The organism is Paenibacillus antri, assembly GCF_005765165.1.
Lineage (GTDB): Bacteria > Bacillota > Bacilli > Paenibacillales > YIM-B00363 > Paenibacillus_AE > Paenibacillus_AE antri.
In genome coordinates this window covers 230,686-288,356 of record NZ_VCIW01000006.1, presented here as the reverse complement: position 1 = coordinate 288,356, position 57,671 = coordinate 230,686, and the positions used below count along the sequence as shown (strand labels likewise).

Below are 57,671 nucleotides of genomic sequence, written 5' to 3'. Positions count from 1 at the left end.
CGACATCGGACACATCCAATTGAGCATGAAAAATTCCGCTGGACTGGAACATTCCGGTAAGGGATAAAATAATCCCCGGAGGGTGCATACGCTTAAAGCGCCGAATCCCGGTCGCATCCAGCTTCACCACAAGATTGGACTCCCGCGAACGAAGCCGTTTTTTATTCATGATCTCTTCCTCAGACCATCTCATCTTCTTCTCGGAAATTGCCGAATCCCGCAACATATCAACAGGTAAATAACGAAATTCATCCATATCGAAATCGTATACCTCGGCAAGCCACTGTGCGTTCGAGTTAAAAATATGCAGCAAATAAACGTCCATCAACTGCGGCCATCCAGGGCTCGCCTCATAAGTCAAGCGCAAGTGCTTATCCCGCACGGCAAGCGAAATCAGTTGGTTCAGCTCCGGAGGCGCCGCATCGTCGAGCTCCAGAAGATTCGGATTCGCAGGATTCGTATTTTCAAATAGCAAGATATGATTCAGCTCGATCAGCTCGTCTTGCTGCGTTTGCGACGCGATGCCGATTAGCTTCTCAGTGATCGAGCGGCGATTCTGCAGATAGGGCAGCTGCGAATTTTTCGAAGCCATAAAGCTGATCACAATCGCCTTCAGCTCGTCCGGCGTGAAGCGAACGGCGGGCAAATATTGATTTTGCATGACGAAGTAGCCGCCGCCGCGCCCAAGCTCGGTCGTCAGCGGAAAACCCATTTCCTGAATCTCATTAATGTCGCGAATCGCCGTCGCGCGGGAAATCTTGAATTCCCGCTGAATCTCGGCAATCGTAAAATGCGCGCGGTTATTGATGTACCGCATGATGAGGTTAATCCGTTCCGTTTTCTTCATGATCTATAAAGAGTATCACTTTCTGATACATTTAGCCAATAGTATCGATCTTGTAAGAGAAACCTTAAGGGAGCGATAGAAAATGACGACCTATTCCATCCAAACCATCGCGGAAAACTTCAAAATGACGGCTTTCGGTGTTACACTTGAGGACTATAACGATTGGGCAGGCAACGCGGCAAAAACGGCGGCGAAAAAAGCCGAAATCACGGAAAACGGGAAGCTTGCCGAACTTCTCGCGCTCGCGGACGGGCAAGAATACCAAATTAACTACGTGCTCGACGGCAAGGCGTGGCGGGGCTTCGGCGTGATGGGCGAATTCGATCTGGAAGGCGCGGTCGTCTTCGATTTCCTCGCAGGCGACTACATCGTCGTGCCCGGCACAGGCGCGAATCAAGACACGCTCGCCGATGAAATCACAGGCAACGTGTTCGGCAGCGTGCTGCAACAAATCACAGACTACAAATACGTGGGTCCGGGGAACTCCACCTTCGTCAAAGCCGCCGAACATGGCGAGTACTACGGCGAAATGTGGCTTCGCGCCAAAAAAGTCGCAGGTTAATCTCTCGGTCGGATCAAGGAGGCTCGCATGGCAGATTACACGATCGAACACAAAAAATCATTCACATTAACCGCTTATGGGTTCTCGATCCGTTCGAACTTCCAGGACATGACGGCTTTGCAGAAGGAAAAAGCCGAATTTTGGGGCAAACTCAAGGCCGACGGACGTTTCGACAAGCTCAAGGGCGCCGCGAAAGACGATCGCGAATGGTCGGTCAACGAGGTGTATCAAGGCAAACCGTGGAATTATTTCGCAGTGGAGGCCGGGAAATCCGTGGGCGACGCCACGCGCATCATCGAGTTTCCGGAGAGCGAGTACATCGTGGTCGCGGGAACCGGGGAGAAGGGCGCTTTGTTCGATCAGCTGACCTATCTTGCTTTCGGCGGCGTTTTGCCTCGAATCACGGATTACGCCTACATCGGCGGGCCGAATGCGACTTATCGAATCGCTAACGATGACGGCTCCTTCTACGGCGAGTTTTGGGTGCCTGTGGTGAAAAGATAGTCTCATCGTTGCTAGCGCCGTTCCCATGTGGAGCGGCGCTTAAGTTTATGTCTTACGATTACAGAGCAAGCCCGTTCAACCGGAGACGGGCGCTGGCCCAGCCGTCCGATGAACGGGCTTGCGGGAACCGGTTTACGGTTCCGAAATGTACTTCTCCGTGCCGTCCTGCTGCTTCTCGTAGGAATGGTCCATGGACGCTTCCTGGATATAGCCGTATGCCCAGTGGGCTTGCGTGACGTCCGGCCATTGCTGCGGCGCTCCGATCAGCGGCCCGCGGCCCAGCAGCCTGTCGAGCATCGCGACCGCCTCGGCGCGGGTCAGCGTCGAATTCGGGCGGAACGTGCCGTCCTCATACCCGTTCACGATACCTGCCGCATCCGCTCGCTCGATGACGGCTTTCGCCCAACTTCCTTCGGTATCGGTAAATCCCGCGCTTGCGCCCGATGCTTCGGGCAGCAACGGGGCGATCGCGCTCGCCATCTCCGCCCGGGTGATCGTCGCGTCCGGCTTGAAGCTGCCGTCGGGATATCCGATCATGAGGCTCCTGCCGGAGGCGCGGTCGATGTACGCCTTGGCCCAATGTCCATCCCCCACGTCCGGGAACGCTCCGGGCGTCGCATCCTCATCCCGGTCGAACACCCTGACCAACATCGCGGCGATCTCCGCGCGGGTTACGTTCCGGTCCGGAGCGAACGTCCCGTCGGCATAACCGAACAGAAACGCTTGATGCTCCGGATGCATCCAACGGATAACGGCAAACGTGCCCGTCTTGCCGGCGGAGACGGGAAAGCGGATCCCAAGCCGATCTTCGCCGTCATAGGGGACGATGCTTCCTCTCGCCAGCGCCTTCGTACCGTCGTCATACGACGCGAAGACCGCGACGCTCTTCAGCTGTTCGTCGCTGAGCGGCGCGCCGGTCAGCGGCAGAATCGCCTCGTATCCGTCGCCGGTCGCGTTCGATCCGATCGTCGTCGGATGACCGACGGTTTCGACCTTGCCGCCTCTTGCGGCCTCGAGCACGAGCGGATCCGTCGTTGCCGCCTTTTCGATCGATTCGATGTCCTCTTCCCCGGCCTGTACGACGCGGAACCGTAGTTCGTCCGTGACTCCTTCGAACGTTGTATTCGGGATGACGACACGCGCCTGCTTCGCGGCGATCTCCATCCGGATCCCGCCTTCGGACAGCAAATCTGCCGAAGCCTTCGGGAACGCCACCGACAACTTGACGTTACCGTCGATGTCGTCCGGGATAAGCATTTTCGCGAAAACGGATTCGTGCGCCCCCAGCTTGTCGATCGCCCGAGCCGCCTGCTCTTTCGTCAGTTCGACCGACGCTTGCCGGCGCCCGTCGCCCGCGGTCGAGCGGACGATATCGGCGTTCGATACGAGGGAATCGTCGTTACCGTCGACGACTTGAATCGTAGGCCGCCCGGAACCGGAATCGGAATCCGACGGCGGCGCCGGCGGCGAAGACGGTTCGGGAGCTCGCGGCGTCGCGCTCGCTTCGTTCGAAAATCCGCTGGCTCCTGCGGCGTTGTGCGCCTTCACCGCGAAATAATACGTCGTATCGTTGACAAGGCCTGTTGCCGTGTAAGTAACCCCTGTCACCGTGGTGAACGGCATTGGATCGTATGCACCTGATGCGGTGCCGATATACAAGCTGTAATAGACGGCTGACGTGACCGTGTCCCAGGCCAAAGTCGCTTGACCGTTGCCGGGAGTAGCCCTTAGGTTGGCGGGAGCATTGGGAGGACCCCACTGGGCGTATACGGTCACATCACCGCTCACGACGGTCGTCGCGTCGAAGACGGTTCCGCCGCCGTTCGGCAGCGTATTCCATCCCGCGAACGCATAGCCGGAACGGGTCGGCGGCGCTGGGAGGGCAGTCGCCGTCTCGCCGTCCCTCACGTTCAAGGTCGCTGGGGTTGCCTCCGTATCCCCGCCGTTCTTGTCGAATGTGACCGTATGGGTAACCGCTTCAAGCTTTTTGATCTTGTGGTTGCCGTAGTCCGAAACATATAGATTCCCGTCATCGTCCATATCGATCCCGAGCGGGACTTTCAGCTGTGCCGACGTCGCCGGCCCGCCGTCGCCGCTGTCCCCGGCGACGCCGGTCCCGGCAATCGTCGTGATGATGCCGGCCGGACTGATTTTCCGAACGGTATTACTGTTGCTCGCCACGACATACACCGTTCCGTCGTCGTCTACGGTAATTCCGGTCGGAAAAGCCAACCCGGCAGCCGTCGCCGGACCGCCGTCGCCGGAAGAGACGTTGCTTCCCGTGCCGGCCACCGTACTGATATTCCCGGACGTATCCACTTTCCGCACCCGATTGTTATTTCGATCTGCGATATACATATTCCCATTGCCGTCGAAGTCGATGGAATAGGGCGTATTCAATTGCGCCGATACCGCCGGACCGCCGTCTCCCGAGTAACCGGCGATTCCATTACCGGCTACCGTGGTGATGATACCGTTCTCTGTATCCACCTTCCGAATGACATTATTGAAGAGATCCGCAATATAAAGATTATCTTCGTGATCCACGGCCACATCCACCGGACGGTTCAGCAAGGCAAAAGTCGCTAACCCGCCGTCGCCGTCATAGCCCAGTTGACCCTTGCTCGAGCCGGCTACCGTTGTAATGATGCCGTCCTTATCCACCTTGCGTACGCGCTCAAAGCCGATTTCCGTGATATACATATTCCCTTCGCTGTCGAAGGCCACGGACGTGGGGAATCGCAACGTAGCCGAAGTCGCCGGGCCGCCGTCTCCCGAAGGGACGAAAATACTCGCCTCGACTCCGGTGCCGACGACCGTCGTGATGTTGCCGGCCGTATCCACCTTCCGGATCACATGATTGAGGTAAATCGGAATATACAGATTGCCATCGTCGTCTACGGCAACATGGTAAGCCGTATTGATTTGGGCGGAAGTCGCCGGCCCCCCGTCTCCTGTGTTGCCTAAAACTCCGGTCCCTGCGACCGTGTCGATCGTAAAGTGATCCGCCGCATAAGCGCGGCTCTCCCAGTCGTCCGACAGCAGGGGGACCCCTCCAATCGCCAACATCACCGCCAGCGCGACAAGCATCAACTTAGCTGCTCGTCCCCTCCATGTTTGCATATTGGCACTGCTCATCATTCTCCTCCTTTTCGGAACGTGTCTCCAATAAATGTAAGTCCGACAACTACTCCATTATAAGGGACCCGTTCGAAGTAAACATGATGCTTTCGGGGGATTGTTACCTAAAAAACTAGGACTGACCGCACTATTAAATGTTTCCGTCAGCCTAAATCCGTACTGGACGAGAGTGTTTTCGGACCATCCGCCGCGGAGCCGTAAATGTGTTCGTGATATAAATAAGGGGATGATCGGCTACCATCTAACGCATAAAGACGACAAAAAAACGCCGCTCTCATCGGAGCGACGCTTCCCGAAATCTCGACTTCTCGGCATGTCCAAGCAAATAGAGGAAGGCAAAGGCCGGAATCCGCATAATCGGCGCGTGATCCAGCATCCCGTAACCCTCGGCATTCTTCGTGATAAGCAGCGATGCCCTCGCGCCGTTCCCCTTCCGAGACCATTCGACGATCGCCTCCGACTCCTTGATCTTCGGGTGTTCACGGTACTTAATCTCAAGCAGAATCTTCGCCGTAGGCATCATAACGACAATACAGATCTCCTTCTGCGAAGCCGAATCCCGGAAATACCCCACCTTAGGGTTGAAGTTGTAATAAACCGTGTGAACATGCTTGTAGACCGCCGACTCCACGATCATCCCCATCTGCTCCGGATCATGCAACACTTCCTCACGCCCTGCAGCAGCACGGCATTCCGAATCGCCGCATCGGCGAGATACACCTTCGGCTTGGCCTTCAGCGCCTTTTTCCCCGCCATATCCACCGGATACCCCATATAGATGAGATTCGCAAGCTCCAGGAAGTTCAAGTATTTCAGCACCGTCGGACGCGTAATATCCATATGGTTCGAGATCGTCGCCGCCTCGATGATATTCCCCGTCGTCATGGAGAGGTACAGAAAGATTCGCTCCAGCTCGTCGATATGCCGAACATTGAACAACGCCACCATGTCCCGCTTCAGCACCTTATCCACGACATCCTCGCGAATAATTCGCTGGGCATACGACACATCGTCCGACAACGCAATTTCCGGAAACCCACCAATCAGAAGATATCGATGAAAATGTCTCTCCAACGGCTGCAGCTTGCCCATGAGTTCATTCAGATCCCTGGCGCTCAGCTCGCTTAGAGCTGTCGGCTTAATCTTATCGGGTAGTGTCGCGACCTCGATCCCGCGCAGTTCAAGGTATTCGTAGAAGGAGAGCGTCGGAATTCTGATTTGGACCCAGCGTCCGACGCCGCTTTCGGGCATATTGTCGTCTCGGTCTGGAGTGACCGATTGCGTTGCCATCACTCGATAGTTTGGGTTTTGGCCGTAGATGGCCTTCAACCAGCAGTTCCAATCTTGTGCGTATTGAATCTCGTCTAGAAAAAGTGAGATGTTTTCGTCAATGGCTAAATTGTTAATGAACACTTTGAGGATTCGGTCGATCCCTGAAATCTTTAACATCGGATGATCGAATGACACGTAGAGGATGTTCCTTGCTGACACCTGCTTGTCCAACGCATCGTGGATCATCTGATATATGATCGTCGACTTCCCAACACGTCTTGGCCCGGTTAAGATCACATGGCGCCGAATCGTCGGATGCTTGAAGCTCTGCTCTGCGTCATAGTATGCGAACCGCTTCACGGGCTTGGCGAAATCATCAGGAACCATTCCGGACTCCCACCACTTGTTGTATCCCCGCAGCACTTAAAGGACGCTAGCATCAGTAATGAGATTCCTCATGTTCCTGGACACCTCCGAAATAACTTAACATCTCAATTAAAAATGAGGGCCATGTATTGGTAAGTACCACTTACATGACCCTCATTTTAAATTAGTGTATTTGCAAACTCAGTTAGTAAAGTTGCCCTTTCCCTCAAGAAATCCGTGTAGGCAAGATCTAGTCCATCCCTTGGTATTAAACCGCTATCCAAAATAACATTATATTGATCACGGTCAATCCATTCTTTATATTCTTGAGGTGATCTTGCCTTTATTCTTTGGTTGTCTGCATTAGACAAGAAGCACAAATTGGCCAAAACATTTTGTTCTTTCGGGCCAATCCCATTCCGGTCCAAAAAATTTTTAGGGAAAATATGATGAAATTCTGTTCTGTTGCACAACTTCAGAACTTCCGCTAGGTTTACCGCCGCCCCTGATAGAAAACTTCTTGGTAGCTTCTGAGCAAGCATGACAATGAATATTTTTGTGTTAAGTGCACCTAAATAGAATTGATTATTCAAAAAGAAGGTGGAGTCCACATTACATGGAAATCGGGATATATCCTGATTCCCGTCAACTCTTAATGCAGCCATTGCCGCTATATCAGAAGCTTGCGCTCTATCAAGACTACTTGAGTATCGTCTAGCAAAGCACGTTCTCCAGAACCACTTTATTAACTGTCTGCGCTGAACTTCGGTATAGCCGGTGCCGGCTGTCCTCGTAGTCGCAAAAAACTTTGTTAGTGGAATAATCATAGCTGGATAAGGTAAGACCTTCATCGAATAGATATGAAGTTGTGTTCTTAAAAACTCAATGGATAGTAATATTCCATTTCTAATCTCTTCGAACCGTTCACGAACCTCAGGACCGTTTAGATTAATTAAATCCCTTGCTGCAGCACTGTTTGTAACTACGGCACTGCAACATTTTAATAAGAGGTCTGGTTCGCTATCGATTTCACCAAAGCCAAAGGGTTCGAGTTCATCCGCGAGCAACTGAAACTTTTCCTTCAAGTCGAATTCAGTACTCCATGTCCAAGCCGTGAGCAGTTGGTAAGTATCCAGGGGAATACCTGCTCTATTTATTCTCTCAAATATAATCGCAACATGCTCCCTTGAAGGGGTCTCTACTGTCTCAACGGGAATTGTTGCCTCTTTAAATCTTTCTTGTACCTCATCAACCACTTGCTTTTCATCATCACTAAAACTCTCTGTTGCACGTCTGTACTTTACTGAATCAAACAGCGTATTTAATGGAAAATGATGACTCTCGACATATTCTCTATCTGCAATCGCTAGGAATTGCTTGTCTCTAATATCAAAGTACACATCAAACCAATCACCGCTTGTCGAAGGAGTAAGTTCTGTTTGAAATACACCAAATAATGAAGTTAGTCTTTGTTGGCCGTCGAGAACATAATCCATTGGATACTGGTCAGGTGGTTCAGGGAGTATGAATGGACCGAGATCCCTATCAGATGCTAATTGTTCCCTAGTTCTCCATAATAAAATTGAACCGACGGGATAGCCATTATAAATGCTATCTAACAAAAATGCTACCTTTTCAGAGCTCCATACAAATCCTCTTTGAAAAGCTGGAATTCTTATTTCCCCAGACATAGTTCTTTGGATCAGTTTTCTTATGGGAATAGGTTCAAGAGACATATTTTCACCCTCAATATTGAACTAATAGGAATAATATAACATATCCTACGGTTATAGATCAGCACAATATATAATACATGCCCATTTTATAATGTTCAGCCCAAATAGTAGACTGGGTTACCTAACGTCACAAGCGCTACTCCATTCAGAAGGAATAGCGCTTCATCAGTAACGTTCCAATCATTTTTGACGCGGATGACGGAATAAGAAAATCTCAAAATATTGATTTGAAATACGAAAAACCACCTTATAAGGATCCCCCTTCCCAAGGGAAATCAAGGCGATTCGTAGGTCAATAGGCATTTGCCGAAGAAGTACTTCCCCTCCCGAAACATGTACGGACAAATCTTGACCGGAAAAGTAATTTATAATCGTATTCTTCAAGAAACCCGCGATAGAGGGCAATTCAATACTTTGCCTCCATAAATCTAAGTCAATGAGGGGTCGAATAGCCGACTTTCTCCAGACAATCTTCATATTTGTGTTTAATCATCGAAAATTACCCCAAAAACCGTCATGCTCCACGGTTGATTATTTCTAGTAAAGTAGACATGGTTTACTTGGAGTGGCGGGCATGATTGGCTTGTTGGCCTCTGCGAAGCCCGTGTCTTCGCCCTTCGAAGTGATTCATACCCGTTGAGGCTCCATGTCAACCATGTCGTCAATTTCCAGCTACAGACGATTTTTATAACCTAACAAGATTTTTTGGGGTAATTTAGCACGATACAACACACTTACGACTACCACGACATACTGCCACAGGTTGGCGCCCAAATCAGCATGTCACGCCGAGGCAATTGTTTAGACAATGCCTCAATGGAGAGATTCTTCACGTTCCTTAAAACGGAAGGGCACTATCCTTATGATATTCCAACATTAGACGAGGCACAGAAGGAGAATTATTCAATATTTTCATTTTTACAACGAAAACGCCCGCCAAGAAAATAAAAAAACTGACGCCTGTCGAATACAGACGCCAGTTTTCAGCCTAGGTGTTTATTGATTGTCTACTTAATTGGGTCTTGACCACGGATCCCCGCTGCTTCATTGTTTTGAAATTTTTTTAATCGTTGACAAGAATGGCAAACGAGGTTTTTATAAATGAATTGTATTACAACATCAACAGGAAAAAATCAATTCACTTTTTTCTTTCTAACCGCACTTTTATTTTTATCACTTACCATATTTTTCATTTGTTCTACTCTTTTAATTTGTTCTTCATCCAACAAAGCTCCACGAGTATAAAAAAACTCTAAAAGTGCAGTATAACCATCAATCTTGAATTCTGAGTCAAAATTACTTCTATTACTCATTCTAATACTCGAGATTTTCATTCCTTGACAATTTGTTTTTGCTTCAATGCTCCTTATGCGCTTACCGAAATTAGTACTCCCAACATCAGAATCCCAAATGCAAATGACGCCATCTGTACCACCACTAGCTAGAAGCTTGCCATCTTGACTTAATGATAAAGAATTAACCACTCCATTATGAGCCTTAGCAAATATTTGTGTACCTCTTGTTGTTTTGTTCCATAAAAGGATATCGCCGTTATTAAGTCCAACAAAAATTACATCGTCAATTTCGTTTACAGTGAAGCATCTGGATTTCGCACCTTTTGTCTGTATTTTAGAAATTGTTTTTCCATTTTCCCAAACGGTTAAATATTGATCATCTGATAATGTAACTAAGACATTACCCCCAAAGGATTCAATTACTTTAACATGCTTTTTGGAGGCAATCCATTCTTTTACTTTTGTCCCATCTTCAATATTATATATCTCTACCATGTTGTGTTCATTACCACGGCCGGCGACAGCAATTTGTGTATCATTATTTAACAATGCAACATCATAAAATGCTTCTGCTTCTTGGATATGAAGTATCTCACTTGTTGTTCCAACGTCCCAAACAAATAAACTCATGCCCCCACCAATTAAAAATGATTCATTTCTAGGACATTTAACAGATAAGGCTAGACTATCGGCAAACAAGACTGCCTTCTTATTAAAATACCTTGAATCAAATAGAACAACCCCTTCAGTCGCGTTTGCAACCGCTATAATATCTTTTTGGGTAAACCATTTAATTTTATAGCTTTCTGCATTTAACTTAATTACTTTTGGGATATTGTCCTCTGAATCTAGATCAAATATCCATATATTATCGTCATTCACTCCACATGCCAAAAACTTATTATTGGGACTCCACTCAAGAGTCATAACTATTTCAATTTCGTGTAAAACTATATCACTTACATCCGAATTACTGAAATTTGTACTCTTAAGCACACACCCAGATAAGTTTGCCTCTTTAAGGGAGGAATATTCAAAATTGCATTCAGTTAAATCTGTATTTATTAAGTCCGCTCCATCTATAATGGTCCTTGAAAAATCTCTCAGTTTAAATTCTGCCCCTAATAAGCGTAGAAGTGTCATCGAATTTCCGCCGACATATTTTACCTGATCGAAGGTTTGACCTCTAGTTCCTTCAACTAAGTGAAAAAGTTCCTCTTCATTTTTGCCGGAAGAAACTATGTCAACTAAGAAATCTTTAACGGCATTCATTCTTTCGTTACGTAAAGGAATTTCTCCGAAAGTCACTGATAGTTCAAAACAGTCTTTCTTCCTCATGGGGATCTCACAAGGATCACCATTTAATTCAGAATAAGTTACAACAAAATCATTTGACATATTGCCTAATTCTGCTGCAAATTTAAAAGCCACAAAGTATTCAGCTAAACTCTTATGTGCAAATTCATAATACCCAGCTGCATTCCTATGTAACAAAGTCTGACTTCTTAGGTCAAAGTCCCATGTATCAAGTTCATGTTGATCTTTTATCTTTTCACCAAAATACTCCTTTATCCTGTGAGGTATTGTAGTAAAGTGCACTTGAAGGTTTCCACTATAAAGCATTTCCCACGCCAATTCGCATAAGAAAAATAACTTATCTGATGTTGAAGTAAAGGTTTTCATTTGTGTAATATTTCGTAAAAGTAGCTTATCCGTTGCATATAAATAGACTTTCGCCGAACTGTCAAGCCGCTCTGCATTTACTTCCTCCAATGCAGCAAGCAATAATTCTATTAATACTGGTTTTCTAGCCATCTCGGATAAGTTTGGGTTTCTTAATATCTGCTCGGATATATCTTTTCCCTTTTCATTTCCCAACTTATTGAAAATAACTTGTTTGATTTGCTTGTCATTAAACTGCTGAATATAGACTACTTCGAATTTGGGAGGCTCTAGGACTAACATACGCCTCCCAAATTCCTCTCCAGCCAAAATTTTCTCTGATTCTTTCGCAAGGCGGAAATATTCAGTACGGCTAGTTAATATGACTTTGCTATTCTCATGAGCCAGTTTTGCTAATTCCCAAAAATTGTCAACAACTGTTTGATAGTCCACTTGTCTTGCCATTTCGTCAAATCCATCCAAGATTAATACTAGCTTCCCTCGCCTATTAATTTCTTGGAAAAATTCAAATGGATTACCCAAGAAGGGCAACTTATATTGCTCGACGAATGCCTCGTTAATAAGTTGTCTAACGTCCATTTGTTTTGAGAATGATCTAAGTGTAAGAAGAATCGGTAGTCTCTCATTTATTGGATCCTTAATGTACCTTCCCATCTGCCTGTACGCATAGTACCGACAAAACCATGTTTTACCTGACCCGAACTCACCTAACAACGAAACATGCATCTTGCCCCGTTCTTTTAACCAACTGTCAATATAGCTGACGATGCTACTATATGAGTCAGTATTTAATACCACTCCACTTTCGTCCATTTCTTGTTTATAGCAATTCAGATCGACATAAAGCTCGTTTATCTTATCATTCTCAACCAGTGCTTTTAAGCTACTAAAGTAAGGGCCAAGAACTTTATTATGCAGAAATTCTGAAAGATTAAATATTTCTATTCCTTCTATAGTAGTAACTCTAGTTCTAGCTTGCTTTGATACTCTTTGATCACATATTAATATTCCCTGAGGTATTTTCCTGTCAAGTGTATTGTCTAAAGTTTCAACATCATGGTGAGTTATTTCACCTCCGATGCACCGAACAAGTATTTTTTGTTTTATTGTTCCTTGTTCTAAAGTTGCATACATATCAATTGCGCGATCATTTATTTTCCTCGGTTCAGTTACTTCATAATTTATTGCCCTAAGCCAAGTTCTGACTTCATGCGCTAATTCAAAATATGGATCATTTTTTTTTTTTAGTGAGTTGATAATACCGACTATTTCAATTGGCAACTTTTCAATTCTATCGCTTCCTATTACTTTTGATTCGTCGTCAATTACCATAGGAATATTGTTCTGTGCCAAAATTGTTAAAACCGGCTTGTTTTTACTTTGAAATTCTGCAATGAAATTAGTAAAAAAGAAATCCCCATATTCAATTTCGTCTGTAGTATTTAACCTAATATTAATGGTGATTACATTTCTTGCTTTAAACGTAATTCTAGTTTTTTCATGCGCCCACCAATAAAAGGCATTAAACGGATTAATATTGAAAGTTTTTACAGTTTGTATAGAAACTCTATTGCTATCAATATCCAGTTCATCAGAAAATCTAAGGATTGAAGCAACTAATTGCTTTCGAATCTCTGGATCAAAGTTAGATATTAGAGTACAGTTCGTAATCAGTAATTTGGTATGATATAGACAAATATCCATAAGATCATCAACTAAATCCTCAGGGATACTTTTTGATGCTTTACCAAGCACCGTATTCCCAGTACGGTTGGCGTAGTCGATCCAAGCTATTGATAAATAATTATGGTTTTGTCTTATGCTTTTTTGTTCGTCATAATTGTAATTACTTGAACCTCTTTCGACAAATTCAACATCGAAACTTGCACCTAATTGTTTTGATTTCTCAAAGATCTCTGGGTGCTTTACTACATCACATTGCATTCCGATATCATGGAGGTAAACTCCAGCCAATAACAAATACATTTCTATTGAAGAAAGTTTTTTGCCACTGTTTGCTTCAAGAAGTTTACTGCAGAAATAAACTAATCTTTCACAGTGTTTTTCACCGTGGTCTGTATAATCTTGTATTATTCGCGGTGTATCCATCCCCCATATATCTTCCATAGCTTCTCTAATTTCAGCTAGACTTGTAAGAAGTCTATCATCACGTATGTTATCCATTAATTCTTTCTCAATATCCGAAAATCTTGCCAATAATAGTCACCAGCCCACAAATTAGTCTACAAAGTTTTACAATATTCTATTTTCTTCTGCACAAATTTACAGAATCCTTTTTTTAGGATAACTTTTTGCTCATGAAATTGGAAAAGCGCCGCTCCCGCGCAGGGAACGACGCCTTCTCCAATTATAACGCCTTCTTGCCGATGTCCGTCCGGTACTGCTTGCCCTCGTAGCGGATGCGGTCGACGTCGGTGTACGCCTTGCGGCGGGCTTCGTCGATCGTCGCGCCCGTGGCGGTGACGCCGAGCAGGCGGCCGCCGTTTGTAACGATGCGACCGTCCGCGTCGAGCGCCGTGCCCGCATGGAACACGGTCGACTCCGTCACCGCATCTAAGCCGTCGATGACGTCGCCTTTCTTGTACGAGCCCGGGTAGCCGCCGGCCGCGAGCACGACGCATACCGCGGAGTCGTCGCTCCACTTCGGCTGTACCTCGGCGAGACGGCCATCGACCGTCGCGAGGAACAAGTCAAGCAGGTCCGACTCGAGGCGGGACAGCACGACTTGCGTCTCCGGATCGCCGAAACGGCAGTTAAACTCGATCGTCTTCGGCTTGCCTTCGGGCGTGATCATGAGCCCCGCGAACAGCACGCCGCGGAACGTCCGACCCTCCGCCACCATCGCGCGCGCCGTCGGCTCGATGATCGTGCGCACCGCTTCGTCGTACACCGACTTCGGCATGTGCGGCACCGGCGAATACGTGCCCATGCCGCCCGTGTTCGGGCCCTTGTCGTTGTCGAAGATCGGCTTGTGGTCCTGCGCTTCCGGCATCGGGCGAACGGTTTCGCCGTCGACGAAGCTCAGAATGCTCATTTCTTGTCCGAACAGGCACTCCTCAATAACGACCTTATCCCCCGCCTGGCCGAACGCCTTGTCGAGCATGATCGTGCGGAGCGCCTCTTCGGCTTCCGGAAGCGTCTGCGCGACGGTAACGCCTTTGCCCGCTGCGAGCCCGTCGGCCTTGATGACGATCGGCGCACCCTGCGCCTTCACGTAGGCGAGCGCCGTGTCGAAATCCGTGAACGTCTCGTACGCGGCCGTCGGGATGTTGTATTTCTTCATAAGGTCCTTCGTGAACGACTTGGACCCTTCGATGATCGCCGCCGCCTTGCTCGGGCCGAACACCTTCACTCCAGCCGCCTCGAACGCGTCCGCGATCCCTTCGAACAGCGGATCCTCCGGTCCGATGACCGCGAGGTCGATGGCGTTCGCCTTCGCCCATGCCGTCAGCTTGTCGAACTCGCCTTCGTTGATGGCGACGAGCTCCGCTACGCTCGCGATGCCGGCGTTACCCGGCGCGCAGTACAGCTTGCTCACCTTCGGGCTCTGGCTCAGCTTCCAGCAGATCGTATGCTCGCGGCCGCCGCGGCCTACTACGAGAATGTTCATGCGCGTGTCGTCCTCCTTGTTCAGGGAGGCGGCATGCGAAGCGACGAAGCTAAATGCAAAAGTACATCTATTTCTCGAAAAATCCGCCCATTTCGGCCCCATACCTGCAAAAGTGCAGCTATTTCAGCGCACGGGTGCCATTTTCCCGACAAATAAGTGTATTTATGCAGCTACTCCCCGCTCCGACGCCACCGCCGCCGGTATTTACTGCACAATTGCAGTTATGCTTAGTGTTTGAAGTGGCGCACGCCCGTGAACACCATCGCGATGCCGGCCGCGTTCGCCGCCGCGATCGACTCGTCGTCCTTGATGGAACCGCCCGGCTGGATGATCGCTTTCACGCCGTATTTCGCCGCGAGCTCGACCGTGTCGCCCATCGGGAAGAACGCGTCGGAGGCGAGGGCCGACCCTTGCGCCTTTTCGCCAGCTTGCTCAAGCGCAATTCGTGCAGAGCCGACGCGGTTCATCTGACCGGCGCCGATGCCGATCGTCATGTTGTCGTTCGCCAGCGCGATCGCGTTGGACTTCACGTGCTTGACGACCTTCCACGCGAAAAGCAGCTGCTTCAGCTCTTCTTCCGTCGGCGCGCGCTCCGTGACGACCTTCAGGTCCGCCGCCGTAATTTGCTTCGTGTCCGTCTCTTGGAACAGCATGCCGCCCTCGACGGACGTCACCAAGTATCTGTCCTCCGTCGGCACGAACGGCAATTTCAAGAGACGGATGTTTTTCTTCTTCATGAGAATGTCGAGCGCGTCCGGCGCATAGTCCGGGGCGATGACGATCTCGAGGAAAATTTCGTTCAGCTTCGCCGCCGTCGCCGCGTCTACCGGACGGTTCAGCGCCACGATGCCACCGAAGATCGACGTCGGGTCGGCCTCATAAGCTTTGGTATATGCGTTGAAAATGTCGGACCCGATCCCCACGCCACACGGGTTCATATGCTTAACCGCGACGGCGGCCGGCTCGTCCGTAAATTCGCGAAGAATCTGCAGCGCCGCGTTCGCGTCGTTGATGTTGTTGTAGCTAAGCTCCTTGCCGTGCAGCTGCTGCGCGTTCGCGAGGCTGCCTGCACCGGCTAGAGGCTTCTTGTAAAAGGCTGCCGCTTGATGCGGGTTTTCGCCGTAGCGGAGGTCTTGGACCTTTTCGTAGGTAACTGTAACTCGCTCCGGCAGCGTCTCCCCGAGCTTCGTCGTCAGGTAGTCGCCGATGAGCGCATCGTAGGCGGAGGTGTGGCGGAACGTCTTGGCGGCCAGCTTCTTCCGGGTGTCGAGCGTCGTATCGCCGTTCGCGCGGAGCTCCTCGAGCACCTGCGGGTAATCCGCCGCGTCGACGATAACCGTTACGAATGCGTGGTTTTTCGCGGCGCTGCGCAGCATGGACGGGCCGCCGATGTCGATGTTTTCGATAGCGTCTTCGTACGACACGTTCGGCTTCGAAATCGTCGCCTGGAACGGGTACAGGTTGACCGCCACGAGATCGATGTAACCGAGGTTCAGCTCCTGCATCTGCTGCCGGTGCTCCTCGCTGTCGCGTACGGAGAGAAGTCCGCTGTGCACCGCCGGGTGCAGCGTCTTCACGCGGCCGTCGAGTATTTCCGGAAAGCCCGTTACGTCGCTGATGCCGGTGACCGGAATGCCTTTGCTCTCGAACAGCGTCTTGGTCCCCCCGGTGCTGATGATTTCGAAGCCGAGCTTCACGAGCTCCGCCGCGAACGCGTCGATTCCGGTCTTATCCGATACGCTGATGAGCGCCCTTCTGTTCGCCACAATAGTACCTCCTAGGAAAATGGTATTCTCCCCGCATCCTTCACGGGGTATATGTATCGCGGCGCGAAAGGTTCGCGCCGTTGATGTTTCGCTTCGCGAATCTGGGGGGCCCGGCGTCTGCCTCGTACTCCCGCCGACCGCCGGACACACTAGTTACTTGTAACGCGATCCCTCTGGACATCTGAGATTTTCCGCACCCTGGAGCGTTCGCCCCAGCTTCTGAGCAGAGGAAATCAGGTCGGAAAGGAGTGCGGAACCCGACACATCCCCCTCCTCCCTGAACAAAGGGAATCAGGTCGGAAAGGACCGCGGCCCCTCTTCACCGCCCCCTCGCTCTGAGCAAAGGAAAACAACCGCATCCCCCGACACCGCCCCACTTGCCTTCCCCTACAGTCCTAGTCCGCCTTCCACCGTGACGCGACGGCCGTCGAGGCGCACGCGGTCTTCGGCGAAGGCGCGCACGACGGCGGGATACAGCCGATGCTCGATCGCTTGGATGCGCGGATACAGCGTCTCCGGCGTATCGTCGTCGCGCACGGCGAGCGCTTCCTGCGCGATGATCGCGCCGCTGTCCATGCCCCCGTCGACGAAATGCACCGTCACCCCCGCCGCCTTCGCGCCGTATTCCAGCGCCTGCTCGACGGCGTGCAGCCCCGGGAATGCAGGCAGCAAGGAAGGATGAATGTTAAGAATCCGATTCGGATACGCATCGAGCAAGGTGGCGGTGATGAGACGCATGTAGCCGGCGAGCACGACGAAGTCGATCCCGCGCGCGCGCAGCTCGCGGACGACGTCCGCCTCGTACGCCTCGCGCGAGGGGTACGACTTCGGGCGCACCGCGTACACGGGGACGCCGAGCCGCTCCGCGCGCGCGATCGCCGCGGCGCCCGGCTTGTCGCAGACGAGCAGCGACACCTCATACGGCGAAGCGGCGTCCCCGGCGACCGCCGAGACCACCGCTTCGAAGTTCGAGCCGGAGCCCGAAGCGAAGACGGCTACAAGCTTACGCGCCATTTACGCTTCGGTCCCTTCGAACGTGACGACGCCTGTGCCTTCGGTGACGACGCCGATCTCGTACGGCGTCTCGCCCGCGGCGCGGAGCGCTTCCAGCGCCGCTTCGCGCTCGTCCGCCGGCACGACGATGACATAGCCGATGCCCATGTTGAACGTGCGGTAGCAGTCGTCGTGCGTCAGGTTGCCTTCGGAGCGAAGCAAGCCGAAGATCTTCGGCATCGGCCAGGAGCCGAGCTTGATGTGCGCGTTGACGTTCGAAGGCAAAACGCGCGGAATGTTTTCGATGAAGCCGCCGCCCGTAATGTGCGCCATGCCGCGCACCGCGACTTTCTCAAGCAATGCCAGTACAGGCTTCACGTAAATGCGCGTCGGCGCGAGCAGCGCTTCGCCGACCGTAACGCCTTCTCCGAGCGCCGGCACGACGTCGTTCACGCCGTACTTGCCGCTGTCGAGGAGGAGCTTGCGCACGAGGCTGAAGCCGTTGCTGTGCACGCCGCTCGACGCGAGGCCGATGATGGCGTCGCCCGCGCGAACCGTGCTGCCGTCGATCATCTTCGACTTCTCGACGACGCCGACCGTGAAGCCCGCGATGTCGTATTCGCCGTCCTGGTACATGCTCGGCATCTCGGCCGTCTCGCCGCCGATGAGCGCGCAGCCCGCTTGGACGCAGCCTTCCGCTACGCCCGCAACGATCTGCTCGACCTTACCCGGCTCGAGCACGCCGACCGCCAAGTAGTCGAGGAAAAACAGCGGCTCGGCGCCTTGGACGACGATGTCGTTGACGCACATCGCGACCGCGTCGATGCCGACGGTGTCGTGCTTGTCGGCCGCGAACGCGACCTTCAGCTTCGTGCCTACGCCGTCCGTGCCGGAGACGAGGATCGGCTCTTTATACTTTTCGCGATCCATGGCGAACAGACCGCCGAATCCGCCGAGGCCCCCGATCACTTCCGGGCGCGTCGTCCGGGCGACGTGCCGTTTCATCCGCTCAACCGCTTCGTTGCCGGCGGCGATGTTCACCCCGGCTTGCTTATACGCTTCTGACACGAGCCAAGTCACCTCACACTTTATTCGTAGCCGCATTTTTACGCTTATTTCCGGCATATGGACTCATTCCGGTATTGTAAGCTCAATTTTGCGCTTATTTCCGACCAATCGGGCCTCGGAAGCGTTCTAAGCGCGAATCCGCGCTTATTTCCGACCAATCGGGCCCCAGCCGGCGCTCTAAGCGCGAATCCGCGCTTATTTCCGCCCATCCGGCCCACGGACGGCGCTCTAAGCGCGAATTCGCGCTTATTTTCGTCCATTCTGGCCCCGGCCGGCATTCTAAGCGCGAATCCGCGCTTATTTCCGCCCATTCGGCCCACGGCCGGCGCTCTAAGCGCGAATTCGCGCTTACGTTCCGCCGCCCCTCCAGGGCACGGCTTCAGCCGTCGCTTAGCACTTCGCGGCGACGGCTTTCTCCGCTTCTTCCTCCGACAGCGTCGGGTAGCAGTTGTCGAAGCACGCCATGCAGAAGCCGGCGTCCGCCGGAGCGCCCGAAGCGCCGATCGACTCCGTCAAGCCTTCCTTGCTTAGGAAGTACAGCGAGTCGGCGTTGATCAGCTGCCGGATCTCCTCCACCGACTTCGAGGAGGCGATCAGCTCGCCCCGCGTCGGCGTATCGATGCCGTAGAAGCAAGGGTTCGCGAAAGGCGGCGACGTAATGCGCACATGCACCTCGACCGCGCCCGCTTCTCGGAGCAAATTCACGATGCGCCGCGACGTCGTGCCGCGCACGATCGAGTCGTCGATCATGACGACGCGCTTGCCTTCGACGACCTTGCGCACCGCGGACAGCTTCATCTTCACGCCCTGCTCGCGCAGCTCCTGCGACGGCTGGATGAACGTCCGACCGGTGTAACGGTTCTTGATCAAGCCGAGCTCGTACGGAATGCCCGTCTGCTCCGCGAAGCCGATCGCCGCGGAAATCGACGAATCCGGCACGCCGGTGACGACGTCCGCGTCGACGAACGAATCCATGGCGAGGCGCTTGCCCATCTTCTTGCGCGCCGTGTGGATGTTCACTTCGTCGACGTCGCTGTCCGGGCGAGCGAAGTAAATATACTCCATCGAGCACACCGCCCGCTTCGGCGCCGCCTCGGCGAACCGCTCCTCGCGCACGCCGTCGGCGTCGAACACGAGCAGCTCGCCCGGGCGCACGTCCCGCACGTACTCCGCGCCGACCGCGTCGAACGCGCACGTCTCCGACGAGAACAGCCACGCGTCGCCGAGCCGCCCGAGCACGAACGGGCGCAAGCCGTGCTGGTCGCGCGCCGCGACCATCTTGTCGTTCGTGATGAACACGAACGCGAACGCGCCGTTCAGCCGCCGCAGCGACTCCTTCACCGCTTCCTCGATCGACGGCGCCTTGGAGCGCGCGATGAGATGCGCGACGACCTCCGTATCGCTCGTCGTTTGGAAGATCGAGCCGGCTTCCTCGAGCTCGCGCCGGATGTCCGGCGCGTTCACGATATTGCCGTTGGTCGCGATCGCGAGGTCGCCGTCGCGCCACTTGAACACGAGCGGCTGCGCGTTCGCGAGCTTGCTCTCGCCGGCCGTCGAGTACCGGACGTGGCCGATGCCGACCTTGCCCGGCAGCGCCTCGAGACGAGGCTGGTCGAACACTTCCTTGACCAGCCCCATGCCGCGATGGTAGTGAAATTCGCGACGATGCACCGTGCAGATGCCGCCGCTCTCCTGACCGCGGTGCTGCAGCGCGTGCAGACCGTAGTAGCAGAGCGACGAAGCGTCCGGATGGTTCCATACGCCGAACACGCCGCATTCCTCGCGAAGCTTATCGAAAAACACGCGGTCGTCGGCGCCCTCGTTGAAGTAGTCGCCCGTCCACAGCTGCAAGTTAGAATCCATATGCGGTTTCCGAGACGCTGACGACATTACTTCATCAGACACGGGATCGCGTCCTTCCATGTAGTTTCCAAAGTCGATACGTCGACGTCGAGCACCGCGGAGCCGTTTACCATCACGTTCAGCTTCGTCCCGCCGACCGTACCGATCCGCGTCGCGCGCACGCCCTCTTCCACGAGGTGCATCTGCAGCGCGTCCGCTTGTTCCGGACGGCACGAGAGCAGCAGACGCGATTGCGATTCGCTGAACAGCGCTACGTCGTTGCGCAGCCCGCTGATTTTCCAATCCACGTTCGCGCCGATTCCGCCGCTGATGCAGCTCTCGGCCAACGCGACCGCGAGGCCTCCTTCGGACAAGTCGTGCGCGGAAGACACTAAGCCGCCTTGAATCGCGGACAAGACCGCCTTCTGCAGCTGCTTCTCCACCTGAAGGTCGATGGCCGGCGGACGTCCTTCCGTCACGCCGTGCACGACCAGCTGGAACTCGCTGCCGCCCAGCTCCGCGTGCGTCTCGCCGAGCAGGAAGATCACGTCGCCTTCGCTCTTGAACGCCTGCGTCGTGACATGCTCGACGTCGTGCACGAGACCGACCATGCCGATGACCGGCGTCGGGTAGATCGCGCCGCGCGCGTTTTCGTTATAGAGCGACACGTTGCCGCCGATGACCGGCGTATCAAGAACCTTGCAGGCTTCGGACATGCCGTCGGTGGCCTTTTCCAACTGCCAGAAAATTTCCGGCTTATCCGGGGAACCGAAGTTCAGGTTATCCGTCAACGCCAAAGGCTCGCCGCCCGAGCAGACGACGTTGCGCGCCGCTTCCGCGACGGCAATACGTCCGCCGACTTCCGGGTCGAGATACACGTACCGGCCGTTGCAGTCCGTCGTCATGGCGAGACCCTTGCGCGTGCCGTCCACGCGAACGACCGCCGCGTCGGAGCCCGGCCGCACGACCGTCGCCGTACGCACCATATGATCATACTGACCGTACACCCATTCCTTCGACGCGACCGTCGGCGACGCCAGCACCTTCAGGAGCGCGTCCGCCAAATCCGTCACTTCGGGGTACCGCAGCGTATCGACCGAAGCGTTCGCTTCGTAGTACGCCGGCACGGCGGAAGGCTTGTGGTACATCGGGCAATCGTCGACCAGCGCCGTGACCGGCATGTCGCCGACGACTTCGCCGTGGTGAATCAACGTCAGTCGTCCCGTGTCCGTCACCTTGCCGACGATTTCGCAGAACAAGCCCCAGCGGTGGAACACTTCCTTGACCGCGGCTTCCTTGTCCGGCGTCGTGACGAACAGCATGCGCTCCTGCGATTCGGAGAGCATCATCTCGTACGCCGTCATGCCCGGCTCGCGCTGCGGCACCTTGTCTAACCACAGCTCCATGCCGTTGCCCGCCTTCGACGCCATCTCAGCGGACGAACAAGTAAGACCTGCCGCGCCCATATCCTGAATGCCGAGTACCAGACCGCGGTCGATAACCTCGAGGCAGGCTTCCATGACGAGCTTCTCCATGAACGGATCGCCGACCTGCACCGCCGGGCGCTTCGCCTCCGACTCCGCCGTCAGCTCCTCCGACGCGAACGTCGCGCCGTGAATGCCGTCGCGGCCCGTCGCCGGACCGACGTAGAACACCGGGTTGCCGATGCCCTGCGCGACGCCGCGTTGAATGTCGTCGTGGTCGATGAGGCCCACGCACATCGCGTTGACGAGCGGGTTGCCCTCGTACGACTCGTCGAACATGATCTCGCCGCCGACCGTCGGAATGCCGATGCAGTTGCCGTAGCCGGCGATGCCGGACACGACGTGCTCGAACAAGTACTTCACGCGTTCGTTCTCGAGTCGGCCGAAGCGCAGGGAATTCATTAACGCGACCGGACGAGCCCCCATCGAGAAGATGTCCCGAATAATCCCGCCCACGCCCGTCGCCGCGCCCTGGTACGGCTCGATGGCGGACGGGTGATTATGCGATTCGATCTTGAACACGACCGCCTGCTTGTCGCCGATGTCGACGATGCCGGCGCCTTCGCCGGGTCCCATCAACACGCGCGGTCCGGAGGTCGGGAATTTCCGCAAGACGACCTTCGAGTTCTTATAGGAACAATGCTCCGACCACATGACGCTGAACACGCCGACTTCGGTGTAGTTCGGAAGACGTCCGCCGAGATGGCCGACAACCTTCTGGTATTCCGCGTCCGTCATGCCCATCTGCTTATACAATTGCTGATCGCGGATTTGCTCCGCGGTCGGCTCCAAGTTAACGGCCTGCTGTTGCTGCGCCATGTGCGGTTCCCCTCCATGCTGTAAGGACTGACGTGAACATCCGCTTGCCGTCGCTAGATCCGAGCAGCGTGTCGACCGCCCGCTCCGGATGCGGCATCATGCCGAGCACGTTGCCGCGCTCGTTCGTAATGCCCGCGATGTCGGCGACCGAGCCGTTCGGGTTTTCCCCGCTGTAGCGGAACACGATTTGCCGGTTCGCCTCGAGGCGCGCGAGCGTCTCGTCGTCGCAGTAGTAGTTGCCTTCGCCGTGCGCGATCGGGATCTGGATCTTCTCTCCCGCCGCGTAGTCGCGCGTGAACGCCGTGTCGTTGTTCGCGACTTCGAGCGTCGTCGGTGCGCACTTGAACTTCAGCGAGTTGTTGCGGCGCATCGCGCCCGGGAGCAGGCCGGATTCGAGCAAAATCTGAAAGCCGTTGCAGATGCCGAGCACGTACTTGCCGGCTTCCGCCGCCTTGCGCACTTCCTCCATGACCGGCGAGAAGCGGGCGATCGCGCCGCAGCGCAGGTAATCGCCGTACGAGAAGCCGCCCGGCACGAGGATCAAATCGAACTTCGACAGGTCCGTCGCTTGGTGCCATACGTATTCGACCGGCTGCCGAATCGTGTGCTCTACGGCCTTATAGCAGTCGATATCGCAGTTCGAGCCCGGGAAGACGAGCACCGCTACGTTCATTGCGTCCATAGCCGGCATGCTTTACTCCCCTTTCAGTTCGAAGCGGTAGTCCTCGATGACCGTGTTCGCGAGCAGCTTCTCGCACATCGTGCGCACGCGTTCTTCGGCGACCAACGCATCGTTCGTATCGAGATTGAGCTCCATATACTTGCCGATGCGCACCTCGCCGACTTCGTCGAAGCCCATCGAATGCAGCGCGCCTTGCACCGCCTTGCCTTGCGGGTCGAGCACGTTTTCCTTCACCGTTACGAATACCGTCGCTTTCATGGCTCTCGTCCAGCCTCCTCTAGAAAATGGTAACGCGTGGTTCCGATGCTTTGCTTATCTCGCCGCGATCTACGATCGCTCGGCGCCGGTAATCCGGCGATAAATTTCTCTGTACCGCTTCGTCGTCTCCGCGACGACCGCCTCCGGCAGCGGGCCCGGCTCGCTCTCCTTGTCCCAATCGGAGTTCGCGAGGTACGTGCGCACCGGCTCCTTGTCCATCGAGTCGATCTCGATGTCGAGCGCGTAGTTTTCCTCGGCCCAAAAGCGCGAGGAATCCGGCGTGAACAGCTCGTCGATCAGGATGAGCTCGCCGTCCAGCAAGCCGAACTCGAACTTGCAATCGGCGAGAATGATGCCGCGTTCCTTCAACCGGCCGTGCGCGTACTCGTACAGCCGAATGCTGACGTCGCGCAGCTTCTCCGCTAGCTCCGCGCCGACCTGACGCTGCATCTCCTCGAAGGAGATGTCTTCGTCGTGGCCGACGTCGTTTTTCGCCGCCGGCGTGAAGATCGGCTGCGGCAGCCGCGCGTTCTTGCGCGTGCCGGCGTCTAACGGGATGCCGTTCACCGCGCCGGTCTTCTGGAACTGTCTCCAGCCGCCGCCGGTGAGATAGCCGCGAACGACGCATTCGATGTCGATGCGGCGAGCCTTCTTGGTCACCATGACTCGGTCTCTTAAGACTTCCTTGTCGGTCGCGTAACCGCCGAGCTTGTCGACGTCCGCATGGACGAGGTGGTTGGCGACGATCCCCTTCGTCTCCTCGAACCAATGCACGCTCATGCGGTTCAGCACGTTGCCCTTATCCGGCACGGCCGGGGTTAAGATGTAGTCGAAGGCGGAGATGCGGTCGGTGACGACGATGAGGAAATGTTCCCCAAGATCGTACAGCTCGCGAACCTTTCCTTTATAAACGAGCGGCGCCTGCACGTACGGGACCGCGGTGGAGATCGCTTCGGGCAGTTGGTTGGTCACGATCGTAGCGCCTCCTTAGATCAGCTCGAGCCGACGGAAGATCGTGTCGACGTGCTTCAGATGCCAGCTCGGATTGAACGCGTCGGCGATCTCTTCGGCGGACAACGCCGCCGTAATTTCCGGCGTGTTCTCGATAATGTCGCGGAACTGGCGCTGCGTCTCCCACGCCTGCATCGCGCGCGGCTGCACCGTGTCGTACGCCTGCTCGCGGCTCCAGCCCTTGTCGATCAGCTTCGTCATGACGCGGCCGGAGAACGGCACGCCGTACGTGCGCTCCATGTTGCGCTTCATGTTTTCCGGGAACACCGTAAGGTTCTTAATGATGTTGCCGAGGCGGTTCAGCATATAATTGAGCAGCTGCGTCGCGTCCGGCAGGATGACGCGCTCCGCCGACGAGTGGCTGATATCGCGCTCATGCCACAGCGTCACGTTCTCGTACGCGGTGATCATGTGGCCGCGGATGACGCGGGAGAGACCCGAGATGTTCTCGCAGCCGATCGGGTTGCGCTTGTGCGGCATCGCCGACGAGCCCTTCTGTCCCTTCGCGAACGGCTCTTCCACTTCGCGGAACTCGGACTTCTGCAGCGCCCGGATTTCCGTCGCGAACTTGTCGAGCGAGGTCGCGACCAACGCGAGCGTCGCCATGTATTCCGCGTGACGGTCGCGCTGCAGCGTCTGCGTCGAGATCGGCGCCGGCTTGATGCCGAGCTTCTTGCAGACGGACGCTTCGACGTGCGGATCGATGTTCGCGTACGTGCCGACCGCGCCGGAAATTTTCCCGAACTGCACGCCGTCGGCCGCATGTCGGAATCGCTCGAGGTTCCGCTTCATCTCTTCGTACCAGAGGGCGAGCTTGAGCCCGAACGTCGTCGGCTCCGCGTGCACGCCGTGCGTGCGGCCCATCATGGCGGTGTCCTTGTAGCGAACGGCTTGCTCCTTGAGGATGTCGATGAATCGAATGATATCGGCTTCGAGAATGGCGTTCGCTTGCTTCAGCAAGTAGCCGAGCGCCGTGTCGACGACGTCCGTCGACGTCAGGCCGTAGTGCACCCACTTCCGCTCCGGACCGACCGTTTCGGATACCGCGCGGGTGAACGCGATGACGTCGTGGCGCGTCTCCAACTCGATCTCGCTAATCCGATCGATATCGAAGCCCGCCTTCGCGCGCAGCGCCTCCACGTCCTCCTTCGGAATGACGCCGAGCTCGCTCCACGCCTCGCACGCCGCGAGCTCCACCTCGAGCCATGCTTGGAACTTGTTTTGCTCCGTCCAGATCGCGGCCATCTCGGGCCGAGTGTAACGTTCGATCATCGTATGGTTCCTCCTCCGTCTATCTGCAATCGTACGGCCTTCTGCCGCTAGCCTGCAAAACTGCATTTATTTCCATCGCTAGCGACCTCCGCCCGTCATTTAACTGCGAAAGTGCATCTATTTTTGCGGTTGAAAGAGGGTTTCGCTCAATTAGATGTATTTTCGCAGTTATTCGGCCTTTTTCCGCCCATGTTCCCCGTAATACCTGCACATTTGCAGTTTCTTTCGGCGCGGCCCGCGAACCGGGCGTCCGGCTACGTCCAAATCCCGCACGTCTCGATCCAGCGCAGCGCTTTGTCCGGGTCGTCGGTCAGCAGGTTCACGTGCCCCATCTTGCGGCCCGGCTTCGATTCCGCCTTGCCGTAGAGATGAAGCTTCGCGTCCACGCCTTCCGGCAGCGTCCGCTCGCCGCCCGCTTCCATCCACCGCAGCAGCGGCGCGACGTGCTCGCCGAGCACGTTGACCATGACGACCGGCGTCAGCAGCTTCGGCTCCGGCAGCGGCAAGCCGCAGACGGCTCGCAGATGAAGCTCGAATTGCGACGCGGTGCAGGCGTCCATCGAGTAGTGGCCCGAGTTATGAGGCCGCGGCGCCAGCTCGTTGACGTACAGCGTACCGTCCGCCTTCAGGAACATCTCGACGGCGATGAGGCCGACGACGTTCAGCGAGGCGGCGATGTCCGCCGCCATCTTGCGCGCGCGGGCGTCGACGTCGGCCGGGATGAGCCCCGGCGCCGCCGTCGACGTGTGCAGCACGCCGTTCACATGCACGTTCCACGCCGGGGGGAACGTCCGCACCTCGCCGTCCGTCCCCCGCGCCGCGACGACCGACAGTTCGCGCTCGAAGTCGACGAACTGCTCGACGATCAGCTCGACGTTCCCGCCGCCGAGCGACGTGAACGCTTCGGCCGCTTGTTCGATGCGCCGAATGACGAACTGCCCCTTGCCGTCGTAGCCGCCGGTCGCCGTCTTCAGCACGCACGGCGCGCCGAACGCCTGCAGCGCCTCGCGCAGATCGGCGATCGCCTGGATCTCGCGATACGGCGCCACCGGCACGCCCGCGGCTTCGACCGCCCGCTTCTCGCGCAGCCGGTGCTGCGTCGTGCGCAGCAGCTCGCTGCCCTGCGGGACGTACGACTCGCGCTCGAGCACGGCCGCGACGCCGGCGTTCACATTTTCGAACTCGTACGTAATGACGTCCGCGATGCGCCCGAGCTCCCGCGCCGCGCCCTCGTCTCCGTAATGCGCCGTCACCTGCCGGTCGGACACTTGTCCGCACGGCGAATCCGGCGTCGGATCGAGCGTCGCGAACCGGTACCCCATCTCGCGTCCCTTCAGCGCCAACATGCGGCCGAGCTGGCCGCCGCCGAGCACGCCGATCGTCGCGCCCGGCAAAATTCGTCTCATGTTAGAAGTTTCCATGTCGATAGTATTCTCCAATTTACGGCAGGTTATCGCCGATCGATTCCACTTCCGCGCGGGTATTCTCCCGCCGCGCCGCAAGCCGCGCCGCGACCTCCGGGTCGTACGCGCCTACGATCTGCGCCGCGAGCAGCCCCGCGTTCGTCGCTCCCGCCGCGCCGATCGCGACCGTCGCCACCGGCACGCCTGCCGGCATCTGCACGATCGACAGCAGCGAGTCGAGCCCGCTCAGCGCCTTGGATTGCACCGGCACGCCGATGACCGGCAGCTCCGTCTTCGCCGCGATCATGCCCGGCAGATGCGCCGCGCCGCCCGCTCCCGCGATAATGACCTTGAGCCCCCGCTCGCGGGCTTGCTCCGCATACGTAAACATCAGATCCGGCGTGCGGTGGGCGGAGACGACGCGCTTCTCGTACGGGACGCCGAGCGCCTCCAGCATATCGCACGCGAGCTTCATCGTTTCCCAGTCGGATTTGCTGCCCATGACGACGCCGACGATCGGTGTTGACACGATTTAAGCACTCCTTCGCTTCGTATAATATAGGTACGCATGCCGCGCTTACAAAACAAAAGTCCGGGCGCCATCGTGCAGCCCCAGGACATATGTCGCCGTTCCGGTAAATTCTTCGTTTCGTCTTTAGTGTACCAATGCTTACATGGCAATGTCAACGTAAAAAGCGAACATTCCCCGACCGTCATGAGATATAGTTCGTATTTTTAAGGTTTTGCAAATCGCAAAAATAGTAGTGACCGAAGGTTCCAACTTATGGTATTGTAATGGTAATTTAGTAGGAGACACCGAACGTGCATCCGCAAGCGAGCGCATAGGACAGGGTCACGGCAAACTTTTCCGAAAGGGAAGGACGCAAAGCTATGGGTCTACCGCTTCCGCCGGAAGCTACGATCGCCAAGCCGCCCTAGAGACGGACGACATACAGGCGGGTCTAGTTTGAAGGAAGCATTGCGTTTTTCCCTCGCGGGCGCGAGGGGGTAAGGCGTTGTACAAGCTAGAAGACTCCGATTCATTGCAACCGCTTCGCTCGTCCGGCAGCGATCCCGAGCTGCTGCTTACGGACGACGAAGACTCGCTGCGGCTTATGGTGCTGCGCATCACCGCCGCTCTCGTCGGATCGTGCAAGCATTGTCTTATGATTTCCACCGATATCGCCGACGACGCCCCGATCTATTGCGGGAAATCGAACGATCTGTGCTATATGCGGAAGATCAACGTGGAAAGCTGCCTGGACTGCGGAGAATACAAGAACCGCGCTCCTTCCTTAGAACCGAATACGCCCTCTGGACGCTAAGTCCGGAGGGCGTATTTTCGTGTTCGCGGTTATTTCTTCGTGCCTTTGCCGTTGCCGTAGCCTTGCCCAGCGCCGTTGCCGACGCCTCTCGCGAACAGATCCAACTGGACGAGCAGCGGATCGTGGTCGCTGACGCGGCCGTCCCGTTCGCTGAAATCCGCGTTGATGTGGACGATGTCCAGCGTCGTCGCGGGCGCGAGCCGTTCGGTCACGAGCACGTGATCAAGCGTCTGCGAGTTTCCTTGGTACACGTAGGAGTAGCGTTCCGGGAGCGGAAGCAGGTCCACCAGGTTGACGAGCTCGTCGCCCTTCAGTATTTCAAGCGTCTTGGAAAATTGGAAGTCGTTGAAGTCCCCCAGCAGCACGACGTTCGCCTTATGGTCCTCCTTCAGCACGCCGGCGACGAAGTCGTTCACGACGTTCGCGATTGTTTGGCGCTGCGTTTCGCTGGCAAGGATCGGCGGCAGCGGCTGGATCGCGCCGAACGGCGCCTCGTCTCCGCCCTTCGAGTTGAAGTGGTTGTTGACGACGATCACGCGCTCGCCCTTGAACTCGAATTCGGCGGCGAGCGGCTTGCGGGAGCTGTCGAACGCGTCGTTCGTCGGCGCGATTCGTCCCGGGTTATGCGACAACCCGTTCTTCTTGTCATAGGCGACCGCGGTCGTCGCATCGCCGCGAGGCTTCTCCGTCAGCGTCACCCGGTCCGGATTGTACAAATACCCGACGCGAATGTTGCCGCCGGTCGCTCCGCCGTCTCGGTTGTTCTCCGGCGCGATGTCCGTATATGCGTACGTCGGTCCGCCCGCCGCCGCGACCGACGCGATCAGCGCCTCGTAGCTCTTGCTCGCGTCGGTCGTGCCGTCGTCCGTCTGCCCGTTATTATCCTGCACTTCGATAAGACCGATAATATCGGGGGCGTTCAGATGTTCGACAATCGCCGACGCGATTTTGCGCTTCTTCTCCGCGCCCGCCGCGCTCGGGTTATCCCAGAAGTTTTCGATATTGAACCCGGCGATCGTCAGTTTGTCTTCATCGAAAACGATCGAGGTTCGCTCGCGCGTTGCCGCACCCTTTTCCGCCGCAGGCAGATTGCCTTCCGGAATGACCTTGAAGTTGCTGTAATCGTAGCCGAGCACGCCGACGATCGGCGCGAGGAACCGGTCCCCCGTCTTATAGCCGTCGACTTCCTTCTTCACCAGCACGCGCTGCGGGTTAATGTCTTCGCCGGCGAGCAGAATGCCGCCGTTCGGCGTCATCGTCTCGCCCGGCTGGTCGCCGAGCACGACCGGAATTTCGAAATGGAGCGGCCCTACGACGCGGGCGTCCCGCAGCTCGAGGCGCATCGACTCCAAGCTTTCGTAGAAATCAAGGGCGTCTTCCTCCGGATCGAAAACGGTCATCCCGTCGTTGTCCACGATCGACTTCGGAATGACGCGGTCCCGCTCCAGCGCGACCGGCGCCGGCAGCTCGTTCCCGCGGCTCGTCCGGGAGACGAACGCCGAGCCGATCGCCGTCGTCAGCAGGTCGTTCGCATCGTCGTAGCCCTCTTCCTTCCGCTCCTCGACCGTTCCGTCGACGAGCACGCGGTCGCCCGGCGCCACGCTGTACGAGGAGTACACCAGAATCGCTTCCGACGTCCGGACGTCTCCGTCTTCTTGGCCGGGGACCGTCTGCATGTAAAACTTACCCGTGCCGACCCGCTGCGTGACGATGCCCTCCAGATCGTTCACCTTATGCCCCGCGAACGGGGAGACGTGACCCGCCGATTGCACGTCGTGGATGGCGAGGCCTTCGTACGTTTGTTGCTTTACGTAATGGAACGTATAGACGTCGCTCGCCATGCCGTCGACCGCGGCGATCGCGCGGATCGTCAGCTCGTCGTCGTCGCCGACGACGATCGGCCCCGCGTACGGCGTCCCCGTCTCCGGCGTCGGCGCGGAGCCGTCCGTCGTGTAATAGACGGCCGCTCCCGGCTGCGGCGAGAACAGCGCGATGCCCGTGCCCGGCGGCACGATGCCCGGCGGCGTCTCCGCGATGACGGAGAACGTCTTCTCGATGACGTCGAACCGGTTGCGCGGAAGGAGCATGTAATTGCCGAAGGAATACGTCAGAACGCCGACGATCTGATCGTACGTCTTTCCGGATTCGATCCAGCCGGACTTCACGATCGCCGTGCCGTATTCGTCTTGAATCGTATACTCGTTAAACTCGTTGCCCGCCCCGATCGTCGCGGACTCCAGCTTTACGAGCCGCGCCTCGTTCGGCTCGGCGAACCCGCGCGAGTCGACGACGGTCGGCGCCGGAACGCCCGCCTGCGGCGTCAGGACGGTCGATTGGCCGGCTGCGGTCTGCAGCTGCGCCAGTCCGAAATAGTCGGTCATCGTCCCCGATACGCGGATGCGGTCCCCCGGGTTCGGCGTCAAATTCGCGCCCCGGACGACGATGCCCGCCGTCTCGTCCTGCACGTACAGGTTGTTCTGGCCGCCGGCCGACTCCTTGTAGGTGACGACGCCTTCGATCGTCGCGGCGGCGTTCGCCGGCAGCGCCCTCGCCTCGGCGATCGAAAGCGTCTCGATGAGGTCGTAGGCGAATGTCCTTACTTCGCTGCGCACGTCCCCCTTCTGCGCGTAGGCTTCGATCGTCGTCGCCTGCGTAATCGGGATCGGCCCCGCGTAGAGCGCGTCGGTCACGATAGGCGTACCGTCCGGCGCATAGACGCTGTAATACACGGCCGCCGTGACGGTGGCGCTGCTCAGCGCGACCTCCGTCCCTCGTTCGACCGCGCCCGGCGCCGGCGTCGCCGTAACGCCCGCCACGACGTCGTCGCCGAGCGGCGGCTCCGCGGGCGAAGCGGCGTTTCGCGGCGTCGGAGCGGCGGTGAAGAAGTCGGCTCTGTTATCGTTCGTGTCGAAGCCGTTGCCTTGTCCCGGCACGTACCCCGCCGCGTCGCTCTTGCGCTGCGCGCTGACCGAGCTCGAAGGCGTCGGCGTCCCGCCGCTTCCCTCGTACGCGCCCGCGCCGCCGTAGCCGACGAAGTCGACGACGTCCGGGTCGTCCTTCCCCGTAATCGCCTCGCCGTTCGAGACGAGCGCCACCTTGCCGCTCCCCGCCGCCATCGCGATGCCGCCTTCGTCGTCCGGCGCCGGCAGCGAGACGGTGCCGCCGCTGCCGTCGGCGGCCTTCACGAGATAATACCCGTGAGGCGCGACGATCCCGGACAGCTCGACATACATATTCGACGCCAAGCTGAAGCTGCCGGAGGACGACGCGTACTGCACGGTCCAACCCGTTACGTTAACGGCTGTCTCCGTCGGATTGTACAGCTCGATGAAATCGCTCCTCCATGTCGATCCGCTATTTCCTCCCCCTCCGTATACCTCGCTGATCACTAGATGCCCCGCTCCCGTCGCGTTCGCCGCCGGCACGGCCGCCGGCGACAGCGGCGACGCCGAGACCGCCGCGGCCAGCGCAAGGCTCGTCCACCTGGCCCATACCTTGTTCCGCTTCATCCTCTCTCCTGCCTTCCGAATAGGTAGTAGAATAGCTGCAAACCATTGACGACGGTAACCATCGGTCAATCATTGCTATCGTTATCGTTGCATAGTTTTCGGAGATTTTCACCTCCTTTTTAACAACCCTACATGATTCTGGCAGAGATATGTTAACTGCGTTCGCGAATCATATAAAGAAATTATTACGATCCTTCTGTTCCGTTCCGAGCTCCTTTACGACCTGCTTCCCTCTGCTCAGTCTCGGACCGAGTTGACCTCTTGCTTGCTCCTTTGCGAACTGATTCCTCCTGCTCAGCTTCCCTGGTAAGCCGGCTCATCTGAAAATTATCCTTTACACGGGAACATTTGTTCGGTATAATAAAGTTGTCAGGGGGCGATGGGTTTGGGGATTATTTCTTATATCGATGAGTTTTTTCACCGACGGTGGCCGGACGGCTTCGTCTGTCCGCAATGCGATCATCGTGCTTATTATTTGATCCAGACCCGCAAATCGCCGTTGTATCAATGCCGCCTATGCCGGCATCAGACGAGCGTAACCGCCGGAACGATTATGGACAAGAGCCGCACCCCGTTGGAAAAGTGGGCCGCCGCCATCGACCTGCTCGGCTCGACGAACGGCATCAATGCCAAGCAGTTAAGCGCCTTCATCGGCGTTTCGCATAAGGTGGCATGGACGATGCTTCGGAAGTTTCGCGGCGCCATTCGGGAGCTCGAAGCCGAACGCCGGCTTGCCGGGACTGTCCATGCGGGGCTTCGCGCCTTGGCGCCGAAAGCCATTTTCACCTTTCTTCCCCATCGACATTACCGCTGCGAGCGCGTTGTCGGCGTCGGCGCCGCCGTCGATTCGCTCGGCATGCCGAGCGAGCTGAAAATCAATGTGGTTCGAACCGAGGACTTGTATCCCGGCTGGAAGGAGTTGACGGGGCAAGGCAAGGAGCGTATCGCTTCGGAAGTTGCCTCCCCCGGCTCGACAATCCAATGGTTGAACGACTGGCGGATGGAACGCAGCCCGCTCCGCGAGTGCTTCCATGAAGCAAACCGTTGGCTCATCCGCCTGTTTAATGGCATCGGTTCCGCCTATCTTCAGAGCTACCTCGACGAGTTCTGTTTTCGTTGGAATGCGGCGGCGAAGGGCGGCTCCCTGCGCGACGAGTGGAATCGTCTTTGCTTTCGAACTCAACGGACCGACCGACTTCCGGCGCGATCCGTCGCGTAATAGTCTAGTTAACGACCGTTCTCCGGCGCGAACAGCTACCCGGCTTTGCGAATTCCTGACAACCCCATATTCGGATTTGCCGTTAAGCTGATCAGAGGAAATCAGGTCGTAAAGACGCGCGCGAAGGACGATGATCTCCCCGGATACATAAAAACTCCCGCCCCTTCGACGCGTCGGCTCGTACGATGAGCTGACGGAAGAAAGCGGCGGGAGCGGGTTCGTCCTTACTCTTTGATCGCGCCGATCATGACGCCTTTGACGAAATACTTCTGCAAGAACGGATACAGAAACAAAATCGGCAGCGTCGCCACCATAATCGTCGCGTACTTGATCGTCTCGCCCACCGGCATCTCGTCGCCCGAAGGGACGTTGCCCATCATGCTGCTGGTGTCGTTGGCGATCAGAATTTCCCGGAGAATGAGCTGCAGCGGCAGCAGCTCGCGCGTCTGCAAATAAATCATCGCGGGAAACCACGAGTTCCAATGGTATACGCCGTAAAACAGCACCATGACGGCGACGACCGGCAGCGAGAGCGGCAGCACGACGCGGAACAAGATCGTCCAGTCGCCCGCGCCGTCCAGCCGCGCCGACTCCTCCAGACTGACCGGCACGCCTTGGAACGCCGTGCGCATGATGATCAGATTGAAGGCGCTCACGGCCGTCGGGAGGATGAGCGCCAGTCGCGTATCCAGCATCCCTAGATTGCCGACGAGCAAGTAGAGCGGAATGAGGCCCCCTTCGAAAAACATCGTAAACACGATCATGAACATAATCGCGTTCTTCCACAGGACGTTCCGCCTCGATAAGCCGTAAGCGCCCAGCGACGTCATAACGAGGTTGACCGTCGTGCCGCACACGACATAGATGAGCGTATTCAAGTACGCGGTCTTGATGTTCGGGTTGTCGAAGACGAGTCGATAGGCGTCCAGATTAAACCCTTTGGGATATAACAACAGTCCCCGGTTCCTCACGACCTCGGCCGGGTCGCTGAGCGAGGAAAACAATACGAAAACGAGCGGGTACAGCGTAATCAGAGACAGCGCCAGCATGAAGGCGATATTGCCGGCGTCGAAGGATCGCTCCCCCCAGCTTCTGCGCATACGGTGTTACCTCCATTACCACAGTTTGGTCTCGCCGACGCGTCTGGCGATCGTATTGGCCAGAATGAGCAAGGCGAAGCTGATCGCCGCGTTGAACAGTCCGATCGCGGCGCTGTAGCTGAAGTCCGCCTGCAGAATCCCTTTGCGATACACATAGGTCTGAATGACGTCGGCCGTCTCGTACGTAACCGGGTTGTACATGAGCAGGATTTTCTCGGCGCCTACGGTCATGAATCGGCCGATGAACAAAATCAGCAGAATCGTAACGGTCGGCAATATCCCCGGGAACGTAATATGCAGCGCTTGCTTGAATCGGTTGGCGCCGTCGATCCGGGCCGCCTCGTACAGCGCCGGATCGATGTTGCTGATCGCGGCGAGGAAGATGATCGAGCTCCACCCAAGGTTCTGCCACAGCTCCGAGCCGATGAACAGCGTGCGGAACCAGCCCGGAGTCCGCATGAACGGAATCGGTTCAATCCCGAAGACGGAGACGAGCAGATTGTTGATCAGCCCGTTCGAGGACAAGAAGTCGACCATCATGCCGACGATGACGACGAGCGAGATGAAGTGCGGCATATACGTAATCGTCTGCACGGCCCGCTTGAATTTCGGATTCGCCACCTCGTTCAGCAAGAGCGCCAGCACGATCCCCGCCGGGAAAAAGAAAATCAAGCTGTAGAAGCTTAACAGCATCGTATTCCCCAGCAGCCGCCAGAAGTAATAGCTTTCGAAAAACTCCTGGAAATGCTTCAATCCTACCCAAGGGCTGCCCGCGAACCCCTTCGCCGGAATGTAATCCTTGAAGGCGATCTGGAGCCCGTACATCGGACCGTATTGGAAAATGAGATAATACAGCACCACCGGAAGCAGCATGAGGTAGACGGTTCGGTTGAGCTTAAAGTCGCGCAGGACGCGAGCCCCGAACCGGTTGCTCTTGAACTCCGGGGCCGGGATGAGCTCTCGCTGTAACCGAGCCATGGGCGTTCCCCCTATCGATTATTGAAGCGATCGAGCGCCGCTTGCTGAATATCGATAGCCTCCTGAATCCCCATGCTCTTCAGCGTCTCCACGTATTGTTCGAAGCTGGAGAGCGGCTCGACACCCATAATAAATTTGGTCACCATCTCGTCGGAATACGTATTGAGGTCCGTCATGATCGACGCGAATCGCTTGTTCTCGTCCGCCGTCATCGTCACCTTCGGCATCTGGATTTTATTTTCCGGCTCGCTCCAGATTTGAATGGCTTCCTTCTGGGAATCCCGCTCCATGTACTGCTCGACGTACCGCTTATCCTGGACGAACGGCCCGTTATACGCCGCCCGGAAGTGCATGCTCATCGCTTGGGAGACGTTCAGACCCTCCGGATTTTTCATAATGTTATCGGAATATTTCGGATACCCGTCGACCCAATCGTAGGACACGCCTTCCTTCCCGAAATTGAACAGGTTATGCCCTTCCTCGCCGTAGGCGAAGTCGAGCCACTTCACGATGCGTTCGGGGTTCTTGGCTTTGCCCGTAATCGCCGCCGCGATGCCCGAGAAGGCCGTATCGCGCTGGCCGAGCGCCGCCTTGCCGCCCTTCTCCAAGGCCGGATACGGCGCCGGCCACAGCTCCGCGTCCGGATGGTCCTTCTCCATCAGCCCCATATATCGGCCGATGCCGCTGCCGGCGTACCAGTAGAAGGCCCCCAACTGGTCGCCCGTCACCTTCGCGTCGCGCAGCGCGCCGTCCGTGGCGGCGAAGTCCGGGTCGAGCAGCCCTTTCTCGTACCATCGGTTCAACACGGTCAGGAATTCCTTGAATTCCGGTTGAATTTCCCCATAGCGCACTTGTCCGTCCACTTGATAGAACTGCGCGCCGATGCCGAACGTGCCGATCAGCTGGTTCATGCCCGAGTCCTTCACGTTGCCGTCGTACTTAATGAAGAACGGAATTTCGTCCGCCTGTCCGTTGCCGTTCGGATCCTTCTCCTTGAATGCGGTCAGCACCGCTTCCCACTCGTCGATCGTCGTCGGGATGTCCATGCCGACGCGCTCCAGCCAGTCCTTGCGGATGATCGGCCCGTGGAACACCATGAGGCTCTCGTGGCCGCGGATGAACGGGAAGCCGTAGATGCTGCCTTCGTCCGTCTTGATCAGCTTCTCGATGTCGGGGTTTTCGTCGAGATATTTCCGGAAGTTCGGCGCGTGCTGCTCGATCAGCTCGTTCAGCCTTAGAATCGTGCCTTCCTTGATCGCGTTCTCCGGACCGCGCGAAATATTGAGCCAGTTCGTCTCTACGACGTCCGGCAAGTTCTGGGAGGCGATCATCAGGTTCAGCTGTTCCGTAATTTGGTCGCCCTCGCCGCTCGGATGCTTGAACTCCACCTTCGTGCCGGTGATTCGCTCCAATTCCTGATACAACGTCACTTCGTTCAACGTGGTGGCGTGTCCTTTGATATGGTCGACCATCGGAATCCAATACGTGATCGTCTCGGGATACCCGACCTCCGCGCCGTTCCCCTCGCTTCCGCCCGTCTCGGCGTTCGGCGGCGCCGCGTCTCCCCCCGCGTCGGCGCCGGCGTCCCCGCCGCTTCCGCTCCCGGTGCAGCCCGCCAACAGGGCGAGCGCGGACATCGCCGCGGCCGTCGACAAGGTCAACCGTCTTGCTCGCTTGCTACGCTTCTTCATTCGTGATCCTCCCTTTGTTTCATTGATCTTCCGATTCATGCCAAGCATAAACAGAGGAGGAAACAAAGAAAATCGTACCTTCGCTTGATCCGTTATCCGATGTTTGGAACGGCCGTTATCGATTTTTTAGAACGGTTATCCGTTCTTCGTTTTCCAAGTTCGCGCGGTATTGCCCCGGGGTGATGCCCTCGAGCTTCTTGAATACCCGAATGAGGCCCACGCTGCCCGCGTAGCCGACTTTCTCGGCGATTTCGGCTAACGTCCAATCGGTGTCCCTCAAGAGCTTCTTGCTCTCGGACACGCGAACGCGCGCGATGTAATCGGACACGTTCTCTCCGCAATGCTTCTTGAAGAAGGAGGATAAATACGCGGGGTTCATGCCGAAGTGGTCGGCGATGGCGTTAAGGCCGAGATTGCCGTCCGGCACGTGCGCTTCCACGTACCGCTGAATGCGTTGATACAGCTGGTCGCCCGGCCGGGGACGCTCGCTGTCCATCCGTTCGCACAGCTGCCGGAACAACGCTTTCGTTCGGCGGAACATCTCCTCGGCGGTGGCGCCGCCCGACACCCACTTGGCGGGGTCCGGCTCTCCGAACGGCGTCTCCGCCGGCCCCAGCGTCGCCGCGAGCTTGAAGTAGGTGCTCACCAGGTCGAAGAAGAGGCACTTGCCCATCTCCGGCGTCAAGCCGCCGGCGTGGAAGTTCACCTCGTAAATTTGGTTCAGCGCCGTCTCCGCATTTTCGAAATCGCCGCTCTTCACGTAATTCATCAGCTGCGCCTCGACGGCCGTCGGGTAATGGTAATGGCCCAGCTCCAGCTCGGCGAGATCGTCGTAATAGATGATCGAATGATGCCCCTTGATCAGCTTGTAATCGAGCGCCAGAATCGCTTCTCCGTACCCCTCCGCGATTTTCCCGAGCCCCCGGTGCACGCGGCTGATCGCCAAGGTGACCTGCGTCAGGAAGCGGCCGTCCAGCAGCTCGCGGAGCTGACGGACGAAGTCGGACAAGTACGCCGACGTCTCGGGCTCCCGCTCCGGCAGGCTGATCAGGAACAGCACGCGGTTGCGCTCCATCTCGATCGAGTGGCCGGCCTCGCCGAGCAGCTCGCCGCCCAGATTGCCGACGACGAAGCGGACGAGCGCCCATTCCTTCTCGGAATCTTCCCGCATGAACCGCTTGCCGTCGTCGACGTCCACCAGCACGACGCAGAAGCGGTCCGACAGGAAGCTCACGCCCATAAAGCGTAAGTCTTCGTCCGTGATCGAGGAGGCGTCGACGTGTCCGCGAACGAGCCGGGATAGGAAGTCCGCCTGAATGACCGGCGCCTGCTTCGAGATCGTCCGCTGCAGACGGCGCTCCTCGGCGATCGAGGACGCGATCGATTGCTTGATGAAGTCGTATTCGTTCGAGGAACGGTCCCGGGGCATGCTTCGGCCTTGCACGAGCGCGTTGACGACCTCCCGGATCGGACGATAATTTTTATAGGCCATGGAATAAGAAGCGACGGCACCGCCGAGCAGACAGACGAGCACGAGCGAGACGGCCCAGGACTTGACCGTCATGACCTTCGCCAGCACGATGTTCTTCGGAACGACGGATACGTACGTCCAGCCGTTGTCCGCCGAAGACGTATACGTAACCATCATCTCCCGGCCGGCGTCGTTGACGTAGGACAAGTAATCCTGCCCAGTGTTCAACCGGGACTTCAAGCGAGCGGACAGTTCGTCGTCCGACGCCGTCGTCATGACGATGTCCCGGTCTTCGTTCAGAATGTAGATGGACCCGCTGTTCACCCATTCGATCTGCTCGAGTAAATCGCGGATTTGCTTCTCGTCGACGAGGATGATCAAGGTGCCCTTCGGCGCCGTCCGTTCGCCGAGCGGAAGCGATTGCGCGTACGTGACGACGCGGGCGTCGTTCCGCAGCGCGGCAGAGGGGAGAATCGAGCGAAGATGATAGCCTTCGAGCACCTGCTCTCGGTAGGCGTCGTAGCTTACGTCCTTGTAGCCGGAAATTTCGTTGTAGTACATTCGGGAATTCGTGCGCATGCTGGGCGTCAAGACGGTGTCGGTGTTCGCGAAGTACACGTAGAAGTTGTTGATGGAGCTGCTGACCGTGCCGTACCGGGCCAAATCCTTCATGAATTCGATGAACTTGTATAATTCCTGGGAATCGCCGTAATCCTTGCTGTCCAGCAGCCATTGCAGCTTCGGATTGAGCGAGATTTGAACCGCCAACTTCTCCACCTCGGACATGCGGTTGTCGACGGCCAAGCGAACCTGCTCCAGCATCGCCTTATTGGAACGCGAGGCGTTCTCGACCATAATGCCCTCTACTTTGTCGTAGACGACCGCCCCGATCATGACGGGCAGCAGGAAAATCGCGATATACGACGATAACAACGTGAGAAAAGCGCTTCGACGTCGATTCGCCCTCCGAATAAAGCGCTTCCAAAAACCCATGATCTCCCTCCCTCTTAGCAAAGATTTACATCCAGTATACGTCTTCCCCTAATAGCCTGTCATTATGCCCTTAGACGTAAGAAAAGGGCCGCCTCCCTTGGGAGACGGCCCTACGGCGAACGACTTTCCGAAACGAAACGATTACTCTCCGCCGAAGAACGCGAACCGCGCGACGACGAGCGCCGCCAGCAGCCACATCATCCAGTGAATCGGCGCCTTCTTCAGCGAGAACAAGTTGCAGAAGCCCGCGACGACGACGTACGTGACGATGCCCGCCGAGATGCCGTTGGCGATGCTGCCCGTGAACGGCATGAACACGATCGTAAGGAACGCCGGGAACGCCTGCGTGAAGTCGTCCCATTGAATTTCCTTGACCGAGCTCATCATGAGCACGCCGACGATGATGAGCGCCGGAGCGGTCGCCGCGGACGGCACGATGCCGGCGAGCGGCAGGATGAGCAGAGCGAGAATGAACAGGATGCCGGTCGTCACCGACGTCAGGCCGGTGCGGCCGCCCTCGGACACGCCCGATGCGCTCTCGATGTACGCGGTGATCGTGCTCGTGCCGAGCAGCGCGCCGGTGCTGACGCCCGCCGCGTCGACCATCATCGCCTTGCCGATCGTCTTCTTCCCTTCCGGCTGGTTCACGTCGATGCCCGCCTTCGAGACCGTGCCGACGAGCGTGCCGAACGTGTCGAACAGCTCGACGAACGTGAAGACGAAGATGATTTCAAGCAAGCCTACGCCGAGCGCCGCGCCGATATCGAGCTGGCCGACGGCGAGGTTGTCGAAGCTGGGAATCCAGTTCGCCGTGCCGAGCGCGCCGAAGTCGACGACGTTCAGGCCGAGGAACGGCAGGCCGCCGATGATCGTCGTCGCGACGATGCCGATCAGGAGCGCGCCGCGCACCTTCAGCGCCATCAGAATGCCGATGATGATCAGGCCCAGCAGCGCCAGGAACGTGTCCGGGTGCGTCGCCGGGTTGAACGAGCCGAGCATCAGGTTGAAGCCCGAGCCCGGGACCGGAACGGTCGCGTCGACGCCCGGGTTGACCGAGATCGCCACGATGTTGCTAAGCTTGAAGCCGATGATCGCGATGAACAAGCCGATACCGACCGTAATGCCGACCTTGATGCTGTTCGGCACCGCCGTAACGAGCATCTGACGTACCTTCGTTACCGTTAAGATGATGAAGATGATCCCCGAGATGAATACGGCGCCCAGCGCCGTCTGCCAAGTGATCTCCCCGTTCGAGCTCAGCACGACGCTCATGAAGTACGCGTTAAGTCCCATGCCCGGCGCCAGCGCGACCGGAATGTTTACGAAGAGGCCCATCGCGATCGTGACGAGACCCGCTCCGAGCGCCGTCGCGAAAAACACCGCTTCCGCCGGCATGCCCGCGCCGCTCGGTCCCAGGAAGATCTGGTTGACGAACAGGATGTACGCCATCGTCATGAACGTCGTAAGTCCCGCGATCAATTCCGTGCGAACGTTCGTCCCTCTCGCCTTCAGTTGAAATAAGCGATCCATCGGTCGAAACAACTCCCCATCATTATTCGATTTCGTATGTAGTGTCGTCCTTTTTCCAAATATTATTAGGAAGATTGACGGACGACGATACTTATTGTAAGCGTGGTTAATTATTTCTGTCAATAAAAAAACCGAACATTGTAAGGTGTCCGTCGTATTTACGTTCGGGTTCCGGGTATACCCACCGAAAACGCTAATATCAAATAATGAATTATTAAAAAACGAGAATATTCAATTGACCGATTCGAATAAACGTTATAATATAACATCATTCAGTAACATATGATAGAAAATATTATGATCAAAGACAGTAGGGGGTATGAAAAATGAAAGCGTTTCGGAATGGGAGCTCCGATTTATGAAAACGCTTCGAAATCTCGATCTGTACGTCATGCTGACGCCGGGGATTTTGTTTTTCCTAATTTTTTCGTATTTCCCGATGGTTTGGATATTTATCGCCTTTCAGGACTTCAAAATCGGGCAAGGGCTGGCCGGCAGCGCCTTCGTCGGGTTCAAGCATTTCGCCGCGTTGTTCCAAGACGAGTACTTCTACGTCATCCTTCGCAACACGGTGTTGATCAGCTCGCTCAAGCTGCTCTTCGGCTTCCCCGTGCCGATCGTGCTGGCGCTCGCCATGAACGAAATCCGGCAGCGGTTCGTCCTGCGGACGATTCAATCGGTCATCTACCTCCCCCACTTCCTTTCGTGGGCGGTGGTCGCGACGCTCATGATCAGCATCTTCTCGTTCGACAACGGGATTTTGAACGACTTCCTGAAGATGCTCGGCTTCGAGCCGATCGCCTTCCTCAGCGACGCCTCGTCGTTCCGGACGATGCTCGTGCTGTCGGACATCTGGAAGGGCGCGGGCTGGGGCACGATTCTCTACCTCGCGGCGCTGACCGGCATCGACCAGCATCTGTACGAAGCTGCCAGAATCGACGGCGCCTCGAAGCTGCGGCAAATGTGGCATATTTCGCTGCCCGGCATCCAGACGACGATGACGCTGCTGCTCATCCTCAGCATGGGCAGCCTCGTCACCGGCGACTTCGAGCAGATTTTGCTCATGTACAGCCCCGCCGTGTACAACGTCGCCGACGTCATTCAGACGTACGTGTACCGGATCGGGCTCGGGCAGCTGCGGCTTAGCTATACGACCGCCGTCGGCCTGTTCCAATCCGTCGTGTCGTTCCTGCTCGTCTACCTGGCGAACCGAACGGCCAGAAAATTAGGGGGCGATTCGATATGGTAATCCGGGACCGGCAAGAAACCGTTGTTACGGTCGTATCCTATGCGATTCTGCTGCTCATGACCTTGCTCTGCATCCTTCCGTTCGTCCGGCTGCTCGCCATGAGCTTCAGCAGCGAAGGGTTCGTGCAGGCCGGTCAGGTGCTGCTCTGGCCCAAGGGGTTCACGACGGGCGCCGTGCAGTTCGTCTTCGGCAGCTTCGCGTTCCAACGGGCGTTCTGGATCACGGCGTCGGCCACCCTCGCGTTCACCGCGCTGGCGCTCGTCATGACGGTGCTGACCGCCTACCCGCTGTCGCGCCGCTATCTCAAGGGGGCTCGCTTCTTCTCCCTGATGATCGTCTTCACGATGCTGTTCAACGGCGGCATCATCCCGACGTATCTCGTCGTGCGGACGCTCGGCCTCTTGGATACGTTCTGGGCGCTGCTCATCCCGCACATGATCAGCGCGTTCAACGTCATTATACTGATGTCGTTCTTCCGCTCCGTGCCGCAGGACTTCGAAGAATCCGCGAAGCTCGACGGCGCGTCCAACTGGAAGGTGCTGCTCCACATCATCGTGCCGCTGTCGAAGCCGGTGCTCGCTACCATTACGCTGTTCTACGCCGTCTTCCGCTGGAACAGCTGGTTCGACGTCTTGATGTACGTCAACTCGTCGCATCTGTATACGCTGCAGATCGTCTTGAAAAATCTGATCAACTCCTCCAACGGCTCGATCATGACCGTCTACGTCGCGCACGAGCACGCCCTGCTCTCCGTGCAGGGGGCGGCCGTCCTGTTTACGATATTGCCGATTCTCATCGTGTATCCGTTCCTTCAGAAGTATTTCGTCAAGGGGGTGTTCATCGGCGGGATCAAGGGTTGACGCGGGGCAAGGCACGTACAATCGAATGAGAAGGGGACTGAGGTTCGATGAAAAGGATTTGGAGCTTATTGGTCGTCGCGCTTACGATCGCATCATTGTTGGCCGCTTGCACGGGCGGCGGCGGCGAGACGTCCGGCGACGGAGATCGCAAGAAGGTGAAGCTCATCGTCGGCGGCAACGTGCAGGAGTTTCCCGAAGGCGTTACGAAGGACGATAACTTCATTATGGATTATTGGCGCGAGCATAGCGGCTTCGATATCGAAATCGAGATTTTGCCGCTCGAAGGCGGCGACGAGAAGCTGAACGCCATGCTCGTCTCGGGCGAGGCGAACGGCATCATTATTAAAGGCGGCACCGAGTGGCTGGCGAACATGGTCAACCAAGACGTGCTGGAGCCGCTCGACGAATATATCGCGGGTACGTCCTTAGAAAACGTATACCCCGACATTCAGAGCGCCGCTACGATCGACGGTAAGCGGTACGGCATCTTGATGCCGGACGCGATCGCCGCCCAAGGCGCGGCGTTCCTCGTCCGCAAAGATTGGGTGCTCGAGAGCGGCATGACGGATCAGCCGAAGACGTTCGCCGAATTCAACGACATGCTGAAGAAGTTCAAGGACCGCGGCGTCGTGCCGATCGGCATCAGCGGACCGCCGAACGGAGCTGCCTTTTCCCCGTTCATGGGCATGTTCGGCATCCCGACGGAGTTCGCGCTGCGGGACGGCAAGGTCGTCTTCAACCCGGTTCGGCCGGAAGCGAAACGGTACCTTACGTACATGAGCCAGCTGTACAAGGACGGCATGATTCCGAAAGACTTCTCGATGCTGAACGGACAAAGCCTGCAGGAGATGTTCACCGGAGGCCAGATCGGCTTGTTCGTGCTCGATTACCCGTGGCCGTCCAAGACGATCATCCCGACGATGACCGAGGCCGGCGCGGACGTGAAGTTCATGGATTTCCCGACGGGCGCGGACGGTAATCCGTCGTACTCGCGGGCGTACTTCCCGATCGGTCCGTCCGCCGCGATCGCCAAAGGGACGAACGACGTGCAGGCCGCCGTGGAATTCATCGAGTTTCTGCTGAAGCCGGAGACGCAGGAGGTTACGAATTACGGCATCGAGGGACAGCACTTCACCCGCGACGGCGACGACATCGTGCCGACGCAGGAAGGGCTCGAGATCGCCTGGTCCGTCTACTTCAAGCAGCTCGCCACGCCGGAAGAATGGTACAACATGTACGGCGTCATGGCCGAGTGGGCCGAATATTATTACCCGGTCGAGCGAAACAGCGCGAAGAACGACGTGGATCCCGTCTTCTTCATGCCGCCGCAGCCCGAGCTCGTCGCGAAGAAGATCGACCTCGCTACGAAGGTCGATACGTTCTACACCGAGGTCGTCATGGGGCAGCGCAGCGTCGACGAATTCGACGCGTTCGCGCAGGATTGGCTGAAGAGCGGCGGCCAAGACATCTTGGACGGCTACACCGAGCTTTACGAATCGTTGGGCTCGCCGACGTTCAAGTACAACGAGTACCCGGTCGGCGACAAATATACGGGCGCGAATCTGTTTAACGGCAAGCGGTAAGGTGTCGGGGCGGCAGGTGCGGCGGCGGGGGCGGCGGCGGGGGCGGCGGAGCTGCGGGTTCACTCCCGCCGTTCCTTCTCCTCGACTTCCCTTCGCTCAGCCGCCCCGCTAGGGCTGTTCGGCCGGTATTTCTTCGGAGAAGCAAACGGGAAAACCTCCCGCTCACCTCCGCAACAGACATCTGAAACGGCCCTTGGACGGGAAATCTTCCCTCTTATTCCGCCATAACCAACGATTTTCGTCCATTTCCCGCGAATAAGCGGGAGGTTTTCCCGTCCAATCAGCGGTTGCCGCCCCGATCAGGCTGATGAAAGGGAGGATTTCCGCTACAGGAAGTTTACCGCGGGGAGACCGACGGAGAAAAAGAAAGGCCTGCGCGATGGCGCAGGCCTTTTCCATTTTCCAACCCTTATTCCCACTCGATCGTCGCCGGCGGCTTCGACGTAATGTCGTAGACGACCCGGTTGACGTTGTTCACTTCGTTCACGATGCGCGTCGAGATGTTCTCGAGCACGTCCCACGGAATGCGCGCCCAGTCGGCGGTCATGCCGTCGATCGACGTGACGGCGCGGATGCCGACCGTATACGAGTACGTCCGGGCGTCGCCCATGACGCCGACGCTCTTCATGTTCGGCAGCGCGGTGAAGTATTGCCAGATTTCGCGGTCGAGGCCGGCCTTCGCGATTTCCTCGCGCAGAATGGCGTCGGATTCGCGCACGATCTCGAGCTTGTCCTCCGTCACCTCGCCGAGCACGCGGATCGCGAGACCCGGACCCGGGAACGGCTGGCGCCATACGATTTCCGCCGGCAGGCCGCACTCTTCGCCCACCTTGCGCACCTCGTCCTTGAACAGCGCCTTCAGCGGCTCGACGAGCTTGAACTTGATGTCCTTCGGCAGACCGCCGACGTTATGATGCGACTTGATCGTCTGCGCCGTCGCCGTGCCGCTCTCCACGATATCGGTGTAGAGCGTGCCCTGCGCCAGGAATTCGAAGTCGTCGAACTTCGCGGACTCTTCCTGGAAAACGTAGATGAACTCGTTGCCGATGATCTTGCGCTTTTGCTCCGGATCGTCCACGCCCGCGAGCTTGCCGAGGAACCGGTCGCGCGCGTCGATCTTGACGACCTTCATGTCGAACTTGCCGACGAACGTCTCCATGACGCTTTCGGCTTCGCCCTTGCGCAAGAGGCCGTGGTCGATGAACATACACGTCAAGCGGTCGCCGATCGCCTTGTGAATGAGAATCGCGACGACGGACGAGTCGACGCCGCCGGACAGGGCGCACAGCACCTTCTTGTCGCCGACTTGCTCGCGGATGTCGCGAATCGCGTCTTCGATGAACGTCGTCATGCTCCATTCGCCTTCGCAGCCGCATACCTCGAACAGGAAGTTCTTGATCATGTCGTTGCCGTACGTCGTGTGGCGCACTTCCGGATGGAACTGCACCGCGTACAAATTCCGTTCGCGATGGCTCATCGCGGCGATCGGCGCATGCTCGGTGCTGGCGTCGATCGCGAAGCCCGCCGGCGCCTCGATGACGAGGTCGCTGTGGCTCATCCATACCTGCTGCTCGCCGGTAAGCCCCGACGTCAGGACGCAGTCCGGCGCGAAGCGAACCATCGCCTTGCCGTATTCGCGCTTGCCCGCGGCTTCGACTTTGCCTTGCAGCTGATGGCTCATCATTTGCATGCCGTAGCAGATGCCGAGGATCGGCACGCCGAGGTCGTAGACGGCCGGATCGACGAGCGGCGAGTTTTCGCCGTAGACGCTTGCCGGACCTCCGGAGAAGACGATGCCTTTCGGCGCGAGCTCGCGGATTTTCTCGGCGCTCGTGTTATACGGCAGCAATTCGCTGTACACGCCGAGGTCCCGAATGCGTCGGGCGATCAATTGGTTGTACTGCCCGCCGAAGTCGAGGACGACGACGATTTCGTTCGGTTTGTTCATCGGAATGTACGAGCCCCCTAATAATAATAGAAACTATTCTACAAGATCGTTCGACCCCATGGCAACCACTAAAGTTTCGAGAGCCATGCGGAGAGTGCCTCGTTGAACAGCTCGGGGCGCTCGAGATTGGACAGATGACCCGCCTCCGGGACGACGCGGAGCGCCGCGCCGGGGATCGCGCCCGCCATCTTCTCGGCGACGTCGGGCGGCGTGATCGCGTCGTCCTCGCCGACGATGACGAGCGTCGGGACGCGAATGCCGCCGAGCGAGGCCGTCCGATCCTGCCGCGCGGCCATGCCGAGCGCGGCGGCCGCGATCGCGGCGGGCGACGCGGACAGCATGATGCGCTCGGCTTCGCGACGGACGTCCGGGCGGCGATCGGTCGTCTTCGGCGACAGCAGCTTATGCAGCATCGCGTCGACGGCCGCCTGCGGTCCTTGCTCCAGCGCGTTCGCCGCCAGCGCGCGCCGCCCCGCCTTCCCTTCCTCGCTGTCGGCCTCCGCCCGCGTATCCGCGAGCGCGAGTCCGGCCACTCGATCGCCGTATCGCTCGAGCAGCGAGAACGCGACGTACCCGCCCATCGAAAAGCCGATGACGACTGCCTTCGCCGCTTCGCCGGCCGCCGCGTCGAGCGCCGCGATCGCCTTGTCGGCCATCTCGTCCATCGTGGCGGGCGACGTCTCGAGCCGCAAATCCGGCGCGACGACGCGGAAGCCTTGCGCTTCGAACGCTTCCCGCTGCGGCGCCCACATCTCCGGACTGAACGGGAATCCATGCAGGAACAGTAAAGCAATATCGTTGTGCGTCATGCGCTAGAGCGCCCCTTTCGTTTTCCGAATCGGTTCTGCTCTTATTATAGCCATTATTTGGCTCGCTTCGCGATCGTTCGCCAGACGTCCTTCACCCAGCGCCGCGACACCGGCCGTCCCGAGCCGCCGCCGTAGCGGATCGCCTCGTCGCGGCGGACGAGCTCGAGCAGCGCCGCCCGCGCCTCCGGCGTCTCCGCCGGCAGCCGCGCCGCATAGTCGCGCAGCGTCTCCTCCGGCGTTCTGGGGCCGTGGCGCCGATAGAGGCGGCGCCACAGCCGGTCGAGCCGGCGGCGCTGCGGCGGCGCGGGGAACGCCGCGTAGCCGGGCGCCGCGCCGCGGACGAGCCGCGCCAGCGCGAAGGCCGCGCCGAGCGCCGCGGCGGCGGTCGCGCCGCCGGCGAGCGCCCAGCCGAGCGGCGCCGCCCATTCGCGCGGCACGCGCCGCGCCGCGGCGTCGAAGGCGGCTGCCGCCGCGTCGAGGCCGCCGCGCAGCCGCTCCCGCGCGGACGCGAGCCACGCCTCGGCGGAGGCGGCCCCCCCGCCCGTTTCGGCTTCGTCCCCGGCCGATGCCGTAGCCGATGCGGTCGCCGTCGCCGCCGCCGCGGCCGCCGCGAGCACGGTGCCCTGCGGCAGCAGCATGTTGGCCGGCTCCGCGCCGAGCCCCGCGAAGCCGGCTTCGACGCCTTCTGCGGACGCCGGCGGCGTCGCTTCGAACGGCACCCAGCCCGCGTCCGCGAACCGCACCTCGACCCAGGAGTGGGCGTCGGATTGCCGCACCGCGTACGTGCCCGGCCGGTCCGGATCCGGCGTGCCCGGCGCGAAGCCTTTCACCCATCGCGCCTCGACGCCGATCGAACGGAGCAGCACGACCATCGCCGTCGAGAAATGGTTGCAATACCCCTCCTCCGCGTCGAACAGGAAATGATCGACGAAGTCGGCCCCTTCCGGCGGCACGTCCGTCTCCAACGTGTAGCGGTAATGCTCCTGCAAATACGACTGTACGGCGACCGCCTGCAAGTACGGATGCGCCGGCACGTCCCGCACGATGTCGCGGGCCAAGTCGCGCACCCGCTGCGGCAGCGAACCCGGCAGCTGCAAATATCGCGCCGAGGATATGTCCGTCTCCGGCGAACCGTCCGCGACGAGCGCCGACGGATCGCTCGCCGCGAGCGCCGTCTCCATCCGGTACGAGCCTAGCCGCACCGCGTTCGTCCCGACGAAATACGAGCCGTCTTCCGCGTCGTACCGCAGGTGAATGTCGGACAGCCTCGCGCCGTCGTCGTCCGTCAGCTCCGGGAAGCGCAGCACCTGACCGCCGGCGAAGACGTTGCGCTCCAAGGCGCGCGACAGCACGTCCACCTGCTGCGATATGACGACGGCCCCCTCGGGGGCTTCTGCGGCGCGGAACGTCGCGGCCGTCTCGCCGAGCGCGCTGCTCCGCCAGCCTCGGCCGGTGTAGACGTCCTTGCTCTCGCCCCGCCAATACGTCGCGAGCTCCGTCGTCGCCGTGAAGGCGAGCGCGTCGTCCGGCGACACCGCCCGGCCGAGCCGGCTGTCGTCGACGCCGTACCCGGTCGCCGCCGGGAGGGCGGAGGCGAAGGTCCCCTCCCCCCGCGACGTCGCCGCGCTCCGCGCCCAGTCGGCCCATCGCTCGAGCGACACCGGCTCGACCGCCGCGGGCTCCCGCGCGGACAAGCCGTAACCCGAGCCGAGCGCGATCGCGGCGCATAAGGCGCCGGCGGCGATGCGGGAGAGCGCCGCCCCACGGCTTTCCGCGAAGCGATTCCCCAGCAGCCGCTCCCACTTCGTCCCGTGCTGCGTCGTGAGCAGCAGCAGCCCGAACGCGGCCGACCGCAAGATGCCGCCGGTCGTATCGAGCCCCGGCCACAGCTGAAGCAGGACGAGGAACAGCAGCGTCGACCCGACGAACCATAACGCCTGGCCGCGCTCCGTCACGATGCGCTGCACCGCGTACGCGAGCGCCGCCCAGCCGGCGAGGAACAGCAGCGTTCGCGTCTCCGGGCTGACGAGCCAGACGCCGGACAGCAAGCCGCTCGCATCCTCCAAGACGAGCGCCGGAAAATCAAGCAGCCATCGGCCGGAAGAAAGCGCCTCGGGCTGGAACCAATATCCGATCCACAGCGCCGTAAAGACCAGCTTCAGTGGCCAGCCGATCGCGCCGTGAAGGCGTCCCGCGTCGATCGCCATATAAAACGCGAGCGCCCCAAGGAACGGAAGCAGCCGATACATGTCCGTCGCCTCCGCCATCGAGGCGAGCGGACGCAGCCATTCGGAGAACAAGCCGAACAGCAGCACGGTAACGAACAAATTACGAAGGAACGGAGAACCGACCGTCGTCATCGCGCCCGCCTCCTTCCGAAGCGATGCGGTCGCCGGCGGCGTCCGTCACGGCGATGCGGACGCCCGCGCGGCGCAGCCAAGACGCGAGCTCCTCCGGAAGCTCCGCGCCGCCCGCCGCATCGCCCGCCGCATCGCCGGCGCGAACGCCGGGTTCCCCGCGCGCGAGCAGGAGCAGCACGTCGCGTCCGCCGGTTTGCCACTCGCGGCACAGCGCCGCCGTCTCCGGCCGCAGGGCGCCGCCCGCGACGACGACGACGGCGGAGGCGCCGCCCAGCGTCGCCCCGCCGGCGCGAATCGGCGGCGGCGCGGCGGCTTCGAGCGCCGCCAACCGCCGGCGCCAACCGCCGGCGTTGCCGGCGGCGAGGGCGGCGGCGTACAGCCGGAACGCCCGCCGCCGCACGCCGAGGGCGACGAGCACCCCCGCGGCCGCCTCGGCGCAATCGTCCGCCGCCGCTTCGACGGCGGCGTCCACGACGACCGCCGTTTCCGTCGCGGCGCGCGGCGGCTCCTCCGTGCGGACGTACCACTCATCCGATCGTGCCGCCCGCTTCCATAGCACGCGGGCGAGCGAATCGCCGTCGCGGTACGCGCGTACGTCCGTCCGCTCGCCGCCGTCCCGCCGCGATCCGGAGGCCCGTCCGTCGCCGAGCGATAGGATCGCGTGCTCCACCTCATACCCGAATCGCCGCGCCCGCGGCGCGACGATCACCTCAGCGTTCGCCGCCCCCCGAGCGCGAACGCGCTGCTGCACGATGCCGAACGGGTCCCCCGCCCACAGTTCCGTCGGCTCGAAGGCGAACACGCCCCGGCTCGGCAGCGGCAGCGCGTAACGATACGTCGCGCGCGTCGACCACCACGGACCGTGAAGCAAGTCGTGCTCCGCTTCGCCGATCCGTTCGCGGGCGACGAGCCAAGGAACCGGCAGCGCGAACGGCCGGCGCAGCGTCACCTCGACGATCGCTTCTTCTCCCGCTTCGAACGCGCCGTCCGGCGGCGCGGACCCGTCCGGGCACCGCACCTCGCGGGTGACGCGAACGCCGCGGAGCCCGATCCAGCGGACGGCCCATCCGTAAGCGACGATGAAGCTGTACGAATAAAACAAAAAGGAGAATGCGAACCCGCCTCTCGCGGCCATTCCCCACCCTAACAACGCCCATACCGCCAGCGCGGCCCACCGATGCGTCCGCATTAGCCCGCACCCCCCGCCTTCGAGGCGACCGGGGCCGACGGCACCGGCGTCGTCGCCAGCAGCCGCGCCATGACGCTCTCGGCCGCATGCCCGGCGTAGCTCGCTTCCGGGCGCACGGCGAGTCGATGCGCCAGTACCGGCATCGCGAGCTCGCGCACGTCGTCCGGGACGACGTACGTCCGCCCGCGCAGCAGCGCAAGCGCCTGCGCCGCGCGGTACAAGCCCAGCGACGCGCGGGGACTCGCGCCGAGCGACAGCTCCGCGCACGTCCGCGTCGCCTGCACGAGCGACACGATGTATAGCTTCACCGGCTCGTCGACATGGACGGCCGCCGCCGCGCGCTGCAGCTCGCGAAGCTCCTCGACCAGCAAGAGCGCCCGCGACGACGCCGACTCGGAGGAGGGACGCGACAGCAGCGCGGCTTCCTCCGCCGCCGTCGGGTAGCCGAGGCGCAGCTTCAGCAGGAAGCGGTCCAGCTGCGCTTCCGGCAGCGGGTACGCTCCTTCGAAGCCGTTCGGATTTTGCGTGGCGATGACCATGAACGGCTCCGGCAGCGGATGCGTCTCGCCGTCCACCGTCACGTGACGCTCTTCCATCGCTTCCAAAAGCGCCGACTGCGTCTTCGGCGTCGTGCGGTTCAATTCGTCCGCCAGCACGACGTTGGCCATGATCGGCCCCGGGCGGAACTCGAACGTCTCCGTCGATCGGCGGTACACCGACACGCCGGTAATGTCCGAGGGCAGCACGTCCGGCGTGCATTGGATACGCCCGAACGTACAGCCGAGCGTCTTCGCCGCCGTCTTCGCCAGCAGCGTCTTCCCGACGCCCGGCACGTCCTCCAGCAGCGCATGACCTCCGCATAACAAAGCTACCAATAAGTGCTCTATCGTCTCTCGCTTGCCGACGACGATTCTCTCGATTTGACGCACGACGCTTTCTAGCAGCGCCTGCGGGCGATCCCATAACATGCCGTTCCCGGACAATCGCATTCCTTCTCCTCCTTGACTCTCGTAACCGTCAGATTACTGTCAAGTGTTTCCGGTTTGCGATTCTTTTAGACGTCTGTTTTCTCTTATATTAGAACATGATATATTGAAGAATAGCGCTTACTTGGAAAATGAACCCTCCGTCACCGATAGATTTCGAGCTTCATCGCTCGTTCGGCGAGACGGTCCAGCTCTTCCTTCGGAAGCGGGCTCTCCTCGTGACGATGTTTGAATTCGCTGACCGCGTCGGCGATGTCGTGCACGTCGGCGAAGCCGACCGTGAGCGCCACGCCCTTCAGCGTATGCGTCTGGCGATAGAGATGGTCCACCAATCGGTCGTCCGCGACCGATCCGAGGCGCCATCGTTCGATCGTATCCGCGATATCCGCGCTCTTGACTCGCAGTTCTTCCAGGAACAACGACTTGGTGCTTTCCAGGATTCGTCGGTATCGTTCTTCGCTCATCACGGCGAACCACCTCGCTTTACCCATCTTTCCCAAATTATATCATGAAATCGGAGGCCCGTTCGTGGGAAAAAGAATCGCTATTATCGACGACTCCAGCGCGTTCCGACTGTTGGTCGCTTCGCTGCTGGACATCGACGGCTTCGAGGTCGCCCCGTTCCCGGATGCGGAATCGTTCTTGTCGAAGTCCGTAAAACCCGAAGAATTCGATTTGTACTTGGTCGACATCAACCTGCCGGGCATGAACGGCTTGGACATGCTCTCGACGCTGAAGACCGACGCGCGGACCGCCTCGATTCCGGTGCTGCTGCTGACCGGCGACGCCACGAAGGCGCGCGTGAAGCAGGCGGCCGGCATCGGCGTCGCCGGTTACATCGCCAAGCCGATCGACCCGGAATCGTTCGTCGAGCGCGTGCGCATCGTCTTGGAGCTCGGGTAGGGGCCTAACCTTACCTGATTTCCGCTGTCGCTACGACTGGCCCATTCACCCACGCCCGCCGCCGGCGTCCTTGGCCCGTTTCGGGTCACCTGCGTCCGCCGCGCTTCGCCTCCTGACCCGAAACGGGTCAACGCACCTGGCGCTCGGCGTCCTGGCCCGTTTCGGGTCACCCGCGGCCGTCGCGCTTCGCCTCCTGACCCGAAACGGGTCAACGCGCCTGGCGCTCGGCGCCCCTAGCCCGCTTCGGGTCACCTGCAGCCGCCGCGCTCCGCCTCCTGACCCGATTCGGGTCAACGCGCCTGTCACTCGCCGCCCTTGGCCCGTTTCGGGTCACCCGCGGCCGTGGCGCTTCGCCTCCTGACCCGATTCGGGTCAACACGCCTGGTGCTCGGCGACCCTGGCCCGCTTCGGGTCACCCGCGGCCGTCGCGCTCCGCCTCCTGACCCGAAACGGGTCAACGCGCCTGGCGCTCGGCGTCCCTGGCCCGTTTCGGGTCACCCGCGGCTGCCTCGCTCCGCCTCCTGACCCGTTTCGGGTCAACACGCCCGCCGCCGGCGGCGCCCTTGGCCCGTTTCGGGTCACCCGCGGCCGTCGCGCTCCGCCTCCTGACCCGAAACGGGTCAACGCGCCTGGCGCTCGGCGACCCTGACCCGCTTCGGGTCACCCGCCCGCGGCCGCCGCGCTCCGCCTCCCGCCCCGATGCGGGTCAGCGGCAGAAAAAAAGGAGCCTCCGCCGGCCGCAGCCGTCGGGACTCCCTCGAATCTACTTCGTCTTCATCGGCTCGACCAACCGATACAGCGTCCGCGACGCCTCCTCGAGCTGCCGCATGGAGCCGGCGAGCCGGTCCATCCGCGCGTACTGCTCGGAAGCGTAGCCGCTCAGCTCGCCGGCCCGCTCCGCGGCTTCGGCGGAGAACGCCGACATCTCCTCCACGGAGGCGCTCACCTGCTCCGAGCCCGCGGCGAGCTGCTGCGCGACGGCGGACACGTCCTCGACCTGGCCGCCGACGGACGCCATCGCGCCGCGAATGTCGCCGAAGCGCTCGTACGCGTCGTCGAGCTTCCGCGCGCCGTCGCCGACCTCGAGCGCCGCCCGCTGCAGCGAAGTCGCCGTCTGCGCGGCGCCCTCGCGCACCGCGTCGAGCAGCCCCGCGACGCGGGCGGTCGCTTCGCCGGACTGCTCGGCGAGCTTGCGCACTTCGCCGGCGACGACGGCGAAGCCGCGCCCGGCCTCACCCGCGCGGGCCGCCTCGATCGACGCGTTCAGCGCCAGCAGGTTCGTCTGCTTCGAGACGGACGAGATCAGCTCGAGCACCTCGGCCACGCGGTTCGCCGAATCGCGCTGCGCTTCGGCCGCGGCGACGGACGCCTCCATCGAGCGCTGCATCTCCCGCATCTGGACGATCGCCGCTTCCATGAGCGCGCCGCCGCTGGCGGCCAGATCGTTGGCATCATGCGCCGTCTCCGTCACCGAAGCGGCCGACGACGCGATGCGGCCGATGCCGACGGCCATCTCCTGCATCGACTGCGCGCTGTCCGCGGCGCTCGCCTGCCGCAGACGCGCCCCGTCCGCCAGCTCCGAGACGGAGGCGCTCATCCGCTCCCCGTCCGCCTTGGACGTATCGGCGAGCGCCGCCGTCTCCGAGGCGGATTCGCTCAGCCGGCCGGACAGCGCGCGCACGTCGCCGACGACGCGGCCGAAGCTCTCGCGCATCGTCTCGTAGGACATCGTAAGCACTCCGATCTCGTCGGGCCGCGTCCGATCCTTCGCATCCGTCGCCGCGCTCAGATCGCCTTCAGCGACGGCGCCGAGCGCGCCGGCGATGCGCTGTACCGGACGCACGATGTTGAATCGCAGCCACAGGAGCAGCACGACGGCCGCGATAACGATCGCGCCGCCGACGAGGGCGATCGTCAGCCTCGCGTTCGCGAGCGCCCGCTCCGACGCCTTGAGCGGAGCGGCGACCGTCAGCGAGCCGACGCGTTCCCCGTTCCAACCGTCCAACGCGACGACCGCCTCCCCGACGCGCCCTTCATCCGAGGAGACGATCCGAAACCCTTCCGCCGGAGCGCCTTCGCCGCCGACGGCCGAGACGTCGGCATGCAGCACCTTCCCGAGCTGCGCGACGACCGCCTCGTCGACGTACCGGCCGAAGACGAGCGCGCCGGTCGGTGCCTTCGTCGCTTCCTCGTTCGTCACGCCGGAGACGACGACGACCGCGAGCCGGCCGCCGACGACCATGAGCCCGTGGAAGTCCGGCGTCGACCGGAACTTCTCCATCACCGCGGGATCGAACGACGAGCCGAACTCGCCCGCATCTCCCGCCGTTCCGATCGCGTTCCCGTCGGGATCCGCAAGCGCGGCGAAATGCACGGTAGAGACGACGTCCGTCACCGAAAGCACGTTTTCTTCGATCCACGGCATATCGTTCGCCTCGGCGGCCGCCCGGAACTCCTCCCAATACGTATACGATTTCGCGACGTTCAGCGCGTCTTCCCCCATCTGTCGGAGCAGCTCGACGCCCGACGCGCTGAAGCTCTTCAGCTGCTCCTCCTCGACGCTGCCTAGATCCCGATCCAAGCTATAGAAAAAATAAGCCCCCACAGCCGCCAACGGCACGACCATAAAGACGACCAGCACCGCGGCGATTTTCGCCTGCAACGTTCTCAACGACATCCGTTCTCCGCCTCTTCGATTAACGTCATAAATCTTTAGACCTAAATATAACCGAAACATGCGACGAAAGCACGAAAAAAAAGCGGCAAAAGCTCGGCTTTTGTCCGCTTCGCGGCCGGAATCGGTTCCCGGACGTATTCGATTGTCCCGATCTCAACACGGCGATGCCTTCGCCTTCCCCTCCGCCACGCCGTGGACGAGCGCCCATTCGCGAAGATGCTCGATGACAGGACGCAGCGCGGCGCCCCGTTCCGTCAGCGTGTATTCGATGCGGACGGGCGTCTCCGGGTAGACGATCCGGCGGACGATGCCCGCTTCTTCAAGCTCCTTGAACCGCTCGGACAACATCCGGTCGCTCACGCCGGGGACGCTCTCGGCCACTTCCTTGAACCGACGCTGCCCGTTCAACAGCGCCTGCAGGATGAGCCCCGTCCACCGCTTGCCCAACAGCTCAAACGCTGACTCTACGCTTGGGGACGAAATGCAGTCCCGGTTTAGCATAGGACAGCCCTCCTAGCTCGAATGCGCTGCAAAGCAAATCGACATGCTGCGTCGCGAGCGGGAGCACCTCGTCGTACGTCAGCTCGAACTGGATCGCGTACGTAATGAGTCCGTGCAGCGCCATGAACAAGTTCCACGGCAGCGTGAACTGCAGCTTCTCCCGGTCGGGATGGCCGTTCAAGCATTCCTGGATAATGGAGGCGAACAAATTCATGTTCTCCGCCTGTTCCGTGCGGGAATAACGCTTCAGCTCCGGATCGCGAATCAAGAACATGATTTCGTAATGATGCGGATTGTCCAACCCGAATCGCACGAATTCCAGCATGAGCTGCTTGAGCGCATGAACGTCGCGCTGCTGCAGCCGGAACAACAAAGACGTCTGCCGCGCGATGAGCGCATTGAAATCTTCCACGACGAGCGCATAAAACAATTCCGCCTTGTCTTGGAAATAATAGTAAATCGATCCGTGACTGTAGCCGAGCTTCCCCGCGATCTTGCGCATCGACACCGACCGATATCCTTCGCTGACAAACAGCTCTCGGGCCGCGTCCAATATACGCTCCCGGCTAAGTTCTTGCTCAACGATCCTTCTAGCCACCGTTATCCCTCCCCTATTTCGTATAATTATACGCAAGGAAGTATAATGCTTCAACACTTTTTTGCATAAAAGCATTAAAGGGAGTTCGATGGAAGTTGACTATGTTCCAGGTATTCCGAGTCATCCACTTGCAATTGTGTTTGACCAGCAGTCAAATCGGTAATCCATTCGATAAAACGCGCACTTTCGGATGCGTTCGGCAAGCATCGAACTGTCACTTTGTCCGCGTATTCAATGTCTCCGAACCGGATGCCGCGTCCGCGAAGCTCGTATTCGACCGTCCCGAGGAGCGAATAATCGAACGTCAGCGTGACCGGCGTATGCAAAACTTTATACACGACGCCCGCCGCTTCGAGTCCCGCGACCGCTCCGTCCGTATACGCCCGCACTAGCCCCCCGGCCCCGAGCATGATCCCGCCGAAATACCGCGTGACGACGACGGCGACGTTCTTCAGCTTCCGGTGTTTGATCACCTCGAGAATCGGCTTCCCCGCCGTGCCGCTCGGCTCGCCGTCGTCGGACGCCTTCTGGTGCTGGTCGCGCTCGCCGACCATGTA

At 58.7% G+C, this 57,671-nt stretch carries 42 protein-coding genes and 1 riboswitch (2 of these 43 only partly in view); of the genes, 8 read left to right on the top strand and 34 right to left on the bottom strand.

Going from position 1 to position 57,671, the window contains the following annotated elements; translation table 11 throughout:
• Positions 1-847, bottom strand: the 5' portion of a protein-coding gene (locus FE782_RS12390) for a helix-turn-helix transcriptional regulator (RefSeq protein WP_274388712.1). It extends 122 nt beyond the left edge of the window; the window shows 847 of its 969 coding nt (coding positions 1-847); the start codon lies at positions 845-847; the stop codon falls past the left edge of the window.
• A gap of 82 nt (positions 848-929) precedes the next feature.
• Here FE782_RS12390 and FE782_RS12385 point away from each other — a divergent pair, with 82 nt between their 5' ends.
• A complete protein-coding gene (locus tag FE782_RS12385; RefSeq protein ID WP_138194392.1) occupies positions 930-1,409 on the top strand; it encodes a hypothetical protein in 480 nt (159 codons plus the stop codon).
• 27 nt (positions 1,410-1,436) lie between these two features.
• Positions 1,437-1,913, top strand: a complete 477-nt coding sequence (locus FE782_RS12380) for a GyrI-like domain-containing protein (protein WP_138194391.1) — start codon at positions 1,437-1,439, stop codon at positions 1,911-1,913.
• A 132-nt stretch (positions 1,914-2,045) separates the two neighbouring features.
• Here FE782_RS12380 and FE782_RS12375 read toward each other — a convergent pair whose 3' ends face one another.
• The 17 genes from FE782_RS12375 to purE form a co-directional block, all read right to left on the bottom strand.
• Entirely contained in the window at positions 2,046-5,003 is a 2,958-nt protein-coding gene (locus tag FE782_RS12375; RefSeq protein WP_238392460.1) for an NHL domain-containing protein, read from the bottom strand.
• A 325-nt stretch (positions 5,004-5,328) separates the two neighbouring features.
• Positions 5,329-5,718 (bottom strand): DUF4143 domain-containing protein, encoded by a 390-nt coding sequence (locus FE782_RS32600; RefSeq protein WP_202914522.1) that lies wholly within the window; start codon positions 5,716-5,718, stop codon positions 5,329-5,331.
• Positions 5,688-6,713, bottom strand: coding sequence for an ATP-binding protein (locus FE782_RS12370; RefSeq protein WP_202914521.1), 1,026 nt, complete (start codon positions 6,711-6,713; stop codon positions 5,688-5,690). The genes FE782_RS32600 and FE782_RS12370 overlap by 31 nt, the downstream gene beginning before the upstream one ends.
• Positions 6,714-6,871: 158 nt before the next feature.
• Positions 6,872-8,428 (bottom strand): DUF262 domain-containing protein, encoded by a 1,557-nt coding sequence (locus FE782_RS12365; RefSeq protein ID WP_138194389.1) that lies wholly within the window; start codon positions 8,426-8,428, stop codon positions 6,872-6,874.
• 1,133 nt (positions 8,429-9,561) lie between these two features.
• Positions 9,562-13,623 (bottom strand): HD domain-containing protein, encoded by a 4,062-nt coding sequence (locus FE782_RS12355; protein ID WP_138194387.1) that lies wholly within the window; start codon positions 13,621-13,623, stop codon positions 9,562-9,564.
• Between the two features lie 151 nt (positions 13,624-13,774).
• Positions 13,775-15,037 carry a phosphoribosylamine--glycine ligase gene (gene purD, locus FE782_RS12350; RefSeq protein ID WP_138194386.1) on the bottom strand — a complete coding sequence of 421 codons (1,263 nt, stop codon included), beginning with the start codon at positions 15,035-15,037 and terminating at the stop codon, positions 13,775-13,777.
• A gap of 227 nt (positions 15,038-15,264) precedes the next feature.
• Positions 15,265-16,803: a bifunctional phosphoribosylaminoimidazolecarboxamide formyltransferase/IMP cyclohydrolase gene (purH, locus tag FE782_RS12345; protein ID WP_138194385.1), complete on the bottom strand. Its 1,539-nt coding sequence runs from the start codon at positions 16,801-16,803 to the stop codon at positions 15,265-15,267.
• A gap of 387 nt (positions 16,804-17,190) precedes the next feature.
• On the bottom strand, positions 17,191-17,817 hold the full coding sequence (gene purN, locus FE782_RS12340) for a phosphoribosylglycinamide formyltransferase (RefSeq protein WP_138194384.1): 627 nt from the start codon (positions 17,815-17,817) through the stop codon (positions 17,191-17,193).
• Positions 17,818-18,864: a phosphoribosylformylglycinamidine cyclo-ligase gene (gene purM / locus FE782_RS12335; RefSeq protein WP_138194383.1), complete on the bottom strand. Its 1,047-nt coding sequence runs from the start codon at positions 18,862-18,864 to the stop codon at positions 17,818-17,820. It abuts the gene before it with no gap.
• Positions 18,865-19,254: 390 nt separating this feature from the next.
• Positions 19,255-20,727 carry an amidophosphoribosyltransferase gene (gene purF, locus FE782_RS12330; protein WP_238392451.1) on the bottom strand — a complete coding sequence of 491 codons (1,473 nt, stop codon included), beginning with the start codon at positions 20,725-20,727 and terminating at the stop codon, positions 19,255-19,257.
• 26 nt (positions 20,728-20,753) lie between these two features.
• Positions 20,754-23,009: a phosphoribosylformylglycinamidine synthase subunit PurL gene (purL, locus tag FE782_RS12325; RefSeq protein ID WP_138194381.1), complete on the bottom strand. Its 2,256-nt coding sequence runs from the start codon at positions 23,007-23,009 to the stop codon at positions 20,754-20,756.
• Positions 22,984-23,682: a phosphoribosylformylglycinamidine synthase subunit PurQ gene (gene purQ, locus FE782_RS12320; RefSeq protein ID WP_138194434.1), complete on the bottom strand. Its 699-nt coding sequence runs from the start codon at positions 23,680-23,682 to the stop codon at positions 22,984-22,986. The genes purL and purQ overlap by 26 nt, the downstream gene beginning before the upstream one ends.
• A 21-nt stretch (positions 23,683-23,703) precedes the next feature.
• Positions 23,704-23,949 (bottom strand): phosphoribosylformylglycinamidine synthase subunit PurS, encoded by a 246-nt coding sequence (gene purS, locus FE782_RS12315; RefSeq protein WP_138194380.1) that lies wholly within the window; start codon positions 23,947-23,949, stop codon positions 23,704-23,706.
• A 69-nt stretch (positions 23,950-24,018) separates the two neighbouring features.
• A complete protein-coding gene (locus tag FE782_RS12310; protein ID WP_138194379.1) occupies positions 24,019-24,921 on the bottom strand; it encodes a phosphoribosylaminoimidazolesuccinocarboxamide synthase in 903 nt (300 codons plus the stop codon).
• A 15-nt stretch (positions 24,922-24,936) separates the two neighbouring features.
• Complete coding sequence (gene purB, locus FE782_RS12305; protein WP_138194378.1) at positions 24,937-26,232, bottom strand: adenylosuccinate lyase; 1,296 nt, start codon at positions 26,230-26,232, stop codon at positions 24,937-24,939.
• Between the two features lie 254 nt (positions 26,233-26,486).
• Positions 26,487-27,653, bottom strand: a complete 1,167-nt coding sequence (gene purK / locus FE782_RS12300; protein WP_138194377.1) for a 5-(carboxyamino)imidazole ribonucleotide synthase — start codon at positions 27,651-27,653, stop codon at positions 26,487-26,489.
• A 19-nt stretch (positions 27,654-27,672) separates the two neighbouring features.
• A complete protein-coding gene (gene purE / locus FE782_RS12295) occupies positions 27,673-28,137 on the bottom strand; it encodes a 5-(carboxyamino)imidazole ribonucleotide mutase (RefSeq protein ID WP_138194433.1) in 465 nt (154 codons plus the stop codon).
• A gap of 345 nt (positions 28,138-28,482) precedes the next feature.
• Positions 28,483-28,573: riboswitch (cyclic di-GMP riboswitch) on the top strand.
• 78 nt (positions 28,574-28,651) lie between these two features.
• Here purE and FE782_RS12290 point away from each other — a divergent pair.
• A complete protein-coding gene (locus FE782_RS12290) occupies positions 28,652-28,960 on the top strand; it encodes a hypothetical protein (RefSeq protein ID WP_138194376.1) in 309 nt (102 codons plus the stop codon).
• A gap of 29 nt (positions 28,961-28,989) precedes the next feature.
• Here the strand turns inward: FE782_RS12290 and FE782_RS12285 are convergent, their stop codons facing one another.
• Positions 28,990-32,469 carry a DUF8508 domain-containing protein gene (locus tag FE782_RS12285; RefSeq protein WP_138194375.1) on the bottom strand — a complete coding sequence of 1,160 codons (3,480 nt, stop codon included), beginning with the start codon at positions 32,467-32,469 and terminating at the stop codon, positions 28,990-28,992.
• A gap of 385 nt (positions 32,470-32,854) precedes the next feature.
• Here FE782_RS12285 and FE782_RS12280 point away from each other — a divergent pair, with 385 nt between their 5' ends.
• On the top strand, positions 32,855-33,688 hold the full coding sequence (locus tag FE782_RS12280; protein ID WP_158299366.1) for a transposase: 834 nt from the start codon (positions 32,855-32,857) through the stop codon (positions 33,686-33,688).
• A 224-nt stretch (positions 33,689-33,912) separates the two neighbouring features.
• On the opposite strand, the gene FE782_RS12275 is transcribed toward FE782_RS12280, so the two are convergent.
• The 5 genes from FE782_RS12275 to FE782_RS12255 all read right to left on the bottom strand — a co-directional run bounded on the left by FE782_RS12275 (position 33,913) and on the right by FE782_RS12255 (position 41,451).
• Complete coding sequence (locus tag FE782_RS12275; protein ID WP_138194373.1) at positions 33,913-34,788, bottom strand: carbohydrate ABC transporter permease; 876 nt, start codon at positions 34,786-34,788, stop codon at positions 33,913-33,915.
• 15 nt (positions 34,789-34,803) lie between these two features.
• A complete protein-coding gene (locus tag FE782_RS12270; RefSeq protein ID WP_138194372.1) occupies positions 34,804-35,766 on the bottom strand; it encodes an ABC transporter permease in 963 nt (320 codons plus the stop codon).
• An 11-nt stretch (positions 35,767-35,777) separates the two neighbouring features.
• A complete protein-coding gene (locus tag FE782_RS12265) occupies positions 35,778-37,457 on the bottom strand; it encodes an extracellular solute-binding protein (protein ID WP_138194371.1) in 1,680 nt (559 codons plus the stop codon).
• A gap of 115 nt (positions 37,458-37,572) precedes the next feature.
• Positions 37,573-39,921: a helix-turn-helix domain-containing protein gene (locus FE782_RS12260; RefSeq protein WP_138194370.1), complete on the bottom strand. Its 2,349-nt coding sequence runs from the start codon at positions 39,919-39,921 to the stop codon at positions 37,573-37,575.
• A gap of 141 nt (positions 39,922-40,062) precedes the next feature.
• Complete coding sequence (locus FE782_RS12255) at positions 40,063-41,451, bottom strand: NCS2 family permease (RefSeq protein WP_138194369.1); 1,389 nt, start codon at positions 41,449-41,451, stop codon at positions 40,063-40,065.
• A 358-nt stretch (positions 41,452-41,809) separates the two neighbouring features.
• Here FE782_RS12255 and FE782_RS12250 point away from each other — a divergent pair, with 358 nt between their 5' ends.
• The 3 genes from FE782_RS12250 to FE782_RS12240 are packed head-to-tail and all read left to right on the top strand — an operon-like array spanning position 41,810 to position 45,143.
• Positions 41,810-42,700, top strand: coding sequence for an ABC transporter permease (locus FE782_RS12250; protein WP_138194368.1), 891 nt, complete (start codon positions 41,810-41,812; stop codon positions 42,698-42,700).
• Positions 42,694-43,560: a carbohydrate ABC transporter permease gene (locus FE782_RS12245; protein WP_138194367.1), complete on the top strand. Its 867-nt coding sequence runs from the start codon at positions 42,694-42,696 to the stop codon at positions 43,558-43,560. The genes FE782_RS12250 and FE782_RS12245 overlap by 7 nt, the downstream gene beginning before the upstream one ends.
• 47 nt (positions 43,561-43,607) lie before the next feature.
• Complete coding sequence (locus FE782_RS12240) at positions 43,608-45,143, top strand: extracellular solute-binding protein (RefSeq protein ID WP_138194366.1); 1,536 nt, start codon at positions 43,608-43,610, stop codon at positions 45,141-45,143.
• Between the two features lie 409 nt (positions 45,144-45,552).
• Here FE782_RS12240 and guaA read toward each other — a convergent pair whose 3' ends face one another.
• From guaA to FE782_RS12210, 6 genes are all read right to left on the bottom strand, one after another.
• Positions 45,553-47,091 (bottom strand): glutamine-hydrolyzing GMP synthase, encoded by a 1,539-nt coding sequence (gene guaA, locus FE782_RS12235; RefSeq protein ID WP_138194365.1) that lies wholly within the window; start codon positions 47,089-47,091, stop codon positions 45,553-45,555.
• A 68-nt stretch (positions 47,092-47,159) separates the two neighbouring features.
• A complete protein-coding gene (locus tag FE782_RS12230) occupies positions 47,160-47,900 on the bottom strand; it encodes an alpha/beta fold hydrolase (RefSeq protein ID WP_138194364.1) in 741 nt (246 codons plus the stop codon).
• Positions 47,901-47,953: 53 nt separating this feature from the next.
• Positions 47,954-50,260, bottom strand: coding sequence for a DUF4129 domain-containing transglutaminase family protein (locus tag FE782_RS12225; protein WP_138194363.1), 2,307 nt, complete (start codon positions 50,258-50,260; stop codon positions 47,954-47,956).
• Positions 50,229-51,449, bottom strand: coding sequence for a DUF58 domain-containing protein (locus FE782_RS12220; protein WP_138194362.1), 1,221 nt, complete (start codon positions 51,447-51,449; stop codon positions 50,229-50,231). Before FE782_RS12220 ends, FE782_RS12225 begins: the two co-directional genes overlap by 32 nt.
• Complete coding sequence (locus FE782_RS12215) at positions 51,449-52,438, bottom strand: AAA family ATPase (protein WP_202914520.1); 990 nt, start codon at positions 52,436-52,438, stop codon at positions 51,449-51,451. The genes FE782_RS12220 and FE782_RS12215 overlap by 1 nt, the downstream gene beginning before the upstream one ends.
• Before the next feature lie 140 nt (positions 52,439-52,578).
• Positions 52,579-52,899: an Hpt domain-containing protein gene (locus FE782_RS12210; protein ID WP_158299365.1), complete on the bottom strand. Its 321-nt coding sequence runs from the start codon at positions 52,897-52,899 to the stop codon at positions 52,579-52,581.
• A 64-nt stretch (positions 52,900-52,963) separates the two neighbouring features.
• On the opposite strand from FE782_RS12210, the gene FE782_RS12205 reads away from it, so the two are divergent.
• Positions 52,964-53,338 (top strand): response regulator, encoded by a 375-nt coding sequence (locus tag FE782_RS12205; protein ID WP_158299364.1) that lies wholly within the window; start codon positions 52,964-52,966, stop codon positions 53,336-53,338.
• 763 nt (positions 53,339-54,101) lie between these two features.
• Here FE782_RS12205 and FE782_RS12200 read toward each other — a convergent pair.
• The 4 genes from FE782_RS12200 to FE782_RS12185 form a co-directional block, all read right to left on the bottom strand.
• Positions 54,102-56,015: a methyl-accepting chemotaxis protein gene (locus FE782_RS12200; RefSeq protein WP_158299363.1), complete on the bottom strand. Its 1,914-nt coding sequence runs from the start codon at positions 56,013-56,015 to the stop codon at positions 54,102-54,104.
• A gap of 153 nt (positions 56,016-56,168) precedes the next feature.
• Complete coding sequence (locus FE782_RS12195; RefSeq protein WP_138194358.1) at positions 56,169-56,516, bottom strand: winged helix-turn-helix transcriptional regulator; 348 nt, start codon at positions 56,514-56,516, stop codon at positions 56,169-56,171.
• Complete coding sequence (locus FE782_RS12190) at positions 56,467-57,114, bottom strand: TetR/AcrR family transcriptional regulator (RefSeq protein ID WP_138194357.1); 648 nt, start codon at positions 57,112-57,114, stop codon at positions 56,467-56,469. The genes FE782_RS12195 and FE782_RS12190 overlap by 50 nt, the downstream gene beginning before the upstream one ends.
• A 74-nt stretch (positions 57,115-57,188) precedes the next feature.
• Positions 57,189-57,671, bottom strand: the 3' portion of a protein-coding gene (locus FE782_RS12185) for a YigZ family protein (protein WP_138194356.1). The gene runs 171 nt beyond the window's last position; only the last 483 of its 654 coding nucleotides appear in the window; the start codon falls outside the window, past its right edge; its stop codon occupies positions 57,189-57,191.

Bases quoted from the DNA above. Each gene is read 5' to 3' on its own strand.
- FE782_RS12385 (WP_138194392.1), top strand. From the start codon at position 930: ATGACGACCTATTCCATCCAAACCATCGCGGAAAACTTCAAAATGACG.
- FE782_RS12380 (WP_138194391.1), top strand. From the start codon at position 1,437: ATGGCAGATTACACGATCGAACACAAAAAATCATTCACATTAACCGCT.
- FE782_RS12375 (WP_238392460.1), bottom strand. From the start codon at position 5,003: ATGCTTGTCGCGCTGGCGGTGATGTTGGCGATTGGAGGGGTCCCCCTG.
- FE782_RS12370 (WP_202914521.1), bottom strand. From the start codon at position 6,713: ATGGTTCCTGATGATTTCGCCAAGCCCGTGAAGCGGTTCGCATACTAT.
- FE782_RS12365 (WP_138194389.1), bottom strand. From the start codon at position 8,428: ATGTCTCTTGAACCTATTCCCATAAGAAAACTGATCCAAAGAACTATG.
- purD (WP_138194386.1), bottom strand. From the start codon at position 15,037: ATGAACATTCTCGTAGTAGGCCGCGGCGGCCGCGAGCATACGATCTGC.
- purN (WP_138194384.1), bottom strand. From the start codon at position 17,817: ATGGCGCGTAAGCTTGTAGCCGTCTTCGCTTCGGGCTCCGGCTCGAAC.
- purF (WP_238392451.1), bottom strand. From the start codon at position 20,727: ATGGATTCTAACTTGCAGCTGTGGACGGGCGACTACTTCAACGAGGGC.
- purL (WP_138194381.1), bottom strand. From the start codon at position 23,009: ATGGCGCAGCAACAGCAGGCCGTTAACTTGGAGCCGACCGCGGAGCAA.
- purQ (WP_138194434.1), bottom strand. From the start codon at position 23,682: ATGAACGTAGCGGTGCTCGTCTTCCCGGGCTCGAACTGCGATATCGAC.
- purS (WP_138194380.1), bottom strand. From the start codon at position 23,949: ATGAAAGCGACGGTATTCGTAACGGTGAAGGAAAACGTGCTCGACCCG.
- purB (WP_138194378.1), bottom strand. From the start codon at position 26,232: ATGATCGAACGTTACACTCGGCCCGAGATGGCCGCGATCTGGACGGAG.
- purK (WP_138194377.1), bottom strand. From the start codon at position 27,653: ATGGAAACTTCTAACATGAGACGAATTTTGCCGGGCGCGACGATCGGC.
- purE (WP_138194433.1), bottom strand. From the start codon at position 28,137: ATGGGCAGCAAATCCGACTGGGAAACGATGAAGCTCGCGTGCGATATG.
- FE782_RS12285 (WP_138194375.1), bottom strand. From the start codon at position 32,469: ATGAAGCGGAACAAGGTATGGGCCAGGTGGACGAGCCTTGCGCTGGCC.
- FE782_RS12275 (WP_138194373.1), bottom strand. From the start codon at position 34,788: ATGCGCAGAAGCTGGGGGGAGCGATCCTTCGACGCCGGCAATATCGCC.
- FE782_RS12270 (WP_138194372.1), bottom strand. From the start codon at position 35,766: ATGGCTCGGTTACAGCGAGAGCTCATCCCGGCCCCGGAGTTCAAGAGC.
- FE782_RS12265 (WP_138194371.1), bottom strand. From the start codon at position 37,457: ATGAAGAAGCGTAGCAAGCGAGCAAGACGGTTGACCTTGTCGACGGCC.
- FE782_RS12260 (WP_138194370.1), bottom strand. From the start codon at position 39,921: ATGGGTTTTTGGAAGCGCTTTATTCGGAGGGCGAATCGACGTCGAAGC.
- FE782_RS12255 (WP_138194369.1), bottom strand. From the start codon at position 41,451: ATGGATCGCTTATTTCAACTGAAGGCGAGAGGGACGAACGTTCGCACG.
- FE782_RS12250 (WP_138194368.1), top strand. From the start codon at position 41,810: ATGAAAACGCTTCGAAATCTCGATCTGTACGTCATGCTGACGCCGGGG.
- FE782_RS12245 (WP_138194367.1), top strand. From the start codon at position 42,694: ATGGTAATCCGGGACCGGCAAGAAACCGTTGTTACGGTCGTATCCTAT.
- FE782_RS12240 (WP_138194366.1), top strand. From the start codon at position 43,608: ATGAAAAGGATTTGGAGCTTATTGGTCGTCGCGCTTACGATCGCATCA.
- guaA (WP_138194365.1), bottom strand. From the start codon at position 47,091: ATGAACAAACCGAACGAAATCGTCGTCGTCCTCGACTTCGGCGGGCAG.
- FE782_RS12230 (WP_138194364.1), bottom strand. From the start codon at position 47,900: ATGACGCACAACGATATTGCTTTACTGTTCCTGCATGGATTCCCGTTC.
- FE782_RS12225 (WP_138194363.1), bottom strand. From the start codon at position 50,260: ATGACGACGGTCGGTTCTCCGTTCCTTCGTAATTTGTTCGTTACCGTG.
- FE782_RS12220 (WP_138194362.1), bottom strand. From the start codon at position 51,449: ATGCGGACGCATCGGTGGGCCGCGCTGGCGGTATGGGCGTTGTTAGGG.
- FE782_RS12215 (WP_202914520.1), bottom strand. From the start codon at position 52,438: ATGCGATTGTCCGGGAACGGCATGTTATGGGATCGCCCGCAGGCGCTG.
- FE782_RS12210 (WP_158299365.1), bottom strand. From the start codon at position 52,899: ATGAGCGAAGAACGATACCGACGAATCCTGGAAAGCACCAAGTCGTTG.
- FE782_RS12200 (WP_158299363.1), bottom strand. From the start codon at position 56,015: ATGTCGTTGAGAACGTTGCAGGCGAAAATCGCCGCGGTGCTGGTCGTC.
- FE782_RS12195 (WP_138194358.1), bottom strand. From the start codon at position 56,516: ATGCTAAACCGGGACTGCATTTCGTCCCCAAGCGTAGAGTCAGCGTTT.